General features: G+C 73.5%; 54 protein-coding genes. 32 read left to right on the forward strand and 22 right to left on the reverse strand.

Going from position 1 to position 53,739, the window contains the following annotated elements:
- The coding region (locus ACLBXO_RS16440) for an apolipoprotein A-IV repeat region-like domain-containing protein (RefSeq protein ID WP_447686016.1) at window positions 1-6,874 on the reverse strand (6,874 nt) is incomplete at its 3' end.
- Between the two features lie 288 nt (window positions 6,875-7,162).
- On the opposite strand from ACLBXO_RS16440, the gene ACLBXO_RS16445 reads away from it, so the two are divergent.
- Window positions 7,163-7,483: an Hpt domain-containing protein gene (locus ACLBXO_RS16445; protein ID WP_331314462.1), complete on the forward strand. Its 321-nt coding sequence runs from the start codon at window positions 7,163-7,165 to the stop codon at window positions 7,481-7,483.
- 134 nt (window positions 7,484-7,617) lie between these two features.
- The gene (locus ACLBXO_RS16450; protein WP_331314461.1) at window positions 7,618-7,938 is read left to right on the forward strand and encodes a 2Fe-2S iron-sulfur cluster-binding protein; all 321 of its coding nucleotides are present in this window, start codon (window positions 7,618-7,620) and stop codon (window positions 7,936-7,938) included.
- Between the two features lie 169 nt (window positions 7,939-8,107).
- Here ACLBXO_RS16450 and ACLBXO_RS16455 read toward each other — a convergent pair whose 3' ends face one another.
- The gene (locus ACLBXO_RS16455) at window positions 8,108-9,283 is read right to left on the reverse strand and encodes a vWA domain-containing protein (RefSeq protein WP_447686017.1); all 1,176 of its coding nucleotides are present in this window, start codon (window positions 9,281-9,283) and stop codon (window positions 8,108-8,110) included.
- Between the two features lie 379 nt (window positions 9,284-9,662).
- Between ACLBXO_RS16455 and ACLBXO_RS16460 the strand changes: the two genes are divergently transcribed.
- The gene (locus ACLBXO_RS16460; protein WP_273563651.1) at window positions 9,663-10,070 is read left to right on the forward strand and encodes a hypothetical protein; all 408 of its coding nucleotides are present in this window, start codon (window positions 9,663-9,665) and stop codon (window positions 10,068-10,070) included.
- A gap of 79 nt (window positions 10,071-10,149) precedes the next feature.
- Here ACLBXO_RS16460 and ACLBXO_RS16465 read toward each other — a convergent pair whose 3' ends face one another.
- On the reverse strand, window positions 10,150-12,012 hold the full coding sequence (locus ACLBXO_RS16465) for a cation:proton antiporter domain-containing protein (protein ID WP_331314456.1): 1,863 nt from the start codon (window positions 12,010-12,012) through the stop codon (window positions 10,150-10,152).
- Between the two features lie 311 nt (window positions 12,013-12,323).
- Between ACLBXO_RS16465 and ACLBXO_RS16470 the strand changes: the two genes are divergently transcribed.
- From ACLBXO_RS16470 to ACLBXO_RS16500, 7 genes are all read left to right on the forward strand, one after another.
- Window positions 12,324-13,583, forward strand: coding sequence for an ATPase (locus tag ACLBXO_RS16470; protein WP_447686018.1), 1,260 nt, complete (start codon window positions 12,324-12,326; stop codon window positions 13,581-13,583).
- Entirely contained in the window at window positions 13,580-14,221 is a 642-nt protein-coding gene (locus tag ACLBXO_RS16475) for a hypothetical protein (protein WP_331289705.1), read from the forward strand. The genes ACLBXO_RS16470 and ACLBXO_RS16475 overlap by 4 nt, the downstream gene beginning before the upstream one ends.
- A gap of 143 nt (window positions 14,222-14,364) precedes the next feature.
- Window positions 14,365-15,216: an AAA family ATPase gene (locus ACLBXO_RS16480; RefSeq protein ID WP_331314452.1), complete on the forward strand. Its 852-nt coding sequence runs from the start codon at window positions 14,365-14,367 to the stop codon at window positions 15,214-15,216.
- A gap of 65 nt (window positions 15,217-15,281) precedes the next feature.
- On the forward strand, window positions 15,282-16,232 hold the full coding sequence (locus ACLBXO_RS16485) for a 3-hydroxyacyl-CoA dehydrogenase family protein (RefSeq protein WP_447686019.1): 951 nt from the start codon (window positions 15,282-15,284) through the stop codon (window positions 16,230-16,232).
- Entirely contained in the window at window positions 16,229-16,987 is a 759-nt protein-coding gene (locus tag ACLBXO_RS16490; RefSeq protein ID WP_331314448.1) for an SDR family NAD(P)-dependent oxidoreductase, read from the forward strand. Before ACLBXO_RS16485 ends, ACLBXO_RS16490 begins: the two co-directional genes overlap by 4 nt.
- An 18-nt stretch (window positions 16,988-17,005) precedes the next feature.
- The gene (locus tag ACLBXO_RS16495) at window positions 17,006-17,890 is read left to right on the forward strand and encodes a 3-keto-5-aminohexanoate cleavage protein (protein WP_447686020.1); all 885 of its coding nucleotides are present in this window, start codon (window positions 17,006-17,008) and stop codon (window positions 17,888-17,890) included.
- A 181-nt stretch (window positions 17,891-18,071) separates the two neighbouring features.
- Complete coding sequence (locus tag ACLBXO_RS16500; RefSeq protein ID WP_331314444.1) at window positions 18,072-19,301, forward strand: ABC transporter substrate-binding protein; 1,230 nt, start codon at window positions 18,072-18,074, stop codon at window positions 19,299-19,301.
- A 79-nt stretch (window positions 19,302-19,380) separates the two neighbouring features.
- Here the strand turns inward: ACLBXO_RS16500 and ACLBXO_RS16505 are convergent, their stop codons facing one another.
- Entirely contained in the window at window positions 19,381-20,262 is an 882-nt protein-coding gene (locus tag ACLBXO_RS16505; protein ID WP_447686021.1) for an aldo/keto reductase family oxidoreductase, read from the reverse strand.
- Between the two features lie 92 nt (window positions 20,263-20,354).
- Here ACLBXO_RS16505 and ACLBXO_RS16510 point away from each other — a divergent pair, with 92 nt between their 5' ends.
- The gene (locus tag ACLBXO_RS16510) at window positions 20,355-21,284 is read left to right on the forward strand and encodes a LysR family transcriptional regulator (RefSeq protein WP_447686022.1); all 930 of its coding nucleotides are present in this window, start codon (window positions 20,355-20,357) and stop codon (window positions 21,282-21,284) included.
- On the opposite strand, the gene ACLBXO_RS16515 is transcribed toward ACLBXO_RS16510, so the two are convergent.
- Complete coding sequence (locus ACLBXO_RS16515; RefSeq protein ID WP_447686023.1) at window positions 21,238-23,025, reverse strand: methanol/ethanol family PQQ-dependent dehydrogenase; 1,788 nt, start codon at window positions 23,023-23,025, stop codon at window positions 21,238-21,240. The genes ACLBXO_RS16510 and ACLBXO_RS16515 overlap by 47 nt on opposite strands.
- 44 nt (window positions 23,026-23,069) lie before the next feature.
- A complete protein-coding gene (locus ACLBXO_RS16520) occupies window positions 23,070-23,666 on the reverse strand; it encodes an LOG family protein (protein WP_331314439.1) in 597 nt (198 codons plus the stop codon).
- A 226-nt stretch (window positions 23,667-23,892) separates the two neighbouring features.
- Here ACLBXO_RS16520 and ACLBXO_RS16525 point away from each other — a divergent pair, with 226 nt between their 5' ends.
- Window positions 23,893-25,371 (forward strand): LysM peptidoglycan-binding domain-containing protein, encoded by a 1,479-nt coding sequence (locus ACLBXO_RS16525; RefSeq protein WP_447686078.1) that lies wholly within the window; start codon window positions 23,893-23,895, stop codon window positions 25,369-25,371.
- A 10-nt stretch (window positions 25,372-25,381) separates the two neighbouring features.
- Here the strand turns inward: ACLBXO_RS16525 and ACLBXO_RS16530 are convergent, their stop codons facing one another.
- Window positions 25,382-26,716 carry an aminotransferase-like domain-containing protein gene (locus ACLBXO_RS16530; RefSeq protein ID WP_447686024.1) on the reverse strand — a complete coding sequence of 445 codons (1,335 nt, stop codon included), beginning with the start codon at window positions 26,714-26,716 and terminating at the stop codon, window positions 25,382-25,384.
- 104 nt (window positions 26,717-26,820) lie between these two features.
- Here ACLBXO_RS16530 and ACLBXO_RS16535 point away from each other — a divergent pair, with 104 nt between their 5' ends.
- The 3 genes from ACLBXO_RS16535 (at window position 26,821) to ACLBXO_RS16545 (ending at window position 29,331) form a co-directional block, all read left to right on the forward strand.
- Window positions 26,821-27,015 (forward strand): DUF1127 domain-containing protein, encoded by a 195-nt coding sequence (locus ACLBXO_RS16535; protein ID WP_331314436.1) that lies wholly within the window; start codon window positions 26,821-26,823, stop codon window positions 27,013-27,015.
- 84 nt (window positions 27,016-27,099) lie between these two features.
- On the forward strand, window positions 27,100-29,022 hold the full coding sequence (locus ACLBXO_RS16540) for an ABCB family ABC transporter ATP-binding protein/permease (RefSeq protein WP_447686025.1): 1,923 nt from the start codon (window positions 27,100-27,102) through the stop codon (window positions 29,020-29,022).
- A gap of 72 nt (window positions 29,023-29,094) precedes the next feature.
- Window positions 29,095-29,331: a DUF6894 family protein gene (locus ACLBXO_RS16545; protein WP_331314432.1), complete on the forward strand. Its 237-nt coding sequence runs from the start codon at window positions 29,095-29,097 to the stop codon at window positions 29,329-29,331.
- 60 nt (window positions 29,332-29,391) lie between these two features.
- Here the strand turns inward: ACLBXO_RS16545 and ACLBXO_RS16550 are convergent, their stop codons facing one another.
- Window positions 29,392-30,297, reverse strand: a complete 906-nt coding sequence (locus ACLBXO_RS16550) for an NAD(P)-dependent oxidoreductase (RefSeq protein WP_447686026.1) — start codon at window positions 30,295-30,297, stop codon at window positions 29,392-29,394.
- A gap of 523 nt (window positions 30,298-30,820) precedes the next feature.
- Here ACLBXO_RS16550 and thrS point away from each other — a divergent pair.
- On the forward strand, window positions 30,821-32,848 hold the full coding sequence (gene thrS / locus ACLBXO_RS16555) for a threonine--tRNA ligase (protein ID WP_331318720.1): 2,028 nt from the start codon (window positions 30,821-30,823) through the stop codon (window positions 32,846-32,848).
- A gap of 276 nt (window positions 32,849-33,124) precedes the next feature.
- Complete coding sequence (locus ACLBXO_RS16560; protein ID WP_447686027.1) at window positions 33,125-34,135, forward strand: diguanylate cyclase domain-containing protein; 1,011 nt, start codon at window positions 33,125-33,127, stop codon at window positions 34,133-34,135.
- A 17-nt stretch (window positions 34,136-34,152) separates the two neighbouring features.
- Here ACLBXO_RS16560 and ACLBXO_RS16565 read toward each other — a convergent pair whose 3' ends face one another.
- The 5 genes from ACLBXO_RS16565 to ACLBXO_RS16585 form a co-directional block, all read right to left on the reverse strand.
- The gene (locus tag ACLBXO_RS16565) at window positions 34,153-34,587 is read right to left on the reverse strand and encodes a hypothetical protein (protein WP_447686028.1); all 435 of its coding nucleotides are present in this window, start codon (window positions 34,585-34,587) and stop codon (window positions 34,153-34,155) included.
- 94 nt (window positions 34,588-34,681) lie between these two features.
- Window positions 34,682-34,915: a DUF6894 family protein gene (locus ACLBXO_RS16570; protein WP_012318900.1), complete on the reverse strand. Its 234-nt coding sequence runs from the start codon at window positions 34,913-34,915 to the stop codon at window positions 34,682-34,684.
- A 141-nt stretch (window positions 34,916-35,056) separates the two neighbouring features.
- The gene (locus tag ACLBXO_RS16575; RefSeq protein WP_447686029.1) at window positions 35,057-35,311 is read right to left on the reverse strand and encodes a hypothetical protein; all 255 of its coding nucleotides are present in this window, start codon (window positions 35,309-35,311) and stop codon (window positions 35,057-35,059) included.
- A gap of 53 nt (window positions 35,312-35,364) precedes the next feature.
- On the reverse strand, window positions 35,365-35,550 hold the full coding sequence (locus tag ACLBXO_RS16580; protein WP_331316576.1) for a hypothetical protein: 186 nt from the start codon (window positions 35,548-35,550) through the stop codon (window positions 35,365-35,367).
- A 34-nt stretch (window positions 35,551-35,584) separates the two neighbouring features.
- Window positions 35,585-35,785 carry a hypothetical protein gene (locus ACLBXO_RS16585; protein WP_331316575.1) on the reverse strand — a complete coding sequence of 67 codons (201 nt, stop codon included), beginning with the start codon at window positions 35,783-35,785 and terminating at the stop codon, window positions 35,585-35,587.
- A gap of 324 nt (window positions 35,786-36,109) precedes the next feature.
- On the opposite strand from ACLBXO_RS16585, the gene ACLBXO_RS16590 reads away from it, so the two are divergent.
- The 5 genes from ACLBXO_RS16590 (at window position 36,110) to ACLBXO_RS16610 (ending at window position 38,609) form a co-directional block, all read left to right on the forward strand.
- Window positions 36,110-36,577 (forward strand): MucR family transcriptional regulator, encoded by a 468-nt coding sequence (locus ACLBXO_RS16590; protein ID WP_447686030.1) that lies wholly within the window; start codon window positions 36,110-36,112, stop codon window positions 36,575-36,577.
- A gap of 250 nt (window positions 36,578-36,827) precedes the next feature.
- Complete coding sequence (locus ACLBXO_RS16595; protein ID WP_012318895.1) at window positions 36,828-37,103, forward strand: hypothetical protein; 276 nt, start codon at window positions 36,828-36,830, stop codon at window positions 37,101-37,103.
- A gap of 113 nt (window positions 37,104-37,216) precedes the next feature.
- On the forward strand, window positions 37,217-37,603 hold the full coding sequence (locus ACLBXO_RS16600) for a hypothetical protein (RefSeq protein WP_447686031.1): 387 nt from the start codon (window positions 37,217-37,219) through the stop codon (window positions 37,601-37,603).
- Between the two features lie 283 nt (window positions 37,604-37,886).
- Window positions 37,887-38,069, forward strand: a complete 183-nt coding sequence (locus ACLBXO_RS16605; RefSeq protein WP_331316569.1) for a hypothetical protein — start codon at window positions 37,887-37,889, stop codon at window positions 38,067-38,069.
- A gap of 240 nt (window positions 38,070-38,309) precedes the next feature.
- The gene (locus ACLBXO_RS16610) at window positions 38,310-38,609 is read left to right on the forward strand and encodes a PilZ domain-containing protein (RefSeq protein WP_447686032.1); all 300 of its coding nucleotides are present in this window, start codon (window positions 38,310-38,312) and stop codon (window positions 38,607-38,609) included.
- Between the two features lie 85 nt (window positions 38,610-38,694).
- Here ACLBXO_RS16610 and ACLBXO_RS16615 read toward each other — a convergent pair whose 3' ends face one another.
- Entirely contained in the window at window positions 38,695-38,913 is a 219-nt protein-coding gene (locus ACLBXO_RS16615; RefSeq protein WP_210383195.1) for a hypothetical protein, read from the reverse strand.
- Between the two features lie 97 nt (window positions 38,914-39,010).
- Here ACLBXO_RS16615 and ACLBXO_RS16620 point away from each other — a divergent pair, with 97 nt between their 5' ends.
- The 3 genes from ACLBXO_RS16620 to ACLBXO_RS16630 all read left to right on the forward strand — a co-directional run bounded on the left by ACLBXO_RS16620 (window position 39,011) and on the right by ACLBXO_RS16630 (window position 39,824).
- The gene (locus ACLBXO_RS16620; protein ID WP_331316566.1) at window positions 39,011-39,211 is read left to right on the forward strand and encodes a hypothetical protein; all 201 of its coding nucleotides are present in this window, start codon (window positions 39,011-39,013) and stop codon (window positions 39,209-39,211) included.
- A gap of 99 nt (window positions 39,212-39,310) precedes the next feature.
- The gene (locus ACLBXO_RS16625; protein WP_447686033.1) at window positions 39,311-39,499 is read left to right on the forward strand and encodes a hypothetical protein; all 189 of its coding nucleotides are present in this window, start codon (window positions 39,311-39,313) and stop codon (window positions 39,497-39,499) included.
- 82 nt (window positions 39,500-39,581) lie between these two features.
- Window positions 39,582-39,824 (forward strand): hypothetical protein, encoded by a 243-nt coding sequence (locus ACLBXO_RS16630; protein WP_447686034.1) that lies wholly within the window; start codon window positions 39,582-39,584, stop codon window positions 39,822-39,824.
- Window positions 39,825-39,875: 51 nt separating this feature from the next.
- Here ACLBXO_RS16630 and ACLBXO_RS16635 read toward each other — a convergent pair whose 3' ends face one another.
- A complete protein-coding gene (locus ACLBXO_RS16635; protein ID WP_447686035.1) occupies window positions 39,876-40,127 on the reverse strand; it encodes a hypothetical protein in 252 nt (83 codons plus the stop codon).
- A gap of 424 nt (window positions 40,128-40,551) precedes the next feature.
- Here ACLBXO_RS16635 and ACLBXO_RS16640 point away from each other — a divergent pair, with 424 nt between their 5' ends.
- Window positions 40,552-40,779: a hypothetical protein gene (locus tag ACLBXO_RS16640; protein WP_331316562.1), complete on the forward strand. Its 228-nt coding sequence runs from the start codon at window positions 40,552-40,554 to the stop codon at window positions 40,777-40,779.
- Window positions 40,780-40,806: 27 nt separating this feature from the next.
- Here the strand turns inward: ACLBXO_RS16640 and ACLBXO_RS16645 are convergent, their stop codons facing one another.
- The 3 genes from ACLBXO_RS16645 to ACLBXO_RS16655 all read right to left on the reverse strand — a co-directional run bounded on the left by ACLBXO_RS16645 (window position 40,807) and on the right by ACLBXO_RS16655 (window position 42,668).
- Entirely contained in the window at window positions 40,807-41,163 is a 357-nt protein-coding gene (locus tag ACLBXO_RS16645) for a hypothetical protein (protein WP_447686036.1), read from the reverse strand.
- A 163-nt stretch (window positions 41,164-41,326) separates the two neighbouring features.
- Window positions 41,327-41,575, reverse strand: a complete 249-nt coding sequence (locus ACLBXO_RS16650; RefSeq protein ID WP_331316559.1) for a hypothetical protein — start codon at window positions 41,573-41,575, stop codon at window positions 41,327-41,329.
- 79 nt (window positions 41,576-41,654) lie between these two features.
- Window positions 41,655-42,668, reverse strand: a complete 1,014-nt coding sequence (locus ACLBXO_RS16655; RefSeq protein ID WP_447686037.1) for a hypothetical protein — start codon at window positions 42,666-42,668, stop codon at window positions 41,655-41,657.
- A gap of 230 nt (window positions 42,669-42,898) precedes the next feature.
- Here ACLBXO_RS16655 and ACLBXO_RS16660 point away from each other — a divergent pair, with 230 nt between their 5' ends.
- The 4 genes from ACLBXO_RS16660 to ACLBXO_RS16675 all read left to right on the forward strand — a co-directional run bounded on the left by ACLBXO_RS16660 (window position 42,899) and on the right by ACLBXO_RS16675 (window position 46,454).
- Window positions 42,899-45,010, forward strand: a complete 2,112-nt coding sequence (locus tag ACLBXO_RS16660) for a hypothetical protein (protein ID WP_447686038.1) — start codon at window positions 42,899-42,901, stop codon at window positions 45,008-45,010.
- Between the two features lie 97 nt (window positions 45,011-45,107).
- Window positions 45,108-45,377, forward strand: a complete 270-nt coding sequence (locus tag ACLBXO_RS16665; protein ID WP_447686039.1) for a hypothetical protein — start codon at window positions 45,108-45,110, stop codon at window positions 45,375-45,377.
- Between the two features lie 84 nt (window positions 45,378-45,461).
- Complete coding sequence (locus ACLBXO_RS16670; RefSeq protein WP_447686040.1) at window positions 45,462-45,668, forward strand: hypothetical protein; 207 nt, start codon at window positions 45,462-45,464, stop codon at window positions 45,666-45,668.
- 75 nt (window positions 45,669-45,743) lie between these two features.
- On the forward strand, window positions 45,744-46,454 hold the full coding sequence (locus ACLBXO_RS16675; protein ID WP_447686041.1) for a YidB family protein: 711 nt from the start codon (window positions 45,744-45,746) through the stop codon (window positions 46,452-46,454).
- An 81-nt stretch (window positions 46,455-46,535) separates the two neighbouring features.
- Here ACLBXO_RS16675 and fabF read toward each other — a convergent pair whose 3' ends face one another.
- The 4 genes from fabF to fabD form a co-directional block, all read right to left on the reverse strand.
- Complete coding sequence (gene fabF / locus ACLBXO_RS16680; RefSeq protein ID WP_447686042.1) at window positions 46,536-47,798, reverse strand: beta-ketoacyl-ACP synthase II; 1,263 nt, start codon at window positions 47,796-47,798, stop codon at window positions 46,536-46,538.
- Window positions 47,799-47,980: 182 nt separating this feature from the next.
- Window positions 47,981-48,220, reverse strand: coding sequence for an acyl carrier protein (locus ACLBXO_RS16685; RefSeq protein ID WP_007559070.1), 240 nt, complete (start codon window positions 48,218-48,220; stop codon window positions 47,981-47,983).
- Window positions 48,221-48,553: 333 nt separating this feature from the next.
- The gene (gene fabG, locus ACLBXO_RS16690) at window positions 48,554-49,291 is read right to left on the reverse strand and encodes a 3-oxoacyl-[acyl-carrier-protein] reductase (protein ID WP_447686043.1); all 738 of its coding nucleotides are present in this window, start codon (window positions 49,289-49,291) and stop codon (window positions 48,554-48,556) included.
- 30 nt (window positions 49,292-49,321) lie between these two features.
- Window positions 49,322-50,266 carry an ACP S-malonyltransferase gene (gene fabD, locus ACLBXO_RS16695; RefSeq protein WP_447686044.1) on the reverse strand — a complete coding sequence of 315 codons (945 nt, stop codon included), beginning with the start codon at window positions 50,264-50,266 and terminating at the stop codon, window positions 49,322-49,324.
- A 294-nt stretch (window positions 50,267-50,560) separates the two neighbouring features.
- Between fabD and rpoZ the strand changes: the two genes are divergently transcribed.
- A complete protein-coding gene (rpoZ, locus tag ACLBXO_RS16700; protein WP_010685409.1) occupies window positions 50,561-50,971 on the forward strand; it encodes a DNA-directed RNA polymerase subunit omega in 411 nt (136 codons plus the stop codon).
- 199 nt (window positions 50,972-51,170) lie between these two features.
- The gene (locus tag ACLBXO_RS16705) at window positions 51,171-53,432 is read left to right on the forward strand and encodes a RelA/SpoT family protein (protein ID WP_331316552.1); all 2,262 of its coding nucleotides are present in this window, start codon (window positions 51,171-51,173) and stop codon (window positions 53,430-53,432) included.
- The last annotated feature ends 307 nt before the right edge of the window (window positions 53,433-53,739 follow it).

Here is a 53,739-nt window from a genome sequence, read left to right on the forward strand (position 1 = left end):
GACCTCGTGACGGAGTCCCGGGACCCGCGCCCGCGCCGTCGCGTTGGTTGAAGGCAGGGAGAGATCGCATGACGCGCGCGCCAGAGACCGCAGCCCCGACGAGCCGCAGCCCGGAGCCCCCCGAGGCGGACGGGATCCCGACCGAACGCGGCGACGCGGCGGCCGCGGCCGGCGCCGCCGCGACGGCGCGGCCGCCGCCCTCCGCGACCCGGCGCTGGGGCTGGGCCTGCGGCTGGGCGACGTCGACCGCGCGGCCGGAGCGGGAGACCAGGGACGACAGCTCGTTGAGGGCCTTGATCTGGTCCGCCACCACCCGGCGCATCTCGCCGGTGGCGTCCTGCGTCTCGCGCGGCAGCTCGAGGACGCCCTTGGCGAGCTCGGCGCGGGTCGCGTCGAGCTCGCCGCGGATCGAGCCGGCCATCTCGCGCAGCGCCGAGAAGGAGTCGCCGAAGCTGGCCTGGGCCTCCTGGAAGCCGCTGCGCATCTCGCGGGCCGCCTCCTCGATGACCTGCCGGACGCCCTGGGCGGCCTTCTCGCCCTCGGCGCTGGCGCTGTCCTTCAGGTCGGCGAAGGCGCTCGTCACCGAGGCGCCGGCGCCCTGGGCCGACTGGGCCAGGGACTCGCCGACGCTGCGGGCGCGCTCCTCGGCAGCGCGCAGGGTCTGCTCGATGGTCTGCGCCAGGGCGGTGCCGTTCTGCTCCAGGGCCGCGGCCCGGGCCTCGAACGCGGCCAGCGCCTCGGTCAGCTTGGTCTCGCGGCCCGACAGGGCCGAGTCGAGGCGCTCCTCGATGGCCGCCAGGGAGGCCGCGGCCCGGTCGAGGGCCGCCACGTGCGCGGCGGTCTGCTCGCCGAGGGAGCGGCCGCGGCCGTCGAGGGTCTCGGCGAGGCGCGCGGCCTCGCTGAGCGCCCCGTCGGCGGCGCCGCGCAGGGCCTCGACCTGGGCCGAGACGCCGGCGCTGGCGCGGCCGGTCTCGGCGGCGATGCGCTCCAGCGCCCCCTGGACCTGCTCGATCCGGCCGGCGAGACCCTGCTCGATCGCGCCGAGATTGGTGTCGGCGCCGGCCACGAGGTCGGTCAGCGCCGTGTTGGCGGCCTCGATCCGCTGGAGCAGCGCGCCGAGCTCGCGGCCCATCCGGTCGTTGGTCTCGAACAGCTCGGAGAGCGTGCGGCCCGCGCCGTCCTCGACGGCGGCGCGCAGCAGCTCGGCCGAGGCCCGCGACTGCACGGCCAGCTCCTCGGTCCGCTCCCGCAGGCTCTCGGCCAGGGGGATGCCGGTCTCGGCGAGCGTCCGCTCGATCGCCTCCGCCCGGTCCGACAGGGCCCGCGACAGGTCCATCATCGGCCCGTCGATGGCGCCGCGCAGGCGCTCGACATGGCCCTCCAGGCTGTCGCCGACGGCGCGGCCGCTGCCCTCGACGCTGGCGAGCAGCGCGCCGCCGCGCTCCTCGATGGCGCGCACCAGGGTCTCGGCGCTCTCGGCGAGGCGACGGGACAGGGCCTCGCCGCGGGCGTCGACCAGGGCGCCGAGCGCCGTGGCGCGGCGCTCGAACCCGGCCCCGAGGGCCTCGGTGCGGGCGTCGATCAGGCCGGCCAGCGCGGCCTCGCGGCGGCTGAGCGTCTCGGCCAGGGCCGCGTTGTGGGCCTCGACCTGCTCGGCGTGGGCGCGCGCCCGCTCGTCGAGGGCGGCGACCAGGGACGCGGTGCGCTCGTCCATGAGGCCCGCGAAGGCCTCGTGGCGGTCGTCGAAGGCGGTGGCCAGGGTGTCGGCGCGCTGCGCCACCAGGGTCGCGAACAGCCGCATGCGGCTGTCGATGCGCTGCGTGAAGGCGTCGGCGCGGGCGTCGACGCCGCGGGCCAGGGCCTCGCTCTGCGCCTCGACGGCCTGCGCCAGGGCCGCGGTGCGGCCCTCGACCACGCCGTCCAGCTCCCGCAGCCGGGCGTCGAAGGTCTCCACGAGAGCGCCGGTCCGGCCCTGGACGGCGCCGTCCAGGGCGCGCAGCCGCGCGTCGAAGACCTCCACCAGGGCGCCGGTGCGGCCCTCGGCGGCCGCCACCAGGGCCTGGCCGCGGTCCTCCAGGAGGCCCTCGATCGCGGCGCGCGCCTGCTCGAAGGTCGCCCGCAGGGTCTCGACGCGCGCGTCGACCCGCTCGGACACGTCGCGGCCGGTGCCCTCGACCAGGGCGCCGAGGCGGTTCTGCACCCGGTCGAACAGGATCTGCAGCTCGCCGGTCCGCTCCTTGAGGGTCTCGGCGAGGCGGTTCTCGCGCTCCTCGAGCAGGCCGGCGATGGCCGGGTTCACCCCCTCGATGGTCGCCTGGAGCGCCTGGGTGCGGTGCTCGATGGTCCCGGCGATCTGGCGGCCGCGGCCGTCCACGAGGCGGTCGATCTCGCCCTGCGCCCGCTCGAACAGGCCCTGGAGGTCGGACAGACGGGTGTCCAGCAGGTCCGCCATCTGGGCGGGCGCCGCGTCGAGGGTCGTGCGCAGGCCCTCGGTCCGGGCCGCGATGGCGTCCGCGAGGTCCTGGCCGCGACCGTCCACGAGGTCGCGCAGGCCGGCCTGGGCCTCCTCGAACAGGGTCTGCAGGCGCTGCGTGCGGGCGTCGAGGGTGGCGGCGAGCTGGCGCTCGCGGGTCTCCACCAGCGCCGAGACGGCGGCCGGCGCCTCCTCCAGCACTGCGCGCAGGGACTGGATGCGGGCGTCGACCGCGGCGGCGAAGCGGCCGCCGCCGCCCTCGACCACGCCGTCGAGGGCCGACTGGGCCTCCTCGAACAGGGTGCGCAGGGCCTGGGCCCGGGCGGTGAGGGTGTCGGCGAGGCGGTTGCCGCGGCCGTCGACCAGGCTCTCCAGGTGGGCGAGCCGCTCGTCGAACAGGCTGCCGAGCTGGCGGGTGCGGTCCTCCAGGGCCCCGGTGGCGGAGCCGAACGCGCCCTCGAGGGCGGCGACCATCGCCTGACCGCGGCCGTCCAGCGCCTCGTGGATCGGGCCCATCCGGCCGTCCAGGGTGGCGGCCAGGGTGCCGGCATGGTCGTCCAGCAGGACGCGGATCTGGTTGGTCCGGTCGTCGAGCAGGGTGTGGACTGAGCGCACGCCCTCGTCGAGGAGGCCGCTGATGTCGGCCGTGCGGCTCGACAGGGTGTGGCCCAGGCGGCCCTCGCCGGCATCGAGCATCCGCTCGGCATCCGCGATGGTCTGCTGGAGCTTGGCGAGCACGCTCTCGCCGCGCTGGTCGATGAGCTCGGCCAGCGAGGTGCCGCCGCGGTCGAGCAGGCGGGCGAGCTCGGTGATCCGGCCGCCGATCGCCCCGAACACGGCGCGGCCCTTCTCGTCGAGCTCGCCCGACATGGCGGCGATGCGCTCGTCGATCAGGCGGCCGAGGAGTTCGGCGCGCTCCGCGAAGGCCGCGTGCACGGCCTCGGTCCGGGCGGCCAGCGCCGCGTCGGCGCTCTCGGTCCGCGCGTCCACCAGCCGGATCATCGAGTCCGCGCGGTTGGCCAGCGCGGCCTCGAGGCCGCGGGTGGCCTCCTCGATGGTGCCGGTGAGGGCGCGGACGCGCTCGGCCATGGCGCCGTCGAGGCCGCCGGTCCGGTCGGCGATCATCGCCACGAGGTCGCGGGTCCGGCCGGCCAGTTCCTCGTCCACCGCGCGGGTGCGCGCCTCGATGAGGCGGATCGCCTCGAAGGCCTGCACGCCGAAGCTCTCGTCCACGAGGCGGGCGCGCTGGTCCAGGGTCTCGGCGATCGCCTGCAGGCGGCCGATGACGCCGGTGTCGAAGTGGCCGGCGCTCTCCTCGATCCGCCGGGCGATCTCGCCCGTGTGGCGGGCGATGTCCTGGCCGAGCCCGGAGGTGCGGCCCTCCAGCATCTCCATCAGGCCGCGATGGCCCTCGGCCATGACCCGGCCCATCTCGTCGGTCCGGGCGCGCAGCGCCTCGTCCACGGCGTTCGCGCGGCTGCCGAGATGGTCGTCGATCTGGCCGACCAGCGCCGCCACGGCGGCCGCGACGGCGGCGGCCCGCTCGGCGGAGCGGGTCTCCAGGCCCCCGAGATGGGTCTCGATCAGGCTGCCGGCCTCGCGGGCCCGGGCGGCGATCGTCTCGGCGACGGCCTCGCCCTTGCCGGTGAGGAGCCGGTCCATCTCCTCCAGCCGCGCGCCAACGGTCTCGCCGAGCGCGGCGGTGTCGCGGTTGATCCGGTCGGCCAGGATGTCGCCGCGGGCGATGGTCTCCTGCAGGGCGGCGAGGCGGCTGCCCAGCGTCTCGTCGATCGCCCGGACGCGGCCGTCGGCGGTCTCGGCGAAGCTCGCGCCGGTCTGGCTGAGGGTGTCGGCGATGCGCGCGCCCTGGCTGGCGACGGCGAGGACGATGTCGCGGCCGGTGCCGCTGATCCGGGCCTGGGTCTCGTCGGCGTGGCCGGCGAGCAGCTCGGCGACGCTCCGGCCGTGCTCGCCGAAGGCCGCCTCCATCTCGCCGATCCGGGCGGCGAGCTCGGCCGAGATCGCGCGGGCGGCCTCGGCGAGGCTGCCGGTGGCGTCGCCGGTCCGGGCGGCGAGCTCGCGGTTGAGCTCGTCGAGGGCGGCGCGGACCGCCGCGACGGCCTCCGTCCCGCGGGCGCCGAGCTCGGTGCCGGTGCGGTCGGCGGCGTCGCGGAACCGGGCGGTGAGGATCGCGGTCTCGGCCTCGACGGCGCCGGTGACCTCGCCGGAGGCGGTGCGCAGGGTGTCCAGGGTCTCGGCGAGCCGGGCGGCGGCGTCCCGCGTCTGCGTCTCGGCGGCCTGACTCGCCTGATCGGCGGCGGCCCGCAGCGCGGCGGCCGCCTCCTCGGTGCGCGCCGACAGGGCGGCGGCGGAATCCGCGACCCGGCGCTCGAACACCCGCACGGCCTCGAGGGTCCGGGCCTCGACCGCGCCGGTGGCGTCCTCGGCCGTGCCGCGCAGGGCGTCGGTCGCCGCCTCGGCCCCGCGCCGGAGCGCCGCGACCGCCTCGGCGGTGCGGCCGTCGATCTCGCCCGACAGGCCCTCGACGGTGCCCCGCAGCGACTGGACCGCCGAGGAAGCCCCCGTCTCGAAGCCCTGGCCGAGGGCCGCGAAGGCGGCCTCCAGGTTCGCCGCGACCGTCTCGGTCCGGTGCGCGATGCTGCCGCCGGCCTGCTCGGCCGCCGCCGCGACCCGGTGCTCCAGGTCCGCGGCCCGGACCGTCACGGTCTCGTCGAGGCGCGCCGCGATGCCGTCCATCCGCTCGGCGAGGGCGCCGCCGCGCTCCGCCAGCGCCTCGGCGATCCGCTCGGCGGTGCCGACGAGGTCGTCGCGCACGGCGCCCGCGCGGGCCGCCAGGGTCTCGCCGGCGCCGCTCGCGGCGAGCGCCAGGGCGGCCTGGGCGTCGCGCCCGCGGCCCTCGATCGTCTCGGCGACCGACAGGCCGGCGCTCTCCAGTTCGGCGCGCAGCGCGAGGCCGCGGCCGGCGATGTCCTGGGTCAGGGCCGACCCGGTCTCGGCGAAGCGGGCGGTGATCTCGGCGCCCATCGCGCCGAAGCGCTCGGTCAGCTCCGAGCCGCGCGACAGGAAGGCGGTTTCGAGCCCCGTCACGGAGCGCTCGAAGGTCTCGCGCACCGTGCCGGCCTGACGCTCCAGCGCGTCGCTCACGCGGCTGCCGGTCTCCTCCAGGGTCCGGGTGAGGGCGCCGGCATTCTCCGACAGGCGCTCGGCCAGGGCGGTGCCGGCGGCCTGGAAGGCGCCGGTCGCCGTGCCGGCGCGGTCCTCGAAGGTGCGGGTCAGGGTCTCGCCGACCTCCTGGAAGCTGCCGCGCACCTCCTGGCTGGTGGCCGCGAGGGTGTCGATCAGGTCGCTGCCGCGGGCGGTCATCAGGTTGACGACCCGGTCGCCGGCCTCGCCCAGGGAAGCCGTGATCGCGGCGCCGCGGGTCTCCAGCGCGCCGGTCACGCGCTCGCCCGCGCCGGTCACCGCGGAGACGATCCGGTCGGAGGCGCCCTCCAGGTCCTGGCTCAGGCTCTGGTGCGACCCGGTGATGGCACTGCGCACCCGCTCGGCGTTGGTGACGATCGCCTCGCGCTGGGCGACCAGTTCGTCCACGAGGGAGCGGATGCGGATCTCGTTGTCGGAATAGGCCCGCTCCAGGGTGGCGATCTCGCCACGGACCAGGGTCTCCAGCTCGCCGGCCCGGGCGAGCGCCCGCTCGACGCCGTCGCCCACCGCCGCCACCTCGCGGCGCACGGTCTGCGACATGGTCAGCACCGCGTCGGTGGAGAAGCTCTCGGGCTCGGCGAGGCGCACCGCGACCTCGCCGACCGCGCGGGCGACGAGGCGCATCTCCTGGGCGCGCACCGCCAGCATGGCGGCGATCACGAACAGCACCACCGGGCCGAACAGGGCCGCGGCGCCGACGCTCGCCTGGAGGGCGGAGAGGCCCGACACGACGGCGCGCAGGTCGCCGTCGGACTTGGCCCAGGCGATCAGCACCAGGGCGCCGATCCAGACCGCGCCGGCGGCGAGCGCGAGCAGGTAGGGCTTGGGCGAGGAGCGCACCCGCAGGGTCTGCTGCAGGATGCCGATGTTGCGCCGGTCGTCGTTGGCCACGAGCGACCGGTCGGGGGGCAGGAGCCCGCCCTCGCGGCGGGGGCGGTCCAGGCCCGGCGGCGGCAGGTCCGAGACGAGCGGGGGGTCGAGGTCGAGGCGCGGCGGCATGGTCCGGCCGGCGTCGAGGCCGCCGTCGCGCAGCGGGTCGGCGTCACCGACGTCGGGCAGGCGCGGCTCGGCGCGGCCGTCGGGGCCGTTCGGCGTCAGGGCGTCGAGGTTCAGCGCCTGCTCGATCGCAGAGAGCGCGGCCTCGGCCGGGTCCTTCAGCTTCTTCTCGGTCGCCATACAACGCCTCGTTACACGGGTTCACCGGCGCCGGGAGAGGCTTGAGCCGGAGACGCAACGCCCCGTTTACCATTACAAGACTAAACTCGGGCAGCGACTGCCGATACCCGAGCCCTCGACCGGCCCCAGAAAAGGTTAACCGAATGGTTACCGGGCCCGTCGCTCACCGCCTCCACCATCCTGCCGCAGGGGAGGGGTCCGGCGCGATCCCCACCCGGCGAATCAGGGGGTGAATTGTGTGGATCAGATCCGCAATCCCCGACGAATCCGGATGCCGGGAGCCCGAACATGCAGGCCATCGACCCCGCGGAACTGGAGGCCCAGACCGGCGGCGACGCCGACCTGGCCCGTGAGGTTCTGGACCTGTTCGCCGGCCAGTGCCGGTCGATCCTGCCGCGCCTCGCCGACCCGTCCCTGCCGCGGGAGCAGCGCGCCGACCTCGCCCACACCCTGAAGGGCTCGGCCGCGGGCGTCGGGGCAATTCACGTGCGCGCCCTGGCGGACGCCGCGGAGACGCGCCTGCGCGCCGGCGCCGGGGCGGTGCCGGTCGACGACCTCGCGGCCGCGGTCGCGCGGGCGCTGGCGGAGATCGCCGAGGCCCGGGCCTGACAGGCTCGCCGCAATGCGGCGATCGATCCGGGACCGGTGTCTAATGCCGCGCTTGCATTCCGCGTTTCCAGCCGCCAAGCAGGCACGCCGCCCGTCGGACAGACTGCGCTCGACGCGAGCCCGGAGCCCCCAGCATGCCCAAGATCACCTACGTCGACCACGCCGGGACGGAGCGGACCGTCGAAGGCAGCGTCGGCGCGACCGTGATGGAGACGGCGCTGCGCAACAACGTCCCGGGCATCGACGCGGAGTGCGGCGGCGCCTGCGCCTGCGCCACCTGCCACGTCTACGTGGCCGACGCCTGGATCGACACGGTCGGCAAGGCGCAGGACATGGAGCAGGACATGCTGGATTTCGCCAGCGACGTCCGCGAGAATTCCCGCCTGTCCTGCCAGATCAAGATCACGCCGGCGCTGGACGGCCTCGTGGTGACGACCCCGCCCCAGCAGGGCTGAGACGGAAACCGTCCAGGACGCGCGATCCCCTCCCGTCCTCGCGAGCGCAGCGAAGCGACCCAGGGTGGCGCGACATCCGTGTATGCGGCGCTGCTGGATCGCTTCGCCGCGCCCGCGAGGACGGCATCGCCTCCGGTCGCATCGCGCCGTGGGGCCGTCACCACGCCCGTTACCGCACCAGCGTCCGCGCCGCCGCGTCGAGCCCCTCCAGCGTGAGCGGGAACATCCGGCCGGCGACCAGCCGCTGCATCATGCCGATCGACTGGGTGTAGCCCCAGTGCGTCTCGGGCACCGGGTTCAGCCACGCCGCCTTCGGGAAATGGTCGAGGAGCCGCTGCATCCAGACGGCGCCGGCCTCCTCGTTCCAGTGCTCCACGGAGCCGCCGGGCGTGGCGATCTCGTAGGGGCTCATCGAGGCGTCGCCCACGAAGACGAGCCGGTAGTCGCTGCCGTAGGTGCGGATCACGTCGAGGAGCGGCGTCTTCGCCTCGTGGCGGCGCCGGTTCTCGGTCCAGACCGCCTCGTAGGGGCAGTTGTGGAAGTAGTAGTGCGCGAGGTGCTTGAACTCCGAGCGCGCCGCCGAGAACAGCGCCTCGGCCTGCTCGATGTGCCAGTCCATCGAGCCGCCGATGTCCAGGAACAGCAGCACCTTCACGGCGTTGCGCCGCTCCGGGCGCAGCTTCACGTCGATGTAGCCCTGGCGGGCGCTCGCGCGGATCGTGCCGTCGAGGTCGAGCTCCTCGGCCGCCCCCGTCCGGGCGAAGCGGCGCAGGCGCCGCAGGGCGAGGCGCATGTTGCGCGCGCCGATCTCCCGGTCGTCGTCGAGGTCCTTGAACTCGCGCTTGTCCCAGACCTTCACCGCCCGGAAGTTGCGGTTCCCGTCCTGGCCGATGCGGATGCCCTCGGGATTGTAGCCGTAGGCGCCGAAGGGCGAGGTGCCGCCGGTGCCGATCCATTTCGAGCCGCCCTGGTGGCGCCCCTTCTGCTCGGCGAGGCGCTGCTTCAGGGTCTCGAACAGCTTGTCCCAGCCGAGCGCCTTCAGCTCCGCCTTCTCGGCCTCGGTCAGGTATTTTTCCGCGAGCTTGCGCAGCCACTCCTCCGGGATGGCCGTAGGCTCCACCGCCTCCCCGAGGGTCTCGAGCCCCTTGAACACCGTGCCGAACACCCGGTCGAACCGGTCGAGATGCGCCTCGTCCTTCACCAGCGCGGTGCGCGACAGGAAGTAGAACGCCTCGACGTCGTGCTCCGCGAGGCCCCGGTCCAGGGCGCCGAGCAGGGTCAGGTATTCCTTCAGGGAGACGGGGACCTTGGCGTCCCGGAGGGCCGTGAAGAACTGCAGCAGCATCCCGGGAGAACGCGCCAGCCGCGCGTCCGGGTCAAGCCCGCGCCAAGTCCGCGTCACCCCCGCGCCAAGTCCGCGTCACCCCCGCGCGAATCGGTCGGCGCCGCGCCGAGCGGGGCAGGACTTTCCCGCGCGCGTTTCGAGTCTTCGGCGATGGTCGACAAGATTCAGCCCGGTCGACACCGCTGATTCCCGGGCCCAAACGAGTCTCTCCGACCCGATGGGACTCATAACCTGGGCATAAGTCGTCGAATCTGTTGATATGTGGCCGGACAAGCCTCGCCCAGTCACTCAATCGGTCATGGGAATCGCTCAACTCGGGAGATCGAGTGTGTGCGGACGCGGCAGCGCGGCCCACACGGAGCTAGCGAGGAGACCTGCGATGGCGGTCATCCTGCGGAATCTGACGGAATTCAAGCGGTTTCTCGGGAAGCCGGGGGCGACGATTCAGCTGGTGCGCAACACCTTCATGGACCGCCAGCCGGAGGCGACCCGGGACGCCTACCGCGACAAGGGCATGTACGCCCCGCGGGCGGTGCAGGCCCTGTCGCGCAAGGCCGCGGTCTTCACCCTGCGGGGCTATCCCGGGACGGTCTGGCTCTACTGGGACAAGGGCGCCCGCGGCTGGCGCTTCTCCGGCGACACCGTGACGGTGCCCCTGGTCACCGGCCTCGGGCCGGCAGACGAACTGGTCTACCGGTGCAGCTTCGCCGACGGGTTCGAGCCGGCGCCCCGCAGCCGCGTCGCGCGGCGGGCCAAGCACGAGGACGCGCACCCGGTCCTGATCTGAGCGGGGCCCGCGGCCGGGACCTCCGCTCAGACCGCCCGCCTCAGGGCTCCTGGTCGGGCATCCTGGGCGGGCATCCGGGTCAGGCCTCCTGGCCGGCCGCCTCCTGGCGTTCGACGTCCTGGCGCTCGGGCTCCCGCTTGACGGGAGCGGGCTTGCCCAGCGCCTTCCCGACGGTCCGCCGCGCCCGGAAGATCGGCTTCGACTCGTTCTCGCGCTTCTTCAGCAGGGCGCGATACTCGTCCCGCCGCTCGTGGATCGACGCGATCACCAGCCCCATCGGCACGCCGACATCGACCAGCACGGCCTCCGACAGCTGCAGCGACGCCTCGATCGTCTCCGGCACCGCGTCGTCGACGCCGAGCTCGTAGAGCGAGGAGGCGTGGCGGGCGTCGCGGGCCCGGGCCACGATGGTCAGGTCCGGCCGCTCGGCGCGGGCCGCCGCCACCGCCGCCTCGACGGCGCGGGGATTGTCGAGGGTGACGACCAGCGCCCGGGCCGTGGCGATGTCGCAGCGGCGCAGCATCTCGGTGTTGCCGCTGTCGCCGAAATAGACCGGCGCGCCGGCGCGGCGCTGCTCGGCGACCCGGGCGGCGTCGGAATCGAGGGCGAGGTACGGGATCTTGTGCCGCTCCAGCATCTCGCCGACCTGCCGGCCGACGCGGCCGAAGCCGGCCACGATCACCCGGTTCTCCACGCGCTGCGGCCACGGCTCGGCCTTGGCGGCGGCCTGGGCGCCGGCCGTCGCCCGCATCTTGAGCCGCCGGCCGATCGCCGCCAGCGCCGGGATCATGATCATCGTGACGGTGGTGACCACGAGGGCCGCCGCCCCGACCTCCTCCGGCACGAGGCCGGTGGCCATGGCGCCGCCGATCAGCACGTAGGCGAACTCGCCGCCCGGACCGAGCAGCAGCGCCGTCTCCAGCGCCACCGGCCGGGGGATCTTCAGGACGGGGGCCGCCATCATCACCACGGCGGCCTTGATCAGGACCAGCGCCAGCGACAGGCCGATGATCGCCCCCGGCGTCGCCATCAGCTGCGCCGGGTCGAGGTTCATGCCCACCGAGACGAAGAACACGCCGAGCAGCAGGCCCTTGAACGGGTCGATCGTCGCCTCGATGGCCCGGCGGTACTCGGTCTCGGCCAGCAGCAGGCCGGCCACGAAGGCGCCCAGCGTCATCGACAGGCCGCTCGCCGCCGCGGTCAGCGCCGTGCCGACGATGACCAGCAGGCAGGCGGCCATGAACAGCTCGGTGGAGCGCGTGCGCGCCACGAGCTGGAACAGCGGGCGCAGGGCGAGGCGGCCCGCCACCACGATCAGCACCAGCGCGACCGCCGCCTGGCCGAGCGCCATGGCGAGCGCCCAGCCCTTGTCGCCGCCGTCGTCGCGGCCGAGCACCGCGATCGCGAACAGGACCGGCGCCACCGCCAGGTCCTGGAACAGCAGCACCGCGAAGCTGGTGCGGCCCGTGGGCGCGTTGAGCCGCTTCTGCTCGGCCAGGACCGGCAGGACCACCGCGGTCGACGACAGCGCGAGGCCGATGCCGACGATCGCCGCGCCGGTGAGCGGCACGTTGAGCCCGTAGAGGATCGCCCCGAGGATCAGCGCGGAGCAGCCGACCTGCAGGGAGCCGAGGCCGAAGACCAGCCGGCGCAGCACCCGCAGGCGCTCCCAGGACAGCTCGATCCCGATCATGAACATCAGGAAGATCACGCCGAACTCGGCGAGGTGCGAGATCTCGGCCCGGTTGCCGATGGTGAACAGGTGCACCGATGGATAGGTGTCGGCGAGCCGGCCGAGGCCGAAGGGCCCGAGCAGGGCCCCGGCGCCGATGAAGCCGAGCACCGGCGAGATCCGCAGGCGGTGGAACAGCGGCACCACGATGCCCGCTGTGACGAGAAACAGGATCGCTTCCTTGTAGGAGCCGGCGTGGACCTCTGGCATCGGCGGCGGATCGAACCTCGTCTCTCGGGGGCGGGGGGATGCCGATCACGGCTGCGCGATCATGGGTCGGCACCGCCCGCGGGGCAACCGGATTCGGGCCGCGATCGACCCCGCGGATGTGCGTTCCGACACAAGCCGGATACAGGCGTGGGTGAGACATTTCGGTCACCGGGAGGCCGGATGCGGACAGCATCCAAAGGAGGCATGCGGTGAGGGCGTGCAACGCGGCTCAAAATCGGCACAATGCGCGCATACACGCCTGAGTTAACCGGGGGTTAAGCTCGGCCGGGCTCGGCCCGGAACTGGACCGGATGGATGCGACGAGGCCGATGATCTCCATCAAATCGATATTTGCCGGTCCGACAGCGCCCCCCAGCCGCGACCTCGAGCGCGAGAAGCGCGAGTGGAAGCTCGAGTCGGACCGCTGGCGCCACCAGCGCCACGTCGAGAAGGGCTACCGCATCAAGTGGGGCTACGTGGCGATCGCGTACCTCGTCGAGTTCATGGTGATCGGCGCCTCGCTCTGGGGCGCGTGGCTGTTCGCGGGCGTCTACAGCGACGGCGACTGGCACGCCTTCTACTTCATGCTGCTGGCGCCGATGGTCTACGCCGCGGTGGAGCTGTGCCGCGTGCCGCTCGGCATCCTGGCCCGCACGCAGCGCTCCTACTTCGTGCGCGCGCTCGCGGTGCTCGGCATCATCTTCGCGGCGGGCGTGACCACCAAGTCGGTGTCGCAGCTCGGCGAGATGATGTTCCATCCCCGCCTGATGGAGGCGGCCCGGACCAAGACCGCCCTGAAGGACGCCCAGGCCGACCGCGCCACGATCGGCGACCGGATCAAGGCGGCGGACGAGCGCGTGGCCCAGTACACGGCCGAGCTCGACCAGATCGAGAAGCGCTCCGCCGACAACGCCCAGCAGCTCGCCGGCCTTCCGGCCCAGCGCTGCGAGCGGGTCTTCGGCACCAACAGCAAGGGCCGCAAGTACCAGAACCTGAAATGCGTGGCCGATCCCCGCGTCGCCGCCCTGTCGCAGGGCGTCGCCAAGGCGTCCGCCGACCGCGCCGGGATGATCAAGGACCTGGAGGAGGCCCGCAAGGCGCGCGCCGCCCTCGATCCGGGCGCCGCCGACCGCCGCGTGGCCGATGCCGAGCAGGGCTACCGGAACGCGGTCAACCGCTCGCAGCTCCACTCCTTCACCGCCATGGTCTACGGCGTCGACCCGATCGACGTGACCGAGAGCCAGGTCCACGCCTTCCTGCGGATCTTCGTGTTCCTGCCCGCGGTCTGCGCGGCCTTCGCGTCGACGATCCTGGCGCTCTGCGCGGTCTCGACCCGCCGGACCTTCATGGACGAGGACGATCTCGGCGCCGCCGTGAACCCGGAGGCGGCCCCCTACATGCTCGACGCGATCGCCGACGCCCTGCGCTCGCATCCCGAGCCGATCCTGCCGCGCGCCGCCAACGCGTCGGGCGCGGTGATCCCGATGAACCGGCCGGCCCAGGGCCAGCAGGCCCTGCCGAACCAGGCCCATCCGGGCCCGACCCTCCCTGCCGCTGGAGCCGGCGCATGAACTACGTCGCGAGCGGGACCCCCGAGAACATCGCCCTCGCTCAGCAGGTGAATTCGCGCCTGCGGGCGGATTCGAGCTACGTCGCCGCCCGGGCCTTCCTGTTCCGGGCGCTGGGCTTCGGCGCCTTCGCGTGCCTCGCCGGCATCGGCGTCGGCGCGGCCGCCTACGGCTGGGCGACCCTGAACCAGTTCGACACCGCCGCCGAGAAGATCGCCGCCGCCATGCAGGCGGCGCTCTCGGACGTGACCCTGAAGACCAAGGGCGAGGTCACGCTGACCGACAACACCCTCAAGCTCGAGGGCCTGCCCAAGGTCGCCGCCTCCCCGACGCCCACCAAGGCGCAGCTCGGCAGCGACGCCGCCCCGGCCTCCAAGGCGGCGGTGAACACGACCTTCACGGTGTTCAAGCAGGTGCCCTACCTCGACGGGCAGATCGTGACCGGCTGGAACTTCAAGGACAGCGCCGACCAGCCCTACCAGCAGTACTGCTACTTCTCCCGCCGATCGAATGAGGCGAAGGGTCAGGTCGAGATCAAGATCGACCTCGCCATGGACGGCAAGACCCTGCCGCAGCCGCAGAAGTCGGACGTGAACCTCGAGATCCTGGCCCGGAACTGCGTCTGGCACGAGAAGGGCTGAGATCCCTCGCGGCGATACCGTCCTGGCGAGCGAGGCGCAGTGATGACGGGGCTCGGACAGATTGGGCCAGATGGGTTCGGCGCTTGCGGCCCGGCCGCGCCCCGCGCTACCCGTTTCCCTCGACCCACCTCTCCGAGACCGCGATGCGCTTTTCCGGAACCGAGACCTACGTCGCGACCCCCGACCTCACCGCGGCGGTCAACGCCGCCGTGGTCCTGGAGCGGCCGCTCCTCGTGAAGGGTGAGCCCGGCACCGGCAAGACCGTGCTGGCCGAGGAGATCGCCAAGGGCTTGAGCGCGCCGCTGATCGTCTGGAACATCAAGTCGACCACCAAGGCGCAGCAGGGTCTCTACGAGTACGACGCGGTCTCGCGCCTGCGCGACTCCCAGCTCGGCGACCCGCGGGTCTCGGAGATCGGCAACTACATCCGGCGCGGCAAGCTCTGGGAGGCGTTCACCGCGCCCGAGCGCCCGGTCCTGCTGATCGACGAGATCGACAAGGCCGACATCGAGTTCCCCAACGACCTCCTGACCGAACTCGACCGGATGGAGTTCCACGTCTACGAGACCGGCGAGACCGTGAAGGCCGTGCGCCGGCCGATCGTGATCATCACGTCGAACAACGAGAAGGAGCTGCCGGACGCGTTCCTGCGCCGCTGCTTCTTCCACTACATCAAGTTCCCCGACGCCGAGACGCTGCAGCGCATCGTCGACGTCCACTATCCGGGCATCAAGCACCGCCTCGTCGAGGAGGCGCTCCGGACCTTCCTGGCGATGCGCGAGGTCCCGGGCCTCAAGAAGAAGCCCTCGACCTCGGAGCTGCTCGACTGGCTGAAGCTCCTCGTCTCCGAGGACATCGCCCCCGAGACCCTGCGCGAGCAGGACGGCCGCAAGCTGATCCCGCCGCTGCACGGGGCGCTCCTGAAGAACGAGCAGGATGTCAGCCTGTTCGAGAAGCTGGCCTTCATGATGCGCCGGGACCAGCGCGGCGGCTGAGGCCCGGACGGACGACCCGAGGATTCCCGCGAGAGGAGCCCGGGGCAGGGACAGGAGCGTGCGGCATGGGCGAGATCGCGGTCGTCGGCGGCGGGTTGATGGGGCACGGCATCGCCCTGGTGCTGGCGCTCGCCGGCCACGGCGTGCGGATCACCGACACGCGGCCCGAGACCCGGGCGCGGATCCCGGCCCTCATGGACTCGGCCCTCGCGACCCTGCGGGAGGCGGGCGCCGCCCCGGAGGGCTGGGATGCCGGGCGTCTGGCCCGGGCCGTCCGGGTCGAGGCCGAGCTCGACGCGGCGGTGTCGGGCGCCGGCCTCGTGATCGAGGCGATCACCGAGAACCCGGAGGCCAAGCGCGCGCTCTTCTCCGAGCTCGACCGGCTCTGCCCGGCCGACGCGATCCTCGCCAGCAACACCAGCTACCTCGACGTCTTCCCGCTGATCCCGGACGCCCGGCAGGCGCGGGCGCTGATCCTGCACTGGTACACGCCGCCCTACATCGTCGACCTCGTCGACGTGGTGCCGGGGCCCGGCACCGACCCGGCCATCGTCGCCGCCATGGCCGACCTCGTGCGCGGCCTCGGGCAGGTGCCGATCGTGCTGAAGCGCTTCATCCCCGGCTACATCGCCAACCGCATCCAGCAGGCGATCAGCGCCGAGGTGTTCCGGCTCCTCGACGCCGACGTCGCCGCGCCGAAGGACATCGACGACGCGATCGTCCACGGGCTCGCCCTGCGCATCCCGATCCTCGGCCACCTCGCCAAGGCGGACTTCACCGGCCTGGAGCTGACGCAGCGGGCGCTGGCCAACGCCAGCTACGCGCCGCCGCCGCCCCGCACCCGCTCCGAGACCCTCGACGCCCTCTGCGCCGCCGGCCGGACCGGGGTGATGGCCGGCAAGGGCTACTTCGACTGGGGCGGGCGGGCGCCCGAGGAGCTGTTCCGCGAGCGCGACCGCAAGCTCCTGGCGCTGAAGGCGGCGATGGCCGGGATCGGCCGGATGGAGGGATCATGATCGGAGCGGACCTGTCCGGGCGGCGCGTCCTCGTCACCGGAGCCTCGTCGGGGATCGGGCTCGCGACGGTGGAGATCTTCGCCCGCAACGGCGCCGCGGTGGCGCTGAACCACCTGCCCGACGATGCCCGCGGCCCGGCCGAGGCCGCCCGGCTCGCCGGGGAGGGCCTGCCGGTGATCGCGCTGCCCGGCGACGTGTCGCGGGCGGGCGAGGCCGAGGCGATGGTGGCGGCCGGCATCGACCGGCTCGGCGGCCTCGATGTGCTCGTCAACAATGCCGGGACGTCGGGCACGACCACGCCCATCGCGTTCGAGGACCTCGACGCGATGAGCGAGGATTTCTGGGCGACGATCCTCGCCACCAACCTGCTCGGGCCGTTCCGCTGCGCCCGGGCGGCGGCCGCGACCCTCAAGGCGAGCCGCGGCGCCATCGTCAACACCGCCTCGGTGGCCGGGCTCGGGCGGCGCGGCTCGTCGGTCGCCTACTCGGCGAGCAAGGCCGGGCTGATCAACCTGACCCGCAGCCTCGCCCGGGCGCTGGCGCCGGACGTGCGGGTCAACGCCGTGGCGCCGGGCCTCGTCGCCACGCCCTGGACCGAGCCCTGGTCGGAGGAGCGCAAGGCCTCGACCGTGGGGCGCACCATGCTCGGCCGCATGGCCCGCCCGGAGGACATCGCCGAGACGATCTTCTTCCTGAGTGCCGGCGCGGCCTACATCACCGGCGAGACGATCACGGTCGACGGCGGCGCGATCTGACGCGCGGGGAGGACACAGATGTCGAGCACCACCGTCATCACCTGCGCCCTCACGGGCTCGTTCGACACGCCGCGGAAGAACCCGGCCGTGCCGGTGAGCCCGGAGGCGATCGCACGGTCGGCGCTCGAGGCCGCCGCCGCCGGGGCCGCCGTGGTCCATATCCACGTCCGCGATCCCGAGACGGCCGCGCCCAGCATGGAGCTCGCCCATTACCGCGAGGTGGTCGAGCGGATCCGCGCGAAGAACGACGCGGTGATCCTCAACCTGACCACGGGGGCGGGGGGCCGGTTCGTGCCGGGCGACCCCGACCCGGCGGTCGCCGGCCCGGGCACGACCTTCGTGGCGCCCGAGGCCCGCACCCGGCACGTCGGCGCGCTGCGGCCGGAGATCTGCACCCTCGACGTCGCCACGATGAATTTCGGCGAGCACCTGTTCCTCAACACGCCGGGCCACCTGCGGGCGATGGCGGGTCACATCCGCGACGCGGGCGTGAAGCCCGAGATCGAGGTGTTCGACCTCGGCCAGATCGAGCTGGCCCGGCACCTGATCGCCGAGGGGCACTTGGCGCGCCCGCCGCTGTTCCAGATCTGCCTCGGCATCCCCTGGGGCGCCCCGGCGACGCCGGAGGCGCTGGTGGCGATGCGGGCGCGGCTGCCGGAGGACGCGGTCTGGTCGGCCTTCGGCATCGGCCGGGAGGAGTTCCCGATCCTCGCAGTGGCGGCCGGCATGGGCGGCAACGTCCGGGTCGGGCTGGAGGACAACCTGTACCTGTCCCGGGGCCGGCTCGCGCCGAGCAACGCCGCGCTGGTGGAGAAGGCGGTGAGCCTGCTCGCCCATATCGACCGCGAGCCGGCCACGCCCGATCAGGCGCGGGCGATCTTCGGGTTGGCGCCGCGGGGATAGATCGCGCGCACAAGACGCGCATCGCCTCCCGCCTCTACGGGGAGGGGGAAGCCGCAGCGCTTACGGAACAGCGGCATCCTCACCCGCGGCGGTATCAGCCTCTGACGCCCACGGATACTCTGTCTTCGAAAACGCGAGCGCCGATCAACGCCGCCGCGTTCCAGAAAACAGGGAGAGAGACATGACGCTCCGCCATATTACCGCGGCGCTGCTCGGGAGCCTGTGCGCGCTCGGCGCCGGCGCGGCGCTCGCGGCCGAGCTCGTGCCGGTGAAGATCGGCGTGCTGAACGACCGCTCCGGCGTCTACTTCGATTCCACCGGCGAGGGCTCGGTGGTGGCGGCCCGCATGGCGGTCGAGGATTTCAAGCCGGAGGAACACGGGCTGAAGGTCGAGGTCGTCGCCGCCGACCACCAGAACAAGCCCGATGTCGGCGCCTCCATCACCCGGCAATGGTACGACCGCGACGGTGTCGACGCCGTCTTCGACGTACCGACCTCCTCGGTGGCGCTCGCCATCGCGCAGATCACCAAGGAGAAGAACAAGGCCTTCATCAACTCGGGCGGCGGCACCGCCGACCTCACCGGGTCGGCCTGCACCCCGAACACTGTCCACTGGACCTACGACACCGCGGCGCTCGCCAACGGCACCGGCAAGGCCATCCTCAAGCGCGGCGGCAAGAGCTGGTACTTCATCACCGCCGACTACGCCTTCGGCCTCGCGTTGGAGCGCGACACCAAGGCCGTCGTGGAGAAGAACGGCGGCAAGGTCGTCGGCGGCGTGCGCACCCCCTTCCCGAACCCGGACTTCTCCTCGTTCCTGCTCCAGGCTCAAGGATCGGGCGCCCAGGTGATCGGGCTCGCCGATGCCGGCCTCGACGCCGCCAACGCCATCAAGCAGGCGCACGAGTTCGGCATCCGCCAGGGCGGCCAGACCCTCGCCGCCCTGCTGATCGCCATCACCGACATCCACTCGCTGGGCCTGGAGGTGGCGCAGGGGCTCGACTTCACCGCCTCGTTCTACTGGGACCTCAACGACGGCACCCGCGCCTTCTCGGAGCGCTTCGAGAAGCGCATGCCCGGCAAGAAGCCGACCTCCTACCAGGCCGGCGTCTACGCCAGCACGCTGCACTACCTGAAGGCGGTGGCGGCCCTGCACTCGGCCAAGGACGGCGCCGCCGTCGTCGCCAAGATGAAGGAGCTGCCCACCGACGACCCGCTGTTCGGCAAGGGCACGATCCGGCCGGACGGCCGCAAGATCCACCCGATGTACCTGTTCGAGGCCAAGGCGCCCGCCGAGTCGAAGGGCGAGTGGGACCTCTACAAAGTTCTGGAGACGATCCCGGCCGAGCAGGCCTTCCGCCCGATGAGCGAGGGCGGCTGCCCGATGGTAGCCGGCATGACGGCGAAGTAGGCGTCGGGTCGCTCCTCTCCGCACCGCCGTCCTCGCGCGCGGAGAGCTACCGCGATCGAAGCGTCCGAACGATCACCGTTCACGCCGCCCCGATCCGATCCAGCGCCGCCACCGCCTCCGCCGGCAGGCGCAGGTCCGCCGCCGCGAGATTCTCGCGCAGGTGGCCGAGCGAGGACGTCCCCGGGATCAGCAGGATGTTCGGCGACCGGCGCAGCAGCCAGGCGAGCGCCACCTGCATCGGCGTCGCGCCGAGCCCGGCCGCCACCGCCGACAGGGTGTCCGACTGCAGCGGGCTGAACCCGCCCAGCGGGAAGAACGGCACGTAGGCGATCCCGGCCGCCGCGAGGTCGTCGATGAACGCGTCGTCGCCCCGGTGGGCGAGGTTGTACTGGTTCTGCACGCAGACGATGTCGGTGATCCGGCGCCCGTCCGCGACCTGCCGGGGCGTGGCGTTGCTCAGGCCGATCCGGCGGATCAGTCCCTGGCGCTGAAGATCCGCCAGCACGGTGAGCGGCGCCTCGATCGGCCCTTCCGCGGGGCCGTGGACGTCGAACATCAGCCGCAGGTTGACCACGTCGAGGGCGTCGACGCCGAGGTTGCGCAGGTTGTCGTGGACCGCCCGGGTGAGGTCTTCCGCCGAGAAGGCCGGATTCCACGAGGCGTCGGCCCCGCGCGTGGCGCCGACCTTCGTGACGATCACGAGCCCGTCCGGATAGGGATGCAGCGCCTCGCGGATGATCTGGTTGGTGACGTGCGGCCCGTAGAAGTCGCTGGTGTCGATGTGGTCGACGCCCGCGGCGACCGCCCCGCGCAGCACCGCGACCGCTTCGGCGCGGTCCTTCGGCGGGCCGAACACGCCCGGCCCGGCGAGCTGCATGGCCCCGTAGCCCAGCCGCTTCACGGTCCGGTCGCTGAGGGGGAAGGTCCCGGCCTGCGCGATGTCGGCGGTGATGGCGGTCATGACGGATCTCCTGTTGGCGCTCCGGATGTAGACGCCACGCTTTGCGCCGATAAGCCGTGACAATCGGCACGGGCCGTGCGGATTCTCGAACGATGACCCAGAACCTCACGGACCTCGCCGCCTTCGTGACCGTGGCGCGGGCCGGCGGTTTCCGCGAAGGGGCCCGCGCCGGGGGCGGGAGCGCGTCGAGCCTGAGCGAGGCCGTGCGCCGGCTGGAGGCGGGGCTCGGCGTGCGCCTCCTGAACCGCACGACCCGCAGCGTCGCCCCCACGGAGGCGGGGGCCCGCCTGCTGGAACGGCTCGGGCCGGCCCTCGCCGAAGTGGACGCCGCCCTCGACGTGGTGAACGGGTTCCGCGACCGGCCGGCGGGCACGCTCCGGCTGAACGTGCCGCTGAGCGCCGCCCGGCTGGTGCTGCCGGCGCTCGTGCCGCCCTTCCTGGCGGCCTACCCGGAGATCCGCCTGGAGATCGTCGTCGAGGACGGATTCGTGGACGTGCTGGCGGCCGGCTGCGACGCCGGCATCCGCTACGACGAGCGGCTGGAACAGGACATGATCGCGGTGCCGATCGGCCCGCGGCGGCAGCGTTTCGCCACCGCGGCGGCCCCCGCCTATCTCGACCGGCGCGGCCGGCCGGAGCATCCGCGCGATCTTCTCGCCCATGCCTGCCTGCTCGGCCGCTTCCCCAGCGGCGCCCTGACGGCGCCCTGGGAGTTCGAGCGCGACGGCGCCATCGTCCGGGTGGACCCGTCCGGGCCGCTGATCGTGCGCGTCGGGGCCAGCGACCTCGCGGTCGAGGCCGCGATCGCCGGCACCGGGATCGTCCACCTGTTCGAGGACTGGCTGCGGCCGCACCTCGACAGCGGCGCCCTGGAGCCGGTGCTGGAGCCCTGGTGGCAGGTCTTCTCCGGCCCGTTCCTCTACTACCCCGGCCGGCGGCACCTGCCGGCGCCGCTGCGCGCCTTCGTGGACTTCGTCAGTGGCCGGCCGGCGGTGCCGGATCCGGCAGTTCGAACACCGTGAGCTGCCCGCCCGGCGCCGTGTACTGCGACAGGGCCGCGTAGCCGCCGACCGCCCCCGAGCCGTCGGCCGGGTCGGTCAGCCCGGCCGCCAGCCCGATCCCGGCCCAGCCGCCGACCCCGGACAGCACCGCCACGTACTGCTTGCCGCCGTGCAGGTAGGTGGTGACGTTGCCGACGATCCCGGACGGGGTCTTGAACCGGTAGAGCTCGTGCCCGTCCCGGGCGTCGACCGCCTTCAGGTAGCCCTCCAGCGTGCCGTAGAAGACCACGTTGCCGGCCGTCGCGAGCGCCCCCGACCAGACCGAGAACGGCTCCGGGATCGTCCAGGCGATCCGCCCCTTCGCGCCGTCCCAGGCGATGAACGCCCCGGTCCGGTCCGAGCCCTCGGGCGGGTGCAGGGTGAGCGTCGCGCCGACATAGGGCTGGCCGGGTGTGTAGGTCACCCGGAACGCCTCGTAATCCATGCACATGTGGTTGGTCGGCACGTAGAACAGCCGCGTCACCGGCGAGTAGGCGGCGGGCTGCTGGTTCTTGGCACCCAGCGCCCCGGGGCAGATGTTTTTGGTCGTTTCGTCCTCGTCGGCCTCGCCGGGGGCGTAGTGCCTGTCGACCACCGGCCGGCCGTAATCGGGGGCGGCCGGGTCCGTGGCGATGCGGCTGGCCCAGTTCACCGTGGGATCGAACTTCTCCGCCACCAGCAGCGCGCCGGTGGCCCGGTCCAGCGTGTAGCCGAAGCCGTTCCGGTCGAAATGGGTCAGCACCTTGCGGGGCCGCCCGTCGATCACCTGCTCGGTGAGGATCATCTCGTTGACGCCGTCATAGTCCCACTGGTCGTGGGGGGTCATCTGGTAGACCCAGCGGGCGATGCCGGTGTCGGCGTCGCGGGCGACGATCGCCTGGGACCAGCGGTTGTCGCCGGGGCGCTGGGCCGGGTTCCAGGTCGAGGGATTGCCGGTGCCGTAGTAGACGAGGTTCAGCTCCGGGTCGTAGGAGAACCAGCCCCAGCTGCAGGCGCCGCCGGTCCGCCACTGGTCGCCCTCCCAGCTCTTCAGGGAGGAATCCTTGCCGACCGGGCGCCCGAGTTCGGTCGTCGTCTGCGGATCGACCAGCATGTCGGCGTCCGGCCCGGTGGCGTAGGCGCGCCAGAGACGTTTCCCGCTGGCCTGATCGTACGCGGTGACGTGGCAGCGCGCCCCGTACTCGCCGCCCGCGAGCCCGACGATGAGCTTGCCGTGCACCGGCAGGACGGTGGCGGTGTTGGTCTCGCCCCGGCCCGGGTCGCCGTTCTTCACAGACCACAGCACCCGGCCGGTCTCGGGATCGAGCGCCACCACGGTGGTGTCGGCCTGCTGCAGGAACAGCCGCCCGTCCGCGTAGGCGAGCCCCCGGGAGACCGTGTCGCAGCACATCACGGCGATGACGCCCGCGTCCTGCCGCGGCGCGTAGCGCCACAGGATCTTCCCGCCCTGGTCGAGGTCGAGGGCGTAGACCGCGTTGGGGAACGGCGTGTGCACGATCATCAGGTGCCCGACCACGATCGGCGCCCCCTCGTGGCCGCGCAGGACGCCGGTGGAGAAGGTCCAGGCGACCTTCAGGCGCCCGACATTGCCGGCGTCGATCTGGTCGAGGGCGGAGTAGCGGGTGTTGGCGTAGTCCAGGGTCTGCAGGACCGGCGACGGGCCGGCGGCGGCCGCGCCGGCGAGGCCGGCGAGCGGCAGGGCCGCGAGCAGTGAAGCACGCATCGACGCCCGCATCCTCGTGATCCTCATCGCCGCGCGACGCGCGCCTACATGCGCTGCTGGACGATGCTCTCGGCCCGGGGGTCCGGCTCGTGGCCGGCCGCGCGGAGCATCGGCACCACCTCGGCCGCCTCCCGGGCGACGAGGTAGCTCAGGTCGAGGCCCTCGCGGATGAAGCCGTGGCCGCGCATGTGCTCGAACAGGGCGAGCAGCGGCGCCCAGAACTCCGCCACCGAGACCAGCACCACCGGCTTCCGGTGGCGCCCGAGCTGCGCCCAGGTCAGCTGCTCGACCAGCTCCTCCAGGGTGCCGATGCCGCCCGGCAGGGTCACGAACGCGTCCGAGCGCTCGAACATCAGGCGCTTGCGGGTGTGCATGTCGGAGACCACCACGGTCTCCTGGATGTCCGCCAGCATGTGCTCGCGTGCCTGGAGGAAGTCCGGGATGATGCCGGTGACGTGGCCGCCGGCGGCGAGCGCCGCCCGCGCGACCGTGCCCATCAGCCCGACATCGCCGCCGCCGTAGACGAGGCCCATCCCGGCCTGCGCGACGGCGGTCCCGAGGGTCTCGGCGGCCTCGCGGAAGGCCGGGTCGCGGCCGAAGCCGGAGCCGCAATAGACACAGACTGTCCTCACCGGAGCCATCCGGCGCCCTCCTCGCGCGTCCGTTGCGAGCCGTCCAGAACGCGCCCCTGCCCGGCACTCCACGTGCCAAACTGCTGAATTCGCGTGGGATTCGCCCGCCTGGGCGGCAGGACGGCTTGGTGTGGGGACCATGTACGGTATTATGGGCGGCGCCGTCGACGGGTTTTCGCGCGGGCGGATGGCCGCCCGCCGGGCGGCGGCAGGATGAGGGGAGGCCATCGTGGCGATGTCGAGACAGGTGCGGCGCAGTCTCGCCCTGGCGCTCGCCGGCCTCCTCGGCGGACTCGGACTCGTGCTGGCGCTGTTCGGCGGCGACTCCCTGCGGCGGCTCACCGGCCGCGGCAGTCCCGAGCCGGCCGCGTCGTCGGCGCCGAGCGGCAGCCTGCGCGGCCTCGCCGATCCGGGCGCCCTGGCGGGCCGCACCGACCCGACGATCGACTTCCGCGACGACAAGCCGGGCCGCGCGAGCCCGGCGCCGGGAACGGGCCCCGTGGCCGCGCTCCCGCAGGATCCGCGCGCCGGCACCGCCGGGGCGCCGCAGGGCGGTCCGGGCCGGGACGCGCGCCTGCCGGAGGCGGCCGAAGCGCCGCTTTTCGACATCGTCCGCGTCGAGCCGAACGGCGACGCCGTGGTGGCCGGCCGGGGCGCGCCGGACGCCGCGATCGAGATGCTGGTCGACGGCAAGCCCGTGGCCCGGGCGAAGGCCGATGCCAACGGCCAGTTCGCGATCGTGCCGCCGGCCCTGCCGGCGGGCGCCAGCACCCTCCGCCTGCGCATGACCGGAACGGACGGGCACGCGACCGAGTCGCAGCAGAGCGTCGCGGTCAACGTCGCCCCCGGGCGGGACCGCCAGCCCCTCGTGGCCCTGACCGCCCCGGACGCCGCGACCGTCGTGCTGTCGCAGCCCGGCGCGCCCGGCGCGATGGCCGACGCGAAGGGCGGCCCGGGATCCGGCACGGGCCCCGGCACGGCGCCGGGCACCGGGGCCTCCGACGCGACGCCGGCCGGGCGGCCGGCCGGGGGCGGGGAGACCCGCGAGGCCGCAGCACCCGGGTCGGCGCCGACCCGGATCGCCAGCGTGGACGTGCAGGGCAACGGCCGCCTGTTCGTGACGGCCACGGGCGCGCCGGGGGCGCGGATCCAGCTCTACCTCAACGACACGCTGATCGCCCCGGGCAGCATCGGGCCGGACGGCCGCGCGACCTTCACGATCGGGCGCGGGATCAAGCCCGGGCAGTATCAGGTGCGGATCGACCAGGTCGATCCGGCCACCGGCAAGGTCGCCAGCCGCGCGGCGGTCCCCCTCGCGGTGCCGGAGCCGACGCAGGTCGCCGCCCGGGAGACCGCCGAGCCCGCACCGTCGCCCGCCCAGAGCGGCGCGCGGGATCACGGCGGGCGCGATCGGGCCGGTTCCGGTCGGGACGGTGCCGGGCAGGACCGGTCGGCGGCCTCGCCCCCGGCCGCCGTCTCGAATGCCCGGGTGGCCGACATGGCGGAGCCGGACCGGGTCGGCGCGGTGTTCGTGCCGGAGATCAGCACGGCCCGGATCACCCGCGGCGACAATCTCTGGCGGATCAGCCAGCGCACCTACGGCCGGGGCGAGCGCTACACGGTGATCTACGACGCCAACCAGAACCAGATCCGCGATCCGGACCTGATCTACCCGGGCCAGATCTTCGTGCTGCCCAACGACAAGCGCGGCTGAGCGGCGCCGCCTACTCCACCACCTGGTCGTCGCCCGCGAAGGCCAGGCGGCGCAGGCCGCGCAGCGCCCGGTCGAGCTCCTCGCGTGACGGCGAGGCCAGGGCGAGGCGCACCGCGTTCGGCGCGTGGCCGGGATGGACCGCGAAGGACGAGGCCGGGAGGAGGGCGATGCCCTGGCGCAGGGCCGCGGCCGCGTAGGCCTCGGCCCGCCACGTCTCGGGCAGTTCCAGCCAGAGGTGGTAGGCCTGCGGATCGCCCACCACGCGCAGGTCGGCGAGCGCGGCCCGGGCGAGGGCCTGCCGGGCCGCGGCGTCCCGGCGCTTGGCCTCGGCCAGCGCCGCCGCCGAGCCGCCGGCCATCCAGTGCATGCCGGCCGCGAGCGACAGGCCGAGCACCGTCCAGGCGCCCTGGCGGACGGAGGCGGCGAGCCGGTCGGTGAGGGACGGCGGCGCGGCGATCAGGCCGACGGTCAGCGCCGGCATCACCCGCTTCGACAGGCTGTCCACGAAGATCACCCGGTCCGGCGCGAGGCCGGCGAGCGGCGGCGCCTCGGCCAGGAAGCTGTAGACCGCGTCCTCGACGGCGGTGAGCCCGGTCCGCTCCAGCACCTCCGCGAGGGCGGCCCGGCGCGCCGGCCCCATCGTGGCGCCGAGGGGATTGTGCAGGGTCGGCTGGAGATAGACGCCGCTCAGCGGGGTCGCCCGGTGGGCCTGGAGCAGCGCCTCGGGGCAGACGCCCTCGGCGTCCATGGCGAGCGGGACCAGCGCGATGCCGAGCCGCGCCGCGATGCCCTTCACGCCCGGATAGGTCAGGGGCTCGCAGCCGATCCGCTCGCCGGGCGCCGCCAGGGCCGCCAGGGCGGCGGCCAGCGCCTGCCGGCCGTTGCCGGTGAACAGGATGTCGGCGGGATCGGGAGCGTAGCCCGCCCGCGACAGGAACCCGGCGGCGATGGCCTGAGCCGACGGCGTGCCCGCCGGCCCGTACTGCGTGAAGCCGATCTGGCCGTCGTCGCGGGCGAGCGCCGCCAGGGTCTCGGCCAGGACCGCCTCCTGCTCGGGCAGGCGCGAGTGGGTCCGCTGCAGATCGAGGGCGGCCGGGGGCGGCTCCGGGCGGAGCAACCCGGCGCGCCCCGGCTCGCTGCGGACATAGGTGCCGCGCCCGACCTCGCCGGTCACCAGCCCCCGGCGGGCCAGCTCGGCGTAGACGCGGCTCGCCGTCGAGACCGCGATGCCCCGCGCGTAGGCGAAGTCGCGCTGCGGCGGCAGCCGCGCGCCGGGGCGGAGCCGGCCCGCCGCGATGTCGGCCGCGATCGCGTCGGCGACGGTGCGGTAATCCGCGGGGCGCATAATTGCTCCGAGGTCAATGTTTCGATTGATCCGAGATTTGTATCGGATCAATGCTCCGCCAGCAATCCCGGCCGGACTGCCTTCCCGTCACCGGATCGTCTGCGATGCAAGCCGTCACCCTGTCCTCCTCGCCCGCCGTCCCGCGTCCGACCGCGCGCCCGTCCCTGCTCCGCACGTGGCTGCGGCGGATCCGCACCCGCCGCGCCCTGGCGGCGCTCCACCCCGACCAGGCCCGCGATGCCGGCCTGGAACCCTGGGACCTGCGCGCCGAGATCGCGAAGCCGTTCTGGCGCGCGTGAGAGGGGACATGCACGCAGCGCGGGTGATCCCGCGCGATCCCGGGCCTATATGCGGGGCTCGCGACACGCTCCCCGCAGAACCCCATGACCGACAACACCGCGCCCGCGGCCGGGACGCCGATCCCGGCCGAGCGCCCCGGCCTGATCGCCACCTACCGGCGGCTCTGGCCGCATCTCTGGCCCCACGGCCGGCCCGACCTGCAGCGCCGGGTCTTCCTGGCCTTCGGCCTGCTGCTCGCCGCCAAGCTGGTGACCATGGTGACGCCGTTCACCTTCAAGTGGATCACCGACGCGCTGGTCGCCGCGGTCGGCGGCAAGGACGAGGCCGTGCCCACCGGCCTCCTCGCCGCGCCGATGCTGCTGATCGCCCTCTACGGCCTCTCGCGGATCGCCATGTCGGCGCTGACGCAGGTGCGCGACGGGCTGTTCGCCAAGGTCGCGATGCACGCGGTGCGGCGGCTGGCGCTCCAGACCTTCGAGCACATGCACCGCCTGTCCCTGCGCTTCCACCTGGAGCGCAAGACCGGCGGCCTGACCCGGGTGCTGGAGCGCGGCCGCGCCGGCATCGAGGAGCTGTCGCGCCTGATGGTGCTGACCCTGGTGCCGACCATCGTCGAGTTCGTGCTGGTGCTCGGCGTGCTGGCCTACGAGTTCAACTGGACCTACGCGCTGACCGCGTTCCTGACGGTCGCGGCCTACCTGGCCTTCACCTACAAGGCGACCGAGTGGCGGATCGCGATCCGCCGCCGGATGAACGCGTCGGACACGGACGCCAACACCAAGGCGGTCGACTCGCTGCTCAACTACGAGACGGTGAAGTACTTCGGCGCGGAAGCCCGCGAGGCCGCCCGCTACGACGAGTCGATGGCCAAGTACGAGAAGGCCTCGACGCAGACCTACGTGTCGCTGGCCGTGCTCAACGCCGGGCAGGCGGTGATCTTCACCCTCGGCATGACCGTGGTGATGTGGCTCGCGGCGCGCGACATCCTGGCGGGGCGCACGACGATCGGCGGCTTCGTGCTGGCCAACACCATGCTGGTGCAGCTCGCGATGCCGCTCAACTTCATGGGCATGATCTACCGCGAGATCAAACAGGCGCTGATCGACATCGACGACATGTTCCGCATCCTCGGGCAGAACCCCGAGATCGCCGACCGGCCGGGCGCCGCCCCGCTCGCCGTGGCGGGCGGCACGGTGCGGTTCGACGACGTGCGCTTCGCCTACAATCCCGAGCGGCCGATCCTGCGCGGCGTCACCTTCGAGATCCCGGCGGGCCAGACCGTGGCGGTGGTGGGGCCCTCGGGCGCCGGCAAGTCGACGCTCTCGCGCCTGCTGTTCCGGTTCTACGAGCCGCAGGCGGGCCGGATCAGCGTCGACGGGCAGGACATCGCGGCGGTGACGCAGGCGTCGCTCCGGGCGGCGATCGGCATGGTCCCGCAGGACACGGTGCTGTTCAACGACACGATCGGCTACAACATCCGCTACGGCCGGGCCGACGCCACCGACGCGGAGCTGCGGGAGGCGGCCCGCCTCGCCCAGATCGACCGCTTCGTCTCGGGGCTGCCGGAGGGCTACGACACCCCGGTGGGCGAGCGCGGCCTGAAGCTCTCGGGCGGCGAGAAGCAGCGGGTCGCCATCGCCCGCACGATCCTCAAGGCGCCGCCGATCCTGGTCCTCGACGAGGCGACCTCGGCGCTCGACTCCTTCACGGAGGCCGAGATCCAGTCGGCACTCGACCGGGTCAGCCGCGGCCGGACCACCCTGGTGATCGCCCACCGTCTGTCGACGGTGGTCAACGCCGACGCGATCCTGGTCCTCGATCACGGCCGCATCGTCGAGCGCGGCACCCACGCCGAGCTGCTGGAGGCCGGGGGCGTCTACGCGGCGCTCTGGGACCGGCAGCGGGAGGCCGACGCAGCCCTGGAGGTGCTCCAGCGCGCCGACGCGCCGGTGCTCCCGCCCCGGCCGGGCCACGCCGCCGTGCCGGAGACCGAGGCCGCGGAGTGACCGAAAGGCCACACGCTTTCCGCGCAGCGCGGCCGGGACGCAACCGGAAGCGGTAATCGCGGTTCTGCGGTTATGCCGCACTTCTACCTGCACATCCGGGACGGTCAGTGGCTGGTCGAGGATCTCGACGGCGCCGACCTGCCCGACCTCGACGCCGCCCGCACCGAGGCCGAGCGCTCCGCCCGGGCGCTCTTGGAGATCCAGCAGGTCGACGGCGCGGTGCTGGCCGGCCAGTCCTTCGAGATCGCCGACGCGTCGGGTCAGGTCCTGGCGGTGGTGCCGCTGAAGGACGTGCTCGGGCTGCCGTGAGATCCAGGGCGCGGGCGGGACGGCCGGGATCGACCGCCCGATGGCCCCTGCGGCCGGCCCCTACGGACGCGACCGCACCCGGACCCCGAGCAGGTCCTCGAACGGCAGCACCATGGCGCCCTTGTCCCGGTCGCCGTGACCCTGGCGCAGCGCGGTCTGGTAGGTGGCGGTGGCGGCCGCGGTGACCGGCATCGGGAAGCCGTTCTCCACCGCGACCGCCGCGGCGGCGACGAGGTCCTTGTAGGCCGCCCCCATCGGGTAGCCCTCGTCGAACTGGCCCCGGAGGATGCGCGGCACGAAGTACTGCGCCGCGTAGCTCCGGCTCGTGCCCGTCGTGACCACCTGGGCGACCTGATCCGGGTCGAGCCCCATGGCGACGGCCATCGGCAGCACTTCGGCGAGCGCCGCGATGTTGATGTCGTAGAGCACGTTGTTGATCGTCTTGGTGAGCTGGCCGGACCCGGCCGGGCCCATGTGGAGGATCGTCGTGCCGATCCGCTCCAGGAGCGGGCGCACCCGCGCGACCGCCCCGGCCGCGCCGCCGCACATCACGGTGAGCGTCCCGGCCTCGGCGCCGGCCGGCGCGCCCGAGACGGGCGCGTCGACGAAGGCGCGCCCGGTCGCCGCCACGGCGCGGCCGATTGCCAGGGCCTGGGCGTGCGCGATGGTGCTGAGATCGACCACGACCGCCCCCGGGGCGAGGCGCTCCGCCAGGGCGCCGTCCCCGAGGAGGGCCGCCTCGACGGCGTCGCCGTTCGGCAGGCACAGGAACAGCACGTCGGCGCCGGCGGCCTGGCCGGGATCGGTGGTGGCGACGAGGCCCGGCGCGGCGAGGCCGGCGAGGCGCGCCGGGTCGGTGTCGATCGCCACGAGCGTCTCGGCGTCGGAATCCCGCTTGGCCGCGAGGTTGCGGGCGATGGGGTGCCCCATCGCGCCGAGGCCGAGGAGGGCGAGGCGCGCGGCCATGCGGGTGTCCCTGTTCCGAGTGTCCGGCCGCCCGCCCGTCCCTGCGGGGGGAGGCGCCGCGCCAGCATGTCGCCGGACGGGGCCGCCCGCCAGCCCCGGCCCCGGCATTGGGGGAGGCGCGTCATCCCAGGGCCGCTCCCGATCGTGCTGCGGCGGTCAGGACGGCGGGCGTCCCCGATCGGGACATCCGCGCCGTGCCCCCTCTCCCCTGCGGGAGAGGGGACCCGCGTCTCGCACTCACGCGCCGAGACGACCCGCGGCCTTCCGATCGTGACCGTTTTTCCTATTTCGCTCTTCCTGTCCGCGGCGTCCCGCGTCCCTCGTGTGGTCTCCCGGGCCATGCCCCCGGGGCCGGACGGCGCGCGGGGACGATGACGCGCACCCGAACGGCGGACGAAGGCCAGGGATGCGTGGAGTTGCGCCGCACCGTTGTTCCCTCGCCCGAGAAATCGGTCTACACGGCCGCTCCCTCGAAACCGCTTACCTGCGCCGTATGCAGGACTGAGCCCGGAGACGCGCGCACATGCCGATTCTCACCTTCCCCGACGGCAACACGCGGGAGATCGCCGCCGGCACGACCGGCCGCACTGTCGTCGAGGGCATCGCCAAGTCGCTGGCCAAGCGCACCGTCGCCATGGCGCTCGACGGCACGCTCGCCGATCTCGACGACCCGATCGACCGCGATGCCCGCATCGAGTTCCTGGATCGCACCGACCCGCGCAGCCTGGAGCTGATCCGCCACGACTGCGCGCACGTGCTCGCCGAGGCCGTGCAGGCGCTCTGGCCGGAGACGCAGGTCACGATCGGCCCGGTGATCGAGAACGGCTTCTACTACGACTTCCACCGCGAGACCCCGTTCACGCCCGAGGACTTCCCGAAGATCGAGGCGAAGATGCGCGAGATCATCGCGCGCGATGCTCCGTTCACCAAGGAAGTCTGGAAGCGCGAGGACGTGCGGGCGCTGTTCGCCGGCAAGGGGGAGGGCTTCAAGGTCGAGCTGGTCGACGCGATCCCGCCGGGCGAGGACCTGAAGATCTACCGCCAGGGCGAGTGGTTCGACCTCTGCCGCGGCCCGCACATGACCTCGACGGCCAAGGTCGGCACCGCCTTCAAGCTGATGAAGGTCGCGGGCGCCTACTGGCGGGGTGATTCGAACAACCCGATGCTGACCCGCATCTACGGGACGGCCTGGGCGAACCAGGCCGATCTCGACGGCTACCTGCACCGGCTGGAGGAGGCCGAGCGCCGGGACCACCGCCGCCTCGGCCGCGAGATGGACCTGTTCCACTTCCAGGAGGAGGGGCCGGGCGTCGTCTTCTGGCACGCCAAGGGCTGGACGATCTTCCAGGAGCTGATCGCCTACATGCGCCGGCGCCTGCGCGGCGACTACGCCGAGGTGAACGCCCCGCAGATCCTCGACAAGGCCCTGTGGGAGACCTCCGGCCACTGGGGCTGGTACCGGGAGAACATGTTCGCCGCGCAGTCCGCCGGCGAGGAGGCCGAGGACAAGCGCTGGTTCGCCCTCAAGCCGATGAACTGCCCGGGCCACGTGCAGATCTTCAAGCACGGGCTGAAATCCTACCGCGACCTGCCCCTGCGCATGGCCGAGTTCGGGATCGTCCACCGCTACGAGCCGTCGGGCGCCATGCACGGGCTGATGCGCGTGCGCGGCTTCACGCAGGACGACGCCCACGTCTTCTGCACCGAGGACCAGCTCGCCGACGAGTGCCTGAAGATCAACGACCTGATCCTCTCGACCTACGCGGATTTCGGCTTCGACCAGATCGTCGTGAAGCTCTCGACGCGGCCCGAGAAGCGCGTCGGCTCCGACGCGCTCTGGGACCACGCCGAGGACGTGATGACCCGCGTGCTGGCCCAGATCGAGGAGCAGTCGGCCGGCCGGATCAAGACGGCGGTCAACCCGGGGGAGGGCGCGTTCTACGGGCCCAAATTCGAGTACGTGCTGCGCGACGCGATCGGCCGCGACTGGCAATGCGGCACCACGCAGGTGGACTTCAACCTGCCCGAGCGGTTCGGCGCCTTCTACATCGACGCCGACGGTGCCCGGAAGCCGCCCGTGATGGTCCACCGGGCGATCTGCGGCTCGATGGAGCGCTTCACCGGCATCCTGATCGAGCACTTCGCCGGGCACTTCCCCCTGTGGCTGGCGCCGGTCCAGGTCGTGGTGGCGACGATCACCGGCGAGGCCGACGCCTACGCCCGGGACGTCATCCGCACCCTGGAGCGCGCGGGCCTGCGGGTCGAGGCGGATCTGCGCAACGAGAAGATCAACTACAAGGTCCGCGAGCACTCGCTCGCCAAAGTGCCGGTGCTGCTGGCGCTCGGCCGCCGCGAGGCGGAGGAGCGCACGGTCTCGATCCGGCGGCTCGGCAGCCAGCAGACCCGCACGCTGCCGCTGACCGAGGCCGTGGCGGCCTTCGTGGAGGAGGCGACCGCGCCGGATCTCCGGCGCGCCGAGGCCGTCGCCGCGACGGTCCCGACCAGCGACACGGTGCTCGACGGCCACCACGACCGGCACGACGCGCCCTGACCCGCCTCCGATAGACGTCGTCCCGGGCCCCCGCGGCGGCGGCCGGGACGTCGGCGCGGCTCGACCGCGCTGACCCGTCGACCGACAGAGTTCGCGCATCGGGATCGCGGTCTCAACTTGCGGCTGGTCAATCTCGGCGCGGATCGCTCAACGCGCACGACTTTCGTCAAGGTTGGCGAAAGGAATCCCATTCTATGAAGACCGGAGACTAATTTCCGAGCCGGCACGATCCGGCGATCGCCCGACGACGCTGTCGGGCGCTTCGGGGGAGCGGCCATGGCGGCGGAGGCGGGCAGGGCGGCGGCGAGGCTGGCGCGGCGCCACCGGCAGGTGGCCTGCGACCGGCGCCAGGACGGGCTCGACCGCGGGCGGAAGCTCGGACCCGGTATCGTTCAGGCGCTGGACTCGCTGCCGCACGGCCTGTGCCTGTTCGATTCCGCCGACCGGCTGCTGTTCATGAGCGACGGGTTCCGGCGCCTGTTCGGCCCGCCCGCGAACCGGATCCGGCCCGGCATGCATGCCCGGGCGGTGGGTGCGGCGAGCGCCGCCGGGGCGGTCCCGGCCGACCGGGATCCCTGCGGCCTCTGGGCGGCGCGGCGGCGGCTCCTCGCCCGGGGCACGACCGACGCCGTGGTACAGACGCTCGCGGACGGGCGCCAGGTCGCGATCACGCTGCACCCGCAGGCCGGCGGCGGCTGGACCGCCCTGTGGGAGGACGTGACCGAGCGCCGCCGGGCGGAGTCGCTCCTGCGCTACATGGCCCACCACGACCCGCTGACCGGCCTGCCGAACCGCCACCACTTCGCGGCCCGGCTCGACCGGACCCTGGCCGACCGCGACGGCGCGCCCTGCGCGCTGCTGTGCCTCGACCTCGACGGCTTCAAGCCGGTGAACGACCGCCACGGGCACGCGGCGGGCGACGCGCTGCTGCAACGGCTGGCCGAACGCCTGCGGGCGGCGCTCGGCGCGGGGGATTGCGCCGCGCGGCTCGGGGGCGACGAGTTCACCATCCTGCTCGGCGACGCGGCGCCGGCGCCGGCCCTCGGCTTCGCCCTGCGTCTCCAGGCGCGCCTCGCCGAGCCCTACGATCTCGGCACCGGGTCGCCGATCCGCATCGGCGCGGCGATCGGGGTGGCCTGCGCGCCCCTGCACGCCACCCGGGCGCAGGACCTGGTGGAGCGGGCGGACGCGGCGATGTACGCGGCCAAGCGACTCGGCCACCCCTACCTGTGGGACGACGCGCCGGACCAAGGACCGGTCGGCCCGGGTAGCACAATCCCGGCCTGAGGCGGCCGGGACGGCCCTCAGCGCGCCTTCTCGTGCTCCGCGAGGCCCACGGCCTTGTAATCGTAGGTCGGGAAGAACTCGGTGCGGTACGCCCCCCAGGCGGTGTCCTCGAGGACGCGGTTGACCTCGCGCAGGCGGGTGGCGGGCAGCCGCAGGACGATGATCTGCCCGATCCCCATGACGACGTTCCAGGAGACGACCTCGATGCCCGGCGGCGGGAAGGCCTTGTAGAAGCCCTGCTTGGCGAGCTGCGCGTTCAGCTCCGCCAGCGGGCGGGACTGGTCGTGGCGCAGGAAGACCGTCAGCAGCACGGCGTTGTCGGCCGTCGCCGCGGCGGAGCCCGGCGGCGGGGGCGGCGCCGTCTGCGCCGTCTGCGCCGACGCCTGCCCGGCGGGACCGAGCAGCAGGAGCGCCGCCGCGAGGGGGCCGGTCAGACCTGTTGAACGTCGCATGCGATCTCCTGTCCGCCCCGCGCCGACCTCCGTCAACGCGGCCGGGCGCCGACCTTTCCCGACCTGCGCACCGGCCGCCCCCTCAGCCGCGCCCTCAGCCGCCCTCGACATCGTAGGAGAGCCGCAGGCGCAGGCGGACCGCGCCCTGCTCGTCGCGCACGGCGATCACGTAGTCCTGCCGCTCCATCGGATCGGTCAGGCCCTGCGCGAGGCGGGTCAGGATGCGCACCGCCTGCGCCCGCGCGGCGGCGAGATCCGGAAGATCGAAGCCGTCGCGGTCGCGAACCAAGTTGGCGCCGTCGTGGAGGTCGATGAAGTATCGGGGCACGGATGCGAGCTCAGCGAGCGCCGGAGCCCGCAAGAATCTGTCTCCGCTGTTTCTACGTAGTTTCCGGAGGGCTGCAATCCGGGGTCGCCCGTGTCGCACCCTCAGACGGGGCCGCTTGTAAGCCGGGGCCCGCGGGCGGCGTCAGCTTCCCAGCAGGCTCTCGGCGAAGTCGTCCGGAACGGTCCCGAACTGGCCGAGGATCGTGATGCCCTCGAGCTCGCCGGTCTCGTCGTCGGCCACGACCTTGAGGGCCGCCGCGCCCGGCATGCGGGCGGCCAGCGCCTCCGCCTTCTTGAGGGCACCGAACTCGCTCTGCGCGGGCTCCTGGCGAGCCGGGCGCAGGCGGTTCCGGTGCAGCTCGAACGGCTGCACCAGATAGGTGGTCTTCAGGGTCATTCCGGCCTCCTCGACGCGGCGGGCGGCCGCGAACGGACCGCGGCGCGGTCCGGCTACAGGCTGCGGGTGGTCACCCCGAGGGCGAGCAGGACGTAGGCGCCGATGAAGAACCATTGCCGGTGCGCCACGACGGTCTTTCCGACCATCGGGACGCGCGTGTACAGGCTGGCGACGGCGAGGCCGATCAGCACGGCCGACACCAGGAACGTGAGCAGGCGCGGGGCGGAGAGCGTGGGCATGCCCCATGCTCCGTCCGGCACGCTTACCGAACCGTTACCGGTCGAGGCCGGGCACGAGCGGGCGATAGGCCGTCAACGGCCCCTGGGTCCCGGGAAGCAGCCCGACCTCGGCGAGCCAGAGGACCATGATCGCCCCGGCCAGCAGCGTCGCCAGAGAGGCCAGACGCCCGGTCCACCGCCGCAGGACGAACATGGCGACCACGACGGCCAGCAGGGCGACGAGAAGGGCGAGCATCAGCATGGTCGGGCCATGCCACGGCCGGGCCGCCGCGTCACCGCGGATCACGGCGGAATACCCCACCCGCCGGCGCGCTCCGGCTTCGGCTCCGCCAGATGCACGTTCTGGTCGTTCCGCAGAGTGGAAACACTACCGCAGTCGATAGGCGCCCCCGGGAGGCGCTCGGAAATACTCTGCCGGAAATCGCCAGAACTACGTGTCCGCTCTCCGCGGAAGGCACCCCAATCATGCACCGGAAGCGGCCCACCACCGGTTTTGTAACTTGCATTCAGTGCTCAAAAGTAGCAGATCCCGGGTGAGGGGCACACCAGGAATCTTGCAGTGACAGAAGAAACCACAGGGCCCAACTCCAACTTCATCGAGCTGGCGGGCGATATCGTCGCCGCCTACGTGTCGAACAATCCGGTCCCGGCCGCCGAATTGCCGGCTCTGATCGCGCGCGTGCACGGCGCGATCAGCGGGCTCGTCACCGGGACTCTGACGGCGGAGATCGGGGCGGCTCCGCAGGCCGAGGTCGAGAAGCCGACCGCGGCCCAGATCCGCAAGTCGGTCCGGCACGACGGGATCGTCAGCTTCATCGACGGCAAGACCTACAAGACTCTGAAGCGCCACCTGACCAGCCACGGCCTGGATCCGCGCAGCTACCGCGACCGCTACGGCCTGCCGGCCGATTACCCGATGGTTGCCCCGAGCTACGCCGAGCAGCGCTCCGCCCTCGCCAAGGCGATCGGCCTGGGCCAGCCCGGCGCCATGGCCGAGCGCGAGCGCAAGGGCCGCAAGGCCGCCTGAGCGTGACGACCACCGGGGGCGCCCCGCCGGGGCACCCCCGTAACGATGCGCCGCGGAGCCCGGCGCATCGTGCGGCCGCGTCCGGCCTCCCCCGGAGCGCCGGCCGCCGCGCGGCCCGAGACCGCGCCGAGACCGTTGCATCACGGCCACACACGCCCAGGACATCGCGGGACACGGACAAGCTGCCACACTCTGCACAAAGCTGATGCGCACGCCGGAACCCGAGGATGCTACCGAAGGGGCCGGCGAGATGAAGCGAGAGCAGACGATGACGAGTTCGGTCGTGCCGTTCCCGGCGCATATCGCGCCCGCGGTCGTGGACGAGGACACCGCGTCGATCATCGCCGTGTTGCAGGACCAGCTGGCCCTGGCCCGCGAGGGCCGCCTGCGCTCGGTGGCGGTCGTCTCCGTCTCGGCGGACGGCGAGGCGATCGGCACGCAATGGTCCTGCAAGGGCTCCGACATCAGCAACCTGATCGGCAAGCTGACCGTGCTGACCCACGACCTGATGGCCGCCCGGAAGTGACCGGGCGGCAGTGACCGGCCGGGTCTGACGGAGCCGCGGCGAGGGGCGGGCACGGCTCGCCCGCTGCGGCGTTCCTGAGGCGGGTCCGGCCTCGGACCGAAGGAAGGCTCCGGATGAGTCGCGCTCTGCTGTTCGCCATCCTCCTGGCCGCGGCGCCCCTGACGGGCGCGGCCCGGGCCGCCGAGGGGGCGGGCGACGCCGAGCGCGACGTCAAGCGCGCCGAGACGATCCAGGGACTCGTGCGGATCGTCGGCGCGCAGGCCGGCATCGTCCTGTACTGCCGCAGGCTCTACACCATCGACGACGCGGTTTCCGAAGGTCTGTCGCGCACGGTGCGCCGAGCCCTCGACGCGGCCCTCGGCCACCCGCGCGCGCGGGACGCCATCGCCGAGGAGGGCCGGCGGGTCGCCGACGAGATCGCCGCGGTCGGCGCGGAGCAATGGTGCGCCGACCAGCGCGACATCCTCAACACCGACGGCGTCCGCGTCTTCGTCGACTGACCGGGCCGGATCCCGTCCCGGGGTCCCGCCCGCGCGGCCGCCGGTCGAAGGCCCCTCGCAAATGGCGGCCCCGGCGGCGCGCCCGCGGCGAGTCCTGCGTCCAAGTCAGACGAAGGCGGCATTCCGGCAACTGTTCCGCAATGCAGAACAGATTAGCGCCTTGTTCACCGCGTCCTCGTCTGTCATGTTTCGAAGACGGAAGAGCCTGAACAGATCAAGCCGGTCGCACTCGTCCGTTACAAGAGCCCTGAAGGGCCGCGAGACCGGCGCAGAAGGAAACGCCATGTCTCGACCGATTGTTCTGGCTCTCGCCCTCGTCCTCTGCGGGGCCGCCGTGACGCTGTTCGCCTTCCTGCGCGCACCCCAGTCGCGGGAATTCGCCGGGTGGGACGTCGCCTTCATGGGCGGCATCGGGGCCGTCGCGCTGGGCTTCCTCACCACCCTCGTCGAGGTCGTGACCGGGTAGGTCGCCCCCGCGGCAGGGCTCGGACCGCCGCTACTCCGACCCGGCCCGCCTCCGCTCCTCCGGATTCGTCGCCCCCGCTCCCCGGCGGGCGGCGAAGCGCCGCGCACGCGATCCGGCCGGGCCCGCACGAAGAACTCGGAATTCACAGGGACGCGGGCATCCCGACAATTCGAGGCATTTCCCAAACCCCGCGTGAACCCGGGTGGCCGATCCTGTCGGGCAGAGGTTCTCGAGGCGGTGATGTTCGAACGACGCAGCGCTCCACGCACGCTTCTCAACGAGACCGGCAGCATCTCGGTCGACGAGCATCGCAGCTTGCCCTGCATCGTCTACGACCGGTCCGCCGGCGGCGTGCGGGTCGCCCTTCCGGACGCCGAGATCGTCCCGGACAGCTTCATCCTCAGCATCGACGCGAGCAACGAGATCCTCGTCTGCCGCGCCATCTGGCGCAAGGCGGAGGAGATCGGCGCCACGACCGACATCCCCGAGACGGCACGGTTGGGCCGCGTGAATCTCTGGCGCGAACTCGAAGCGACCTGACAGGCGCCTTCGGCGGCTCATCCGGCAGCCGGCGGGGGCCTGCCGTCGTGGGACTCGAGCGGCGCCGGCCGGGCGGCGCCGCGCGTCATTCCCAGTCGATGTTGAGCGAGCGCTCGAAGGCGGCCGCGGACAGCTCCTTGCCCTTCGGATCGGCGACCGTGATCTCGCGGAAGCCGCGCCGGGCCAGCTCCCAGGTCTTCTCCATCGCCTGCTCGTCCGTCCCGCAGGCGAACGTCATGACGCGCCCGGACGGATCAATCCCCTTGACGGTGAACACACCACTCTCCCTGCTCGCACCTCCCATATAGAGCCGCGAACGGCGGCGCGCCTCCCGACCTCGTGACGGAGTCCCGGGACCCGCGCCCGCGCCGTCGCGTTGGTTGAAGGCAGGGAGAGATCGCATGACGCGCGCGCCCGAGACCGCAGCCCCGACGAGCCGCAGCCCGGAGCCCCCCGAGGCGGACGGGATCCCGACCGAACGCGGCGACGCGGCGGCCGGGGCCCTGCCGCCGGCCACGGTCCCGACCGAGGATCCCGAGGTCGGCCTCGCGCAGAAGGGCAGCGGGGAAGACGCCGTCATCCGGCGCGAGACCGCGATCTGACCGGTCGCGCCGAGGCGCGGGCGATCCCTGGACGCCGCCCCCTGTGCGATGCACAAACGGGCCGGCCGCCCGCGGATGGCGGCCGACAGGAGACCACGCGTGGCTCAGGGCATGGTACGGCTCTCGGGCCACGCGGTCGCGACCCGGAGCCGCGACGTCGCCGGGACCGGTCTCGAACAGGTCCGGACGGTCTTCGGACGCTTCGTCGGAGCGGCGCGCCGCGCACCCGACATGGTCCGCACCACCCCGGCGCGGGGGCGGGACGCCGCCGGGGAGGCCGCGCGCTGAGCGGGCGCGTTGCGCGGCCTCTGGGCGAGTGGCCGGCGGCCCTGCGCGGCGCTGCCGGCCGTGTTCGGACGCGGAGTTGGAGATGATGTACGGGGAGGTTGGCCGCCTGGCGGATGAGAGCCTGCGGCTGGGCCTGAAACAGGCCGAGAACGCCGTCCTGCTCGCGATGGCGGCGCAGTACGCGTGGGCCGATCTGTGGCTCGAGGGGTATCGCGCGGCGGGGACCGCCTTCAGCTCCGAACGCGATCAGCGGGCGCGGACGCGGCGGCTGATCCGTCGCGGCGTGGCACCCGCGGTCGCTGCGCAGGCGTTGCACATCGTCTGAGCGGTGGCCGGGGACGGAGCCGCCCGGGGCGCTCCGTCCCCGGCAGCGGGCTCAGCGGCTCGCCTCGACGGCGGCCTGGACCATCGGTCGGCCGAGGGACGAGACCGTCCGATTGACGGTCGCCGGCGCGGCGACGGGCTGGGGCGTGGTGGTCAGATCGTGGATCGCGCGGATCTGCTGGGCGGGCCGGGCCTGATCGCGGTAGAGCGGCGGCGTCAGGTGCAGGCAGTCGTCGGCGGCGGCGAGGCCGGTGAAGGCGGCCGAGGTGAGCGCGGCCGACGCGAGGATGAGGATCGTGCGCATGGTGCGTCTCCGGTTCGATCGCGGTGTCGACCGCGGGATGCGATCGACCGGCGCATGAGACCACGGATTTGTGCGGCGCGGCATGCATTTTGCGCATTGCACCATATCGCCATGACGGCACGGTATTGCAGTGTTTCCCGGCCATTCGGAGCCGCGAATTCAGGCCCCGCTCGCGCGCGCCATGCAATCGATGCAAATGAACTAAACTTCCACCGGCGCGTTCTCAAATCAAACTTGAGGAGCGCGTGATTTGTTTTTCGCGCGCGCCGCCGGACCGGTCGAAACCGCCGGGCGAGGGTGCGCGTTGCTGGCGTCGCGGCCCGAGTCACGACTCAGAGACCGCGGTGCCAGATCCGCGTCACACGGGCACGGTAGAACCCCCACATCCCGCGGACGTAGCCTGCGAAGCACCCCGAGAGCGCCGATGACGCCCTCCGACCTCGACAGACGAGCCGAACTGACCATCTGGCCCAAGGGCGCGCCCGGCCACGCCGCGGAGGGGCGGCCCTTCGCCACCCTGCGCGAGGCCCTCGCCGTCGCGATTGCGGCGATCGAATCCGGCGAGGCCCAGCCCTGGATCATCACCGAGGCCGGCGACGTCCTGTCGCCGCGCTGGATCCAGGCGAATTCGCGGGCGCGGGCGCCGCACTAGCCGGCGTCACGCGGTGTCCGGTGCGGGTCAGCAGCCGATGCAGATGTCGCGGACCACGTGCTGATGCCGCTGGCCGGTGCGCTGGTTCGGGAGCTGTCCGTCGATCGACGAGAGCCCGCTGCCCAGGGCCCGGAACCGGCGCTCGACCGCCGGAACAGAAGCGGCCCTGACCGGCGCGGGCGGCTCCGCGGCAGGAGCGGCGGTCGGTGCCGCCGTCGGAGCGGGCCCGGGCGCCGAGTTAGCCATGCCGGGATCGGGCAGGGTCAGGGCCATGCCCGGCACCGGCGGGACCTGCGCGAACTCGCCCGCGCGACCCGGCAGGGGCGCGGCGACCAGAAGCGCGACGGCCGGGACCGCGACGACGCGCCGGTTCAGCGGATGCATCACACTCTCCTGCCTCGGGAGCCGGCACGCCACGGACCCCGTGCCCCTGGGTCATCGCCGGATCGGCCCCCGTTCCGACGGCGGGAACGGGGCCGGCCCCGGTTGTGCGCGGCGGAGCGGGGCACCGCCACTCATCCATTCGGCGGAGCGTGCGCCGGAGGGCTCAGTAGGCCCGGCCGTAGAAGGGCTGCGAGACCGGGCGATAGCGGTCGCTCACCGGCCACGTGTAGGGCTGCTCCTTGCCGGTGCGCAGGTCCGAGCGGAACTTCGGCTCGTTGAAGCCGATCCCGTGCATTCCGGCCGCGCCCTTGGCGCCGTGGGCCCGGGGCCCGGCCTCGCGCGCCAGGGCAGCGCCCGAGACGGCGATAACGAGAGCGGCCGCGAGCGAGACGCGGCCCAGCATGACGTTCATCTCTGACTCCTGTCCCGGCCGAGGTGCCGGAACAGAAGGAACGGCAGCGGTTCGGCCCGGTTCCGCGTCCGGAGACCGCTCAGAACCCCGGACCGAGGCAGGCCTCGGCGACGAGTCCGCCGCAGAGGTCGCCGGTCCGGACCGGCGCGGCCGCCGCGCCGCCGATGCCGGCACCGCCGATCGACCCGCCCCCGGCCGGCAGCGCGCGGGCCGCCTGGGCCGGGTCGTCCGCGGGCGTCCCGGCAATCCCGGCGATCCCGGCGCCGCCCGTGCCGGTACCGCCCGCCGCGGCAACCGTCTCGGCCGCGGCCCCGCTCGCCACCGACCCGGTCCCGAGCCCGAACAGCCCGAACAGCCCGAACAGCCCGCCGGTGGACAGGGTGGCGCCGGTCGCGCCGATACCCGACGCGCTGGCCACGCCGCTGCCGACACCCGTCGACGCTTCGACGCCGGTCGAGCGTGCCGCGAGCGAGGTCCCGAGGGTCCCGGCGGCGTTCAGGCCCGTGCCCACACCCGTGCCGATCCCTGTGCCGACGCCGGTTCCTGAGACCCCGGTGCCGAGGGCGAGGCCCGCGCCGCCCCCGAGCCCGCCCGTGCCGAGGGTCGACGTCGGGAGGCTGCCCGTGCTCAGGCCCAGGCCCGAGCGGGAGGCGCCGCCGAGCCCGCTGCGGGCACCGGTGGCGCCGATCGTCCCGCCGGTCCCGGAGGTCGTGCCGGTGACACCGGCACCGCCCGTCGCGGTGGATCCCAGGCTGCCGAGACGGCCCGCGCCGCCCGAACCGGCGGCCGAACCGGCGGTCGCGGTGCCGAGCGTCGTCCCGGCCGAGAGGCCGCCCGACGCGCCGATGCGGCCGCCGCCTCCGCCGCCGCCGCCGCCGAAGCTGAGCTGACCGGCATTCACGAGGCCGCCGGTCTGCGCCGAGACGGTCGGGAAGGGCCCGGTGGTGGAACTGCCGCCCAGGCTGAGCTGGCCGGGATTGGCGATGGGGGTGATCGGCTCCAGCGCGGCCGAACTCGGCACCGTCGCGGTGGCCGACAGGCTCTGCGCCCCGGCCGGAACGGCGATCGGAAGCAGCAGGGCGGCGGCGAGCATGGACCGGATGGCGCGCTCCTCAGGCGGGGGACGGCGGCGAGGGCCGGGCGGACGGGGTATGGCTCGGAAACCGGAGGGTGTCCGGCCGGTTCCGGCGGCGCAGGGACGCGGCGCGGCGGTGGCGCCCGGGGAAAGGAGGCGGCCGGCCTTCATGCTGCCGGAAAGGCGGTGTGCTCTGGGCGCCCGACCCGCCCCGACCTGCGCCCCGACCTGCGCCAGAACCCGCGATCGTGCCGTTGCCCGAAACCCTCGCCCACGGCCTGCGCAGCGCCGGCTGGCTCGCCGGCCTGCCGGCCCTCGCGCTGATCTGGGCGAGCGCGACCCTCTACGCCGCCCCGCGGATCGCCGACGGGCTCGCCGCGGAGGGCGCGGTGATCGCCGCCGGCACGGCCACCGCCACCGGCGAGCCGTGGCTGCGCCTGGAGGCCAGCGGGCGCGACCTCGTGGCCGCCGGCGAGGCGCCGGACGTCGCCGAGCGCGCCACCGTGCTGTCCCGCCTCGCGGCCCTCGACGGCCCGCGCCGCATCGTCTCCGAACTCGGCATCGTCGAGACCGCCGCGCCGTTCCAGTGGGCGGCGATCCGCACGGGTCAGAACCGGATCGCCCTGGAGGGCAGCCGCCCGGTCGAGATCGGCCGTCGCGCCCTGGAGGCGCGGATCAGCGGCGCCCTCGATCCCGGCACCGGTCTCGACGACACCGCCCGGGCCGCCCGGGGCGCGCCGCCGGACTTCGCCAGCGCGGCCGCGTTCCTGGCGGCCCGGCTCTCCGGCCTCGCCAAGGGCGGCCGGGCGGCGCTCAGCGACACCGTGCTCAGCCTGTCGGGCGAGGCCCTCGACGTGCCGGCCTACGAGGCCCTGCGGGCGGCCCTGTCGGACCCGCCGGAGGGGTTCAGCGTCGGGCGGATCGAGGTCCTGCCGCCCAAGGTGGCTGCCTACCGGTTCGCCGTGGCGAAATCGGCCCGGGGCATCGTCCTCGACGGCTTCGCCCCCTCGGCGGCCGACCGCGAGACCGCCCTGCGCGCCGCCACCGAGGCCGCCGCGGGCGGCACCGTGGAGGACCGGCTCCTGGCCGCCCGGGGCCTCGACCCGGCGATCGACCCGAAGCGCCTCATCGCCTTCGCGTTCCAGCTCGCCGCGCTGATCCAGTCCGGGCAGGTCGTGTTCCGGGACGGGGCGGTCTCGGTGACCGGCGACGCCATCGACGGGCAGGCGCTCCCCGACGCCGAGGCGCTGATGCGCGACGACCGGCCCGCCGGCGTGGCGGCCGGGCGGGTGGCGCTCACGGCGCGGCCGCTCTCGCCCTACCGGGTGGCGATCCGCCGGACCGCCGACGCCGTGACCCTCACCGGCCACCTGCCGGACGCGGCGACCCGGGAGCGCGTGCTCGCCGCCCTGCGGCCGCGCCTGTTCCGGGAGCCGGTCATCGACCGCACCCGCCTCGCCGACGGCGCCCCGCCGGAGCTCGGGGACGCGCTGGCCGCCGCCGCCCCGCTGGTGGCGAACCTCGCGGACGGGACCGTCTCGGTCTCGGACCGCGCCCTGACGCTCACCGGCGAGAGCCTCTACCGGGGGGGCGCCGCCCGCACCCCCGACCGGCTCGCCGAGGCCCTGCCTCCCGGCTGGACCGCGCAGGCCAGCGTCACGGCCCGGGACGCGGCGGAGCGGCGCGATCCCGCCACCTGCCGCACCGACGTCACCGCCACCCTGGCGGGGGCGGACCTGCACTTTCCCCCGGGCGGCGCCGTGCTGACACCCGCCTTCTACCCGACCCTCGACGCGCTGGCCGCCCTGGCGAAGACCTGCCCGTCGCTGCGCGTCGCGGTCTCGGGCCCCGCCGACCCGGCCAAGCCGCCCGCGACCCCGGCCGCCAGGCCGGCGCCGGGGGAGGGCGCGACCGCCGAGCCGACCCGGGTCGCCGACGCCGCCAAGCCGGGGGCCGCGGCCAGGCCGGGCCCGGCCGCCAAGGAGGGCGCGAAGGAGGCCGCGAAGGAGGCCGCGACGCATACGGCCAAGGGCGCGGCCAAGGACGGGGCCAAGGACGGGGCCAAGGACGGGGCCAAGGACGGGGCCAAGGACGGGGCCAAGGACGGGGCCAAGGACGGGGCCAAGGACGGGGCCAAGGGCGCGGTCAAGGACCGGGGCAAGGACCGGGGCAAGGCCGAGACCGGCAAGGCGGCGGCGAGGAAGCCCGCCGAGGCTCCCGAGGAGCCGCCGGTCGACCTGCCGCGCCTGCGCGCCCAGGCGGTTGTCGAGTATCTCCTCCAGGCCGGGGCCCGGCCGGAGCAGGTCACGGCCGGGCCGGACGGGCCGGCCGGCCCCGTCGTCTTCGCGCTGCTGCCGTGAGGGACATCCGCTCCGCCGCGCGCCCGCCGGCCGGGCCGCGCCCATCGGCGCGCCCATCCGCGCGCCGCGATCGCGCCCGCAGGGAGGCCGGACGGCCGTGACGCTGCTGCTCGCCGGATTCTGGCCCGGGCTCGCCGGGGCGGCCGCGCTCGGCCTCGTGGTCGGCGCGCTGGTCGGCTGGCCCGACCGGCTCGCCGCCTCGCTGGGCCTCTGCGTGGTCGCGGGGCTCGTGGCCGCGGCGGCGATCGCCGGGTTCGTGCCGGGGCTGCCGGGCCTGTGGCTCGACGGCGCGGCCCTGATCCTGCCGGTCTACTGCGCGGCCTGCCTCCTCGGGGCGCTGGGGCGCCGCCTCGCCGGCCGGACCTGACGGCGCGGGAACCGCTCCGCCCCCCGACGGCGTTTTTCCGGCAACAGGGCCCCGAGGGCCCGCCCCGAACCCGGAGAGGCCGCGATGCCCAGGACCGTCGACCGTCCCCATCCCGCGCGACGCCGCGCCGTCCGCCTGCCGCGCCCCCGCGCCGGCGCCGCCGCCACCGGCCTGTTCCTGGCCGGACTGATCCTCTCGGCCGCGACGGTGCCGCTGGTCGAGCCCGCCGACGCCACCACCGGCACCGGCAGCGGCACCGCGCAGGCGGCGCTCGCGACGCCGGCCCGCTGAGCGAGGCAACCCGCGCCCGCCCCGGATTGTTGTTGGCCCGGGCCCGTCCGGCCCGGACCTACGGGGGAGACGCGCATGGGACTGCTCGAATCGGCGATCGGCGGCGTGCTCGGTCAGGTGTTCGGCGGGCAGAAGCAGGGCTCCGGGGGCATGTCGCCCCTGGTCAAGGCGCTGCTGATGCTCCTGCTGGCCAAGGGCGCCAGCGGCGGCTTCGGCGACATCTTCGGGCGCGGGCGCCAGGGCGAGCCCGGCCCCGAGGCCGACCGCTCCGGCGGCGCCGGCCCCTACGGGCGCGATCCCGGCCAGCACCCGGCCGATGCCGGCGGGCGCCGCCCCGACGACGGCGGCGACATCGGCGGCTGGGACCAGTACGGCGGCCGCCGCGACGGCGGCCCGGGCGGCCCAACGGACCCGTCCCTGCCGCCCGGCGACTTCTCGGACCTCTCCGGCATGCTCGACGGCCCCGGCGACGCCCCGCCGCCGAGCCGCGCCGCCCCGGACGGGCAGGGGGATCTCGGCGGCCTCGACGGGCTGGTCGACCGGTTCCGCCAGGGCGGCCTCGGCGACGTGATGGAGTCCTGGATCGGCCACGGCACCAACCGCCCCGTGGCCCCGGACCAGCTCGCCCGGGCGCTCGGCCCCGACACGGTGGACACCCTCCAGCAGCAGACCGGGATGGACCGCGAGACGCTGCTGTCGCAGCTCGCCCAGGCGCTGCCGGAGGTGGTGCACGCGCTCACGCCGCAGGGGCGGGTGCCGGGGGAGAATGAGCGGCGAGGGTGGTAACCGGACACCGGGCTGCGGGCGGTGCGCGGTCGGATCCTGCGGAAGACCCGGGCCGCGAAGCAGAGCGAGACGGCGACTTGCCTACGCGACCCGCCGCATCACCAGGCTGGCGTTCGTCCCGCCGAACCCGAACGAGTTCGACAGCACGACGTCCACCCGCTTCCGCTTCGCCTCGAACGGCACGAGGTCGATCTGGGTCTGGACGGAGGGGTTGTCGAGGTTGAGCGTCGGCGGGATGACGTTGTCGCGCAGGACGAGGATGGAGAAGATCGCCTCGACCGAGCCGGCGGCGCCCAGCAGGTGGCCGACCGAGCTCTTGGTGGACGACATGGTCGCGGTCGCGGCGGCGTCGCCCAGGAGGCGCTCCACGGCCTTCAGCTCCAGCTCGTCGCCCATGGGCGTCGAGGTGCCGTGGGCGTTGATGTAGCCGATCTCGGACGGGGAGATGCCGGCGCGCTTCACCGCGGCGGTCATGCAGCGGAAGGCGCCGTCGCCGTCCGGGGACGGGGAGGTGATGTGGTAGGCGTCGCCCGAGAGGCCGTAGCCCACCACCTCGGCGTAGATCCTCGCGCCGCGGGCCTTGGCGTGCTCGTACTCCTCCAGCACCACGATGCCGGCGCCCTCGCCCATGAGGAAGCCGTCGCGGTCGCGGTCGTAGGGGCGCGAGGCCTTCTCGGGCGTGTCGTTGAAGCCCGTGGTCAGCGCCCGGCAGGCGGAGAAGCCCGCGATCGACAGGCGGTTCACCGGCGACTCCGCGCCGCCCGCCACCATCACGTCGGCGTCGCCCAGCGCGATCAGGCGGCTCGCGTCGCCGATGGCGTGCGCGCCGGTGGAGCAGGCCGTCACCACGGCGTTGTTGGGGCCCTTGAGGCCGTGGGCGATCGAGACCTGGCCCGAGGCGAGGTTGATGATCCGGCCCGGGATGAAGAACGGCGAGATCCGGCGCGGGCCCTTCTCGTGCAGGGTCACGGAGGCGTCGTAGATGCCGCCGATGCCGCCGATCCCGGAGCCGATCAGCACGCCGGTGGCGCACTGGTCCTCGTGGCTCTTCGGCGCCCAGCCGGCATCCTTCAGCGCCTCGTCGGCCGCCGCCATCGCGTAGACGATGAACGGGTCGACCTTGCGCTGCTCCTTCACCTCCATCACGCGGTCGGGGTTGAAGGTGCCGTCGGTGCCGTCGCCGAACGGGACCTGCGCGGCGATCCGGCAGGGCAGGTCGGCGGATTCGAAGCCGCGGATCGGGCCGGCGCCGCTGTCGCCCGCGATCAGCCGGCTCCAGGTGTGCTCCACCCCGCAGCCCAGCGGCGTGACCATCCCCAGACCCGTGACCACCACCCGCCGCATCGCACTCGTCCCGTCTTGAGGCGCCGCCCCGCCGGCACCGCCGCGGTCGCGCATCGTCCTAACTCGCTCGGAGGCAGATTCGGTCCCTCGGGACGCGTCACGACTCCGAGCCTTGAAACGCGGAACGGCGCGGGGGCTGTCTCGCCTCACCCGCGCCGCGGTAAACCCGGTCCCCGGCGCCTTCAGGCGGCGGAGTTCTTCTCCAGGAACTTCACGGCGTCGCCGACCGTCTGGATGGTCTCGGCAGCGTCGTCCGGGATCTCGACGTTGAATTCCTCCTCGAAGGCCATGACCAGCTCGACGGTGTCGAGGCTGTCGGCACCGAGGTCGTCGATGAAGTTGGCGCTCTCGACCACCTTCTCGGGCTCGACGCCCAGGTGCTCGACGACGATCTTCTTCACGCGCTCAGCGATATCGCTCATCGGTCTTCCGTCCTCGTCCTTCTGGTCTGTCAGTCTTCTCGGGGTGGTGCCGTGGCCGCGTCGCGCCCCTGCGGGCTTGTTGTGACGGGCCGGTGTCCGATCGCGCGTGCTTCTGAGGTGAACCGGCGCGTGAGCCGGGACGCCCCCCGCCGGAGGGCCTTGGACTGAAAACCCGCTGAACCGTCAACCCCCTGTACGGCTGGCGGGCGTGGTAGCACAGGGTTCCCGCCCTGGCGAGGGCCCGTTCAGAAAGCCTTCATGGGTGTGGCACTTGCGTGTCGGCGGGGATGATTCGCGCGCAATCTTCGACGATCGAGGACCGGTATACGCGCGCTAGTACATGGCCATCCCGCCGTTCACGTGCAGCGTGTGACCGGTGACGTAGCCCGCCTCCGCGGAGGCGAGGTAGAGGCAGGCCGCCGCGACCTCCGCCCCCTCGCCGAGCCGCCCGGCCGGCACGCGGGCGAGGATGCCCTCGCGCTGCTTCTCGTTGAGGGCGTCGGTCATGGGCGAGCTGATGAAGCCCGGGGCGATGCAGTTGACGGTGATTCCCCGCGAGGCGACCTCGGCGGCGAGCGCCTTGGTCATGCCCACGAGGCCGGCCTTGGCGGCGGCGTAGTTGCCCTGGCCGGGATTGCCGGTGCTGCCGACCACCGAGCCGATATTGACGATCCGCCCGGAGCGGCGGCGCATCATGCCCTTCACGGCGGCCCGCGACAGGCGGAAGGCGGCGGTGAGGTTGACGGCGATCACCTGCTCCCACTCCTCGTCCTTCATCCGCATGAAGAGGTTGTCGCGGGTGATGCCGGCATTGTTCACGAGGATGTCCAGCGGGCCGATCGCGGCCTCGGCGGCCGGGACGAGGCCCTCGACCGAGTCCTTGTCGGACAGGTCGGCCGCGACGGGGCTGGCGCGGTCGCCGAGCTCGGCGGCGAGCGCCTCCAGGGCCGCGGGCCGGGTGCCCGAGAGCGCCACGGCGGCCCCCTGCGCGTGCAGGGCCCGGGCGATCGCCTGGCCGAGGCCGCCGGTCGCGCCGGTGACGAGGGCCTTGCGGCCGGTGAGATCGAACATGCGGGACTCCGTCGGATCAGAGCGCGCGGATCAGAGCGCGAAGGCGGCGACGTCGGCGGGGGTGCCGATCGCGGCGGCGCTCGCCTGGGGGGCGATGCGCTTGACGAGGCCGGTCAGCACCTTGCCGGCGCCGAGTTCGTAGAACCGGTCGACGCCGGACGCGGCCATGGCGGCGACGCTCTCGCGCCAGCGCACGGTGCCGGTGACCTGCTCGACCAGGGCCGCGCGGATCGCCTCCGGATCGGTGACCGGGGCGGCCGCGACGTTGGCGTAGAGGGTGACGCGCGGGGCCGCCAGGGCGACGGCTCCGAGCGCGCGGGCCATGGCCTCGGCGGCCGGGGCCATCAGGCGGCAGTGGAACGGCGCCGAGACGTTGAGCATCACGGCGCGCTTGATCCCGCGGCCGGTGGCGATGCCGAGGGCGCGCTCCACGGCCGGACGGTCGCCGGAGAGCACCACCTGGCCGCCGCCGTTGTCGTTGGCGACGTCGCAGACCGCGCCGTCGCCGGCCTCGTCGGCCGCCGCCTCGGCGATGGACCGGGCGGCGTCGGGATCGGTGCCGATCAGCGCCGCCATGGCGCCGACGCCCGGCGCCACCGCCTCCTGCATGGCCGCGCCGCGCAGGCGCAGCAGCTTCGCGGCGTCCGCGACGGTGAGGCTGCCGGCGGCCGCCAGCGCCGCGTACTCGCCGAGCGAGTGGCCGGCCACGCAGGCGACGTCGCGCGCGAGGTCGAGGCCGCGCTCGGCCTCCAGCACGCGCAGCACCGCGAGGCTCGCCGCCATCAGGGCCGGCTGGGCGTTGGTCGTGAGGGTGAGCGCCTCGGCCGGCCCCTCGAACATCAGTCGCGACAGGTTCTGGCCCAGGGCGGCGTCGACCTCGTCGAGCACGGCCCGGGCCTGCGGGAAGGCCTCCGCGAGGTCCCGCGCCATGCCGACCGCCTGGCTGCCCTGGCCCGGAAAGATGAGTGCGCGCATGTTGCGTCCTGATCGCCGGCGCCGTGCGGCGCGCGAACGCCGCCCGTGTCGGCCGAAACTCTGGAATGGCGCGCGCACTCGCACCCGCGGCCCTGGGTGTCAACAATGCGCCGCACCATGATGCCGCGGCGGATGCCGCGGCGGATGCCGCAACGACGGGTCCTCCGCCCGCGCCGGGCTCGCGCCGGGCGCGCGCCCGGCGCAAGCCGCTGTGCTTGTTGCACAACGGCATCCGGTGTAGAGTGGCGTCATACCCGACATCATCCGTCGCTCAAGCCCAAGGAGCCGCCCCGCATGGCGCGCGTCACCGTCGAAGACTGCATCGAGAAGGTCGAGAACCGCTTCGAGCTGGTGCTGCTGGCGAGCCACCGGGCCCGCCTCCTGGCCGCCGGCGCCCCGCTGACCATCGACCGCGACCGCGACAAGAACCCGGTCGTGGCCCTGCGCGAGATCGGCGACGAGACGATCACGGCCGACGACCTCAAGGAGCAGCTGATCCACTCGATGCAGAAATACGTCGAGGTGGACGAGCCCGAGGCCGAGACCGTGCCGCTGTTGTCGAGCTCGCCGGCCGCCGCCGCGGTGGCGCCCCAGTCCTCCAGCGACGACGCGGCGGTCCAGTTCGACCGCATGAGCGAGGAGGACCTGCTGCGCGGCCTCGAGAACCTCGCCCCGCCGGTCGAGACCGACGACGAGGGCGAGTGAGCCTGACGGCGTGGGCCTGGATGCGCGCGACCTGACCGAGACCGGACCCGGCGGAGACGCCGGGTTCTCTCGTTCCGTGGCCGGCCCGCCGGCCTCCGGCGCGGCCCCGCAGCCGGGGGCCGCCGCCGTCCCGGCGATCGCGGACCAACCGCGCGCGACCCCGCGCCCGACCCCGGACGCGCCGGCCCCGTCCAGGCGGATGATGCGCCAGTACGAACTGGTCGAGCGGGTCAAGCGCTACAACCCGGCCGCCGACGAGGCGCTGCTCAACCGCGCCTACGTGTACGCCATGCAGGCGCACGGCACGCAGAAGCGCGCCTCGGGCGACCCGTTCTTCGCCCACCCCCTCGAGGTCGCGGCGATCCTGACGGATCTCCACCTCGACGACGCCACCATCGTGGCCGCGGTGCTGCACGACACCGTCGAGGACACCGAGGCGACGCTGGAGGAGATCCGCCGGCTGTTCGGGCCGGAGATCGGCGCCCTGGTCGACGGGTTGACCAAGCTCAAGCGCCTCGACCTCGTCTCCAAGCAGGCCGCGCAGGGCGAGAACTTCCGCAAGCTGCTGCTCGCGGTCGCGGCGGATGTCCGCGTGCTGCTGGTCAAGCTCGCCGACCGCCTGCACAACATGCGCACCCTCCAGCACATGCGCGACGACAAGCGTCGCCGCATCGCGCAGGAGACCCTGGACATCTACGCGCCGCTCGCCGGCCGCATGGGCATGCAGGAGCTGCGGGAGGAGCTGGAGGATCTGGCCTTCCGCAACCTGGAGCCGGAGGTCTACGCCACCATCACGCAGCGCCTGACGCGGCTCTCCGCCAAGTCCGAGAGCGTCGTCGAGACGATCGCGCAGGTGCTCACCGAGAAGCTCGGCGCGCAGGGGATCACCGCCGAGGTCAGCGGCCGGCAGAAGCGCCCGTTCTCGATCTGGTCGAAGATGGAGCGCAAGTCCGTCGCCTTCGAGCAGCTCTCCGACATCTTCGGCTTCCGCGTGGTCGTCGACACCGTGCAGGACTGCTACGCGGCCCTGGGCATCGTCCACACCAGCTGGCCGATGGTGCCGGGCCGGTACAAGGACTACATCTCGACCCCGAAGCAGAACGATTACCGCTCGATCCATACCACCGTGATCGGGCCGAGGAGCCAGCGCGTCGAGCTGCAGATCCGGACCCGCGCGATGGACGACATCGCCGAGTACGGCATCGCGGCGCACGCGCAGTACAAGGAAGTCGGCGCCGAGCTGGTCAAGGACCCGGCCCGCGTCGAGGGCAGCGTGCATCCGCGGCTCGCCGCCGAGAGCGGTGCCTACCAGTGGCTGCGCCGGACCATCGAGCTCCTCGCCGAGGGCGACAGCCCCGAGGAGTTCCTGGAGCACACCAAGCTGGAGCTGTTCCAGGACCAGGTGTTCTGCTTCACCCCGAAGGGCCGGCTGATCGCCCTGCCGCGGGGCGCCACGCCGATCGATTTCGCGTACGCGGTCCACACCGACGTCGGCAACACCGCGGTGGGCGCCAAGATCAACGGCCGGATGGCGCCGCTGCTGCACGAGCTCGCCAACGGCGACGAGGTCGAGATCAGCCGCTCCGACGGCGCCTCGCCCCCGGCGGCCTGGGAATCCCTCGTGGTGACCGGCAAGGCCCGCGCGGCGATCCGGCGCGCGACCCGCGCCGCCGTCCGGCGGCAATATGCCGGCCTCGGCCGCCAGATCCTGGACCGGGCCTTCGAGCGCGCCGCCAAGACCTTCTCGGAGGACAAGCTCCGGGGCGCCCTGCCGCGGCTCGCCCGCGCCACCACCGAGGACGTGTTCGCCGCCGTGGGGCGGGGCGAGATGTTCTCGGGCGACGTCGTCCGCGCCGTCTATCCCGACCACCGCGACGAGCGCCGGCCCTCCGCCGCGCAGGGCGCCGCCAGCGGCGCCGGCCGGCTCGTGCGCTCCTCCGACCAGACCATGCGGCTGACCTTCCCGGGCGCCGAGGGCGGCCGGGAGGGGGAGGACGGGGATCGCAGCGACGCCATCCCGATCCGCGGCCTCGCGGGCGACCTGCCGGTGACCTTCGCGCCGAACGGCGGCGCGGTCCCGGGCGACCGGATCGTCGGCATCCTGACGCCCGGGATCGGCGTCACCGTCTACCCGATCCAGTCGGCGGCGCTCGCCGCCTTCGACAACGAGCCGGAGCGCTGGCTCGACGTCCGCTGGGACACGGAGGCGCTCGGCGGCGAGCGCTTCCCGGCCCGGCTGGCGCTCAAGTCGATCAACGAGCCCGGGGTGTTCGCCCAGATCGCCCAGGTGATCGCCGACCACGACGGCAACATCGACAACATCTCGATGAAGCGGCGCACCCAGGACTTCACCGACATCACCATCGACCTGTCGGTCTGGGACCTCCAGCACCTCAACGCGATCATCGCCGAATTGCGCGGCAAGCGCCCGGTCAACAGCGTGGAGCGCGTGAACGGCTGAGGCCGGGGGTCGCGCGGCGCGACGCATCTGAGGTTTACAGGATCAACTTCCTCAAACCTCGGTCTTCATGATGAAGCGCCGTCGCGCCCAATTAATCCGTCCCGAGAGTTCAGTTTTTCACGACCGCACATTCTCGCGCTCTGCTTGACACGGACCCGTTTGAAACGAATGGTCCGGCGGCCGGGGCGGCGGTCGCGCGGATCTTCGACCGCGCCGGTCCACCCCGGATTGCAGAGCGCGGCGGCCGCGATCGCGGCGCGCCGTCCCGGCCTCTCGCCCCGGCCTCTCGCCCCGGGCGAACCCCGAC

Source organism: Methylobacterium sp. C33D, assembly GCF_053345825.1.

What these genes read in the sequence shown, in the direction of transcription:
- ACLBXO_RS16455 (WP_447686017.1), bottom strand. Translation starts at nt 9,283, where the DNA reads ATGCTGCTGCAGTTCTTCACGGCCCTCCGGGACGCCAAGGTCCCCGTC.
- ACLBXO_RS16505 (WP_447686021.1), bottom strand. Translation starts at nt 20,262, where the DNA reads ATGACCGCCATCACCGCCGACATCGCGCAGGCCGGGACCTTCCCCCTC.
- ACLBXO_RS16530 (WP_447686024.1), bottom strand. Translation starts at nt 26,716, where the DNA reads ATGCGCCCCGCGGATTACCGCACCGTCGCCGACGCGATCGCGGCCGAC.
- ACLBXO_RS16485 (WP_447686019.1), top strand. Translation starts at nt 15,282, where the DNA reads ATGGGCGAGATCGCGGTCGTCGGCGGCGGGTTGATGGGGCACGGCATC.
- ACLBXO_RS16510 (WP_447686022.1), top strand. Translation starts at nt 20,355, where the DNA reads ATGACCCAGAACCTCACGGACCTCGCCGCCTTCGTGACCGTGGCGCGG.
- rpoZ (WP_010685409.1), top strand. Translation starts at nt 50,561, where the DNA reads ATGGCGCGCGTCACCGTCGAAGACTGCATCGAGAAGGTCGAGAACCGC.
- ACLBXO_RS16495 (WP_447686020.1), top strand. Translation starts at nt 17,006, where the DNA reads ATGTCGAGCACCACCGTCATCACCTGCGCCCTCACGGGCTCGTTCGAC.
- ACLBXO_RS16480 (WP_331314452.1), top strand. Translation starts at nt 14,365, where the DNA reads ATGCGCTTTTCCGGAACCGAGACCTACGTCGCGACCCCCGACCTCACC.
- fabD (WP_447686044.1), bottom strand. Translation starts at nt 50,266, where the DNA reads ATGCGCGCACTCATCTTTCCGGGCCAGGGCAGCCAGGCGGTCGGCATG.
- ACLBXO_RS16640 (WP_331316562.1), top strand. Translation starts at nt 40,552, where the DNA reads ATGACGCCCTCCGACCTCGACAGACGAGCCGAACTGACCATCTGGCCC.
- ACLBXO_RS16575 (WP_447686029.1), bottom strand. Translation starts at nt 35,311, where the DNA reads ATGACCCTGAAGACCACCTATCTGGTGCAGCCGTTCGAGCTGCACCGG.
- fabF (WP_447686042.1), bottom strand. Translation starts at nt 47,798, where the DNA reads ATGCGGCGGGTGGTGGTCACGGGTCTGGGGATGGTCACGCCGCTGGGC.
- ACLBXO_RS16670 (WP_447686040.1), top strand. Translation starts at nt 45,462, where the DNA reads ATGCCCAGGACCGTCGACCGTCCCCATCCCGCGCGACGCCGCGCCGTC.
- ACLBXO_RS16520 (WP_331314439.1), bottom strand. Translation starts at nt 23,666, where the DNA reads ATGGCTCCGGTGAGGACAGTCTGTGTCTATTGCGGCTCCGGCTTCGGC.
- ACLBXO_RS16645 (WP_447686036.1), bottom strand. Translation starts at nt 41,163, where the DNA reads ATGCATCCGCTGAACCGGCGCGTCGTCGCGGTCCCGGCCGTCGCGCTT.
- ACLBXO_RS16705 (WP_331316552.1), top strand. Translation starts at nt 51,171, where the DNA reads ATGATGCGCCAGTACGAACTGGTCGAGCGGGTCAAGCGCTACAACCCG.
- ACLBXO_RS16465 (WP_331314456.1), bottom strand. Translation starts at nt 12,012, where the DNA reads ATGCCAGAGGTCCACGCCGGCTCCTACAAGGAAGCGATCCTGTTTCTC.
- fabG (WP_447686043.1), bottom strand. Translation starts at nt 49,291, where the DNA reads ATGTTCGATCTCACCGGCCGCAAGGCCCTCGTCACCGGCGCGACCGGC.
- thrS (WP_331318720.1), top strand. Translation starts at nt 30,821, where the DNA reads ATGCCGATTCTCACCTTCCCCGACGGCAACACGCGGGAGATCGCCGCC.
- ACLBXO_RS16600 (WP_447686031.1), top strand. Translation starts at nt 37,217, where the DNA reads ATGAGTCGCGCTCTGCTGTTCGCCATCCTCCTGGCCGCGGCGCCCCTG.
- ACLBXO_RS16595 (WP_012318895.1), top strand. Translation starts at nt 36,828, where the DNA reads ATGAAGCGAGAGCAGACGATGACGAGTTCGGTCGTGCCGTTCCCGGCG.
- ACLBXO_RS16445 (WP_331314462.1), top strand. Translation starts at nt 7,163, where the DNA reads ATGCAGGCCATCGACCCCGCGGAACTGGAGGCCCAGACCGGCGGCGAC.
- ACLBXO_RS16535 (WP_331314436.1), top strand. Translation starts at nt 26,821, where the DNA reads ATGCAAGCCGTCACCCTGTCCTCCTCGCCCGCCGTCCCGCGTCCGACC.
- ACLBXO_RS16525 (WP_447686078.1), top strand. Translation starts at nt 23,893, where the DNA reads ATGTCGAGACAGGTGCGGCGCAGTCTCGCCCTGGCGCTCGCCGGCCTC.
- ACLBXO_RS16515 (WP_447686023.1), bottom strand. Translation starts at nt 23,025, where the DNA reads ATGCGTGCTTCACTGCTCGCGGCCCTGCCGCTCGCCGGCCTCGCCGGC.
- ACLBXO_RS16675 (WP_447686041.1), top strand. Translation starts at nt 45,744, where the DNA reads ATGGGACTGCTCGAATCGGCGATCGGCGGCGTGCTCGGTCAGGTGTTC.
- ACLBXO_RS16500 (WP_331314444.1), top strand. Translation starts at nt 18,072, where the DNA reads ATGACGCTCCGCCATATTACCGCGGCGCTGCTCGGGAGCCTGTGCGCG.
- ACLBXO_RS16630 (WP_447686034.1), top strand. Translation starts at nt 39,582, where the DNA reads ATGATGTACGGGGAGGTTGGCCGCCTGGCGGATGAGAGCCTGCGGCTG.
- ACLBXO_RS16565 (WP_447686028.1), bottom strand. Translation starts at nt 34,587, where the DNA reads ATGCGACGTTCAACAGGTCTGACCGGCCCCCTCGCGGCGGCGCTCCTG.
- ACLBXO_RS16545 (WP_331314432.1), top strand. Translation starts at nt 29,095, where the DNA reads ATGCCGCACTTCTACCTGCACATCCGGGACGGTCAGTGGCTGGTCGAG.
- ACLBXO_RS16620 (WP_331316566.1), top strand. Translation starts at nt 39,011, where the DNA reads ATGACGCGCGCGCCCGAGACCGCAGCCCCGACGAGCCGCAGCCCGGAG.
- ACLBXO_RS16540 (WP_447686025.1), top strand. Translation starts at nt 27,100, where the DNA reads ATGACCGACAACACCGCGCCCGCGGCCGGGACGCCGATCCCGGCCGAG.
- ACLBXO_RS16470 (WP_447686018.1), top strand. Translation starts at nt 12,324, where the DNA reads ATGGATGCGACGAGGCCGATGATCTCCATCAAATCGATATTTGCCGGT.
- ACLBXO_RS16585 (WP_331316575.1), bottom strand. Translation starts at nt 35,785, where the DNA reads ATGCTCGCCCTTCTCGTCGCCCTGCTGGCCGTCGTGGTCGCCATGTTC.
- ACLBXO_RS16580 (WP_331316576.1), bottom strand. Translation starts at nt 35,550, where the DNA reads ATGCCCACGCTCTCCGCCCCGCGCCTGCTCACGTTCCTGGTGTCGGCC.
- ACLBXO_RS16615 (WP_210383195.1), bottom strand. Translation starts at nt 38,913, where the DNA reads ATGGGAGGTGCGAGCAGGGAGAGTGGTGTGTTCACCGTCAAGGGGATT.
- ACLBXO_RS16550 (WP_447686026.1), bottom strand. Translation starts at nt 30,297, where the DNA reads ATGGCCGCGCGCCTCGCCCTCCTCGGCCTCGGCGCGATGGGGCACCCC.
- ACLBXO_RS16475 (WP_331289705.1), top strand. Translation starts at nt 13,580, where the DNA reads ATGAACTACGTCGCGAGCGGGACCCCCGAGAACATCGCCCTCGCTCAG.
- ACLBXO_RS16460 (WP_273563651.1), top strand. Translation starts at nt 9,663, where the DNA reads ATGGCGGTCATCCTGCGGAATCTGACGGAATTCAAGCGGTTTCTCGGG.
- ACLBXO_RS16685 (WP_007559070.1), bottom strand. Translation starts at nt 48,220, where the DNA reads ATGAGCGATATCGCTGAGCGCGTGAAGAAGATCGTCGTCGAGCACCTG.
- ACLBXO_RS16490 (WP_331314448.1), top strand. Translation starts at nt 16,229, where the DNA reads ATGATCGGAGCGGACCTGTCCGGGCGGCGCGTCCTCGTCACCGGAGCC.
- ACLBXO_RS16635 (WP_447686035.1), bottom strand. Translation starts at nt 40,127, where the DNA reads ATGCGCACGATCCTCATCCTCGCGTCGGCCGCGCTCACCTCGGCCGCC.
- ACLBXO_RS16655 (WP_447686037.1), bottom strand. Translation starts at nt 42,668, where the DNA reads ATGCTCGCCGCCGCCCTGCTGCTTCCGATCGCCGTTCCGGCCGGGGCG.
- ACLBXO_RS16560 (WP_447686027.1), top strand. Translation starts at nt 33,125, where the DNA reads ATGGCGGCGGAGGCGGGCAGGGCGGCGGCGAGGCTGGCGCGGCGCCAC.
- ACLBXO_RS16650 (WP_331316559.1), bottom strand. Translation starts at nt 41,575, where the DNA reads ATGAACGTCATGCTGGGCCGCGTCTCGCTCGCGGCCGCTCTCGTTATC.
- ACLBXO_RS16605 (WP_331316569.1), top strand. Translation starts at nt 37,887, where the DNA reads ATGTCTCGACCGATTGTTCTGGCTCTCGCCCTCGTCCTCTGCGGGGCC.
- ACLBXO_RS16610 (WP_447686032.1), top strand. Translation starts at nt 38,310, where the DNA reads ATGTTCGAACGACGCAGCGCTCCACGCACGCTTCTCAACGAGACCGGC.
- ACLBXO_RS16450 (WP_331314461.1), top strand. Translation starts at nt 7,618, where the DNA reads ATGCCCAAGATCACCTACGTCGACCACGCCGGGACGGAGCGGACCGTC.